The 52846-nt window shown below is 37.9% G+C and carries 44 protein-coding genes, 2 pseudogenes and 1 riboswitch; of the genes and pseudogenes, 15 read left to right on the forward strand and 31 right to left on the reverse strand.

Features of this window, described 5'->3' with window-relative positions; all coding sequences use genetic code 11:
• Nucleotides 1–237: 237 nt before the first annotated feature.
• Nucleotides 238–1527, forward strand: a complete 1290-nt coding sequence (locus tag C9J34_RS08125) for an SPFH domain-containing protein (RefSeq protein ID WP_107839362.1) — start codon at nucleotides 238–240, stop codon at nucleotides 1525–1527.
• A gap of 12 nt (nucleotides 1528–1539) precedes the next feature.
• Nucleotides 1540–2631: a TFIIB-type zinc ribbon-containing protein gene (locus C9J34_RS08130; protein WP_107839363.1), complete on the forward strand. Its 1092-nt coding sequence runs from the start codon at nucleotides 1540–1542 to the stop codon at nucleotides 2629–2631.
• Between the two features lie 44 nt (nucleotides 2632–2675).
• Here C9J34_RS08130 and C9J34_RS08135 read toward each other — a convergent pair whose 3' ends face one another.
• Genes C9J34_RS08135 through C9J34_RS08145 form a run of 3 tightly spaced genes read right to left on the reverse strand, consistent with a single transcriptional unit; the run spans nucleotide 2676 to nucleotide 5873 of the window.
• On the reverse strand, nucleotides 2676–4673 hold the full coding sequence (locus tag C9J34_RS08135) for an ABC1 kinase family protein (protein ID WP_107839364.1): 1998 nt from the start codon (nucleotides 4671–4673) through the stop codon (nucleotides 2676–2678).
• Between the two features lie 13 nt (nucleotides 4674–4686).
• On the reverse strand, nucleotides 4687–5121 hold the full coding sequence (locus tag C9J34_RS08140) for an OsmC family protein (RefSeq protein ID WP_193768942.1): 435 nt from the start codon (nucleotides 5119–5121) through the stop codon (nucleotides 4687–4689).
• A gap of 8 nt (nucleotides 5122–5129) precedes the next feature.
• Complete coding sequence (locus C9J34_RS08145) at nucleotides 5130–5873, reverse strand: metallophosphoesterase family protein (protein WP_193768940.1); 744 nt, start codon at nucleotides 5871–5873, stop codon at nucleotides 5130–5132.
• Nucleotides 5874–5966: 93 nt separating this feature from the next.
• Here C9J34_RS08145 and C9J34_RS08150 point away from each other — a divergent pair, with 93 nt between their 5' ends.
• Genes C9J34_RS08150 through C9J34_RS08160 form a run of 3 tightly spaced genes read left to right on the forward strand, consistent with a single transcriptional unit; the run spans nucleotide 5967 to nucleotide 9595 of the window.
• Nucleotides 5967–7418 carry a spore germination protein gene (locus C9J34_RS08150; protein WP_238600604.1) on the forward strand — a complete coding sequence of 484 codons (1452 nt, stop codon included), beginning with the start codon at nucleotides 5967–5969 and terminating at the stop codon, nucleotides 7416–7418.
• A 6-nt stretch (nucleotides 7419–7424) separates the two neighbouring features.
• Nucleotides 7425–8504, forward strand: coding sequence for a GerAB/ArcD/ProY family transporter (locus C9J34_RS08155; RefSeq protein ID WP_107839367.1), 1080 nt, complete (start codon nucleotides 7425–7427; stop codon nucleotides 8502–8504).
• A complete protein-coding gene (locus tag C9J34_RS08160) occupies nucleotides 8501–9595 on the forward strand; it encodes a Ger(x)C family spore germination protein (RefSeq protein WP_107839368.1) in 1095 nt (364 codons plus the stop codon). The genes C9J34_RS08155 and C9J34_RS08160 overlap by 4 nt, the downstream gene beginning before the upstream one ends.
• 52 nt (nucleotides 9596–9647) lie before the next feature.
• Here C9J34_RS08160 and C9J34_RS08165 read toward each other — a convergent pair whose 3' ends face one another.
• Nucleotides 9648–10349, reverse strand: a complete 702-nt coding sequence (locus tag C9J34_RS08165; RefSeq protein WP_107839369.1) for a 3D domain-containing protein — start codon at nucleotides 10347–10349, stop codon at nucleotides 9648–9650.
• A gap of 152 nt (nucleotides 10350–10501) precedes the next feature.
• On the opposite strand from C9J34_RS08165, the gene C9J34_RS08170 reads away from it, so the two are divergent.
• Nucleotides 10502–11551, forward strand: coding sequence for a glycosyltransferase family 2 protein (locus C9J34_RS08170; protein ID WP_107839370.1), 1050 nt, complete (start codon nucleotides 10502–10504; stop codon nucleotides 11549–11551).
• A 262-nt stretch (nucleotides 11552–11813) separates the two neighbouring features.
• Here the strand turns inward: C9J34_RS08170 and C9J34_RS08175 are convergent, their stop codons facing one another.
• Nucleotides 11814–12149, reverse strand: coding sequence for an S-Ena type endospore appendage (locus C9J34_RS08175; RefSeq protein ID WP_107839371.1), 336 nt, complete (start codon nucleotides 12147–12149; stop codon nucleotides 11814–11816).
• A 72-nt stretch (nucleotides 12150–12221) separates the two neighbouring features.
• On the reverse strand, nucleotides 12222–12560 hold the full coding sequence (locus C9J34_RS08180; RefSeq protein WP_153062621.1) for a hypothetical protein: 339 nt from the start codon (nucleotides 12558–12560) through the stop codon (nucleotides 12222–12224).
• 391 nt (nucleotides 12561–12951) lie between these two features.
• Here C9J34_RS08180 and C9J34_RS08185 point away from each other — a divergent pair, with 391 nt between their 5' ends.
• Nucleotides 12952–13647 (forward strand): hypothetical protein, encoded by a 696-nt coding sequence (locus C9J34_RS08185; protein WP_107839373.1) that lies wholly within the window; start codon nucleotides 12952–12954, stop codon nucleotides 13645–13647.
• A 46-nt stretch (nucleotides 13648–13693) separates the two neighbouring features.
• Here C9J34_RS08185 and C9J34_RS08190 read toward each other — a convergent pair whose 3' ends face one another.
• From C9J34_RS08190 to C9J34_RS08205, 4 genes are all read right to left on the reverse strand, one after another.
• Nucleotides 13694–16522 carry an ATP-binding protein gene (locus C9J34_RS08190; protein WP_107839374.1) on the reverse strand — a complete coding sequence of 943 codons (2829 nt, stop codon included), beginning with the start codon at nucleotides 16520–16522 and terminating at the stop codon, nucleotides 13694–13696.
• Nucleotides 16512–16877 carry a response regulator transcription factor gene (locus tag C9J34_RS08195; RefSeq protein ID WP_107839375.1) on the reverse strand — a complete coding sequence of 122 codons (366 nt, stop codon included), beginning with the start codon at nucleotides 16875–16877 and terminating at the stop codon, nucleotides 16512–16514. The genes C9J34_RS08190 and C9J34_RS08195 overlap by 11 nt, the downstream gene beginning before the upstream one ends.
• A gap of 11 nt (nucleotides 16878–16888) precedes the next feature.
• On the reverse strand, nucleotides 16889–18517 hold the full coding sequence (locus C9J34_RS08200) for a diguanylate cyclase (protein WP_107839376.1): 1629 nt from the start codon (nucleotides 18515–18517) through the stop codon (nucleotides 16889–16891).
• 553 nt (nucleotides 18518–19070) lie between these two features.
• Nucleotides 19071–19706, reverse strand: a complete 636-nt coding sequence (locus C9J34_RS08205) for a hypothetical protein (protein ID WP_107839377.1) — start codon at nucleotides 19704–19706, stop codon at nucleotides 19071–19073.
• Between the two features lie 107 nt (nucleotides 19707–19813).
• Here C9J34_RS08205 and C9J34_RS08210 point away from each other — a divergent pair, with 107 nt between their 5' ends.
• Nucleotides 19814–20347, forward strand: coding sequence for a GNAT family N-acetyltransferase (locus C9J34_RS08210; RefSeq protein ID WP_107839378.1), 534 nt, complete (start codon nucleotides 19814–19816; stop codon nucleotides 20345–20347).
• 17 nt (nucleotides 20348–20364) lie between these two features.
• Nucleotides 20365–21666, forward strand: coding sequence for a hypothetical protein (locus tag C9J34_RS08215; protein ID WP_107839379.1), 1302 nt, complete (start codon nucleotides 20365–20367; stop codon nucleotides 21664–21666).
• 198 nt (nucleotides 21667–21864) lie between these two features.
• On the opposite strand, the gene argH is transcribed toward C9J34_RS08215, so the two are convergent.
• From argH to C9J34_RS08245, 6 genes are all read right to left on the reverse strand, one after another.
• Nucleotides 21865–23181, reverse strand: a complete 1317-nt coding sequence (gene argH, locus C9J34_RS08220; RefSeq protein ID WP_107839380.1) for an argininosuccinate lyase — start codon at nucleotides 23179–23181, stop codon at nucleotides 21865–21867.
• 4 nt (nucleotides 23182–23185) lie between these two features.
• On the reverse strand, nucleotides 23186–24715 hold the full coding sequence (locus tag C9J34_RS08225) for a Na+/H+ antiporter NhaC family protein (protein ID WP_107839381.1): 1530 nt from the start codon (nucleotides 24713–24715) through the stop codon (nucleotides 23186–23188).
• Between the two features lie 261 nt (nucleotides 24716–24976).
• The gene (locus C9J34_RS08230; protein ID WP_107839382.1) at nucleotides 24977–26125 is read right to left on the reverse strand and encodes a thiolase family protein; all 1149 of its coding nucleotides are present in this window, start codon (nucleotides 26123–26125) and stop codon (nucleotides 24977–24979) included.
• Between the two features lie 23 nt (nucleotides 26126–26148).
• Nucleotides 26149–26877, reverse strand: coding sequence for a hypothetical protein (locus tag C9J34_RS08235; protein WP_107839383.1), 729 nt, complete (start codon nucleotides 26875–26877; stop codon nucleotides 26149–26151).
• A complete protein-coding gene (locus tag C9J34_RS08240; RefSeq protein WP_238600605.1) occupies nucleotides 26870–28198 on the reverse strand; it encodes an AAA family ATPase in 1329 nt (442 codons plus the stop codon). Before C9J34_RS08240 ends, C9J34_RS08235 begins: the two co-directional genes overlap by 8 nt.
• Before the next feature lie 155 nt (nucleotides 28199–28353).
• The gene (locus C9J34_RS08245; RefSeq protein WP_107839384.1) at nucleotides 28354–29151 is read right to left on the reverse strand and encodes an NRDE family protein; all 798 of its coding nucleotides are present in this window, start codon (nucleotides 29149–29151) and stop codon (nucleotides 28354–28356) included.
• 236 nt (nucleotides 29152–29387) lie between these two features.
• Here C9J34_RS08245 and C9J34_RS08250 point away from each other — a divergent pair, with 236 nt between their 5' ends.
• Complete coding sequence (locus C9J34_RS08250; RefSeq protein ID WP_107839385.1) at nucleotides 29388–29666, forward strand: amphi-Trp domain-containing protein; 279 nt, start codon at nucleotides 29388–29390, stop codon at nucleotides 29664–29666.
• 79 nt (nucleotides 29667–29745) lie between these two features.
• Here the strand turns inward: C9J34_RS08250 and C9J34_RS08255 are convergent, their stop codons facing one another.
• From C9J34_RS08255 to kynU, 11 genes and pseudogenes are all read right to left on the reverse strand, one after another.
• Nucleotides 29746–31938 (reverse strand): hypothetical protein, encoded by a 2193-nt coding sequence (locus tag C9J34_RS08255; protein ID WP_107839386.1) that lies wholly within the window; start codon nucleotides 31936–31938, stop codon nucleotides 29746–29748.
• A 175-nt stretch (nucleotides 31939–32113) separates the two neighbouring features.
• Entirely contained in the window at nucleotides 32114–32725 is a 612-nt protein-coding gene (locus C9J34_RS08260; protein WP_238600606.1) for a Type 1 glutamine amidotransferase-like domain-containing protein, read from the reverse strand.
• A 135-nt stretch (nucleotides 32726–32860) separates the two neighbouring features.
• On the reverse strand, nucleotides 32861–33532 hold the full coding sequence (locus C9J34_RS08265; protein ID WP_107839388.1) for an ABC transporter ATP-binding protein: 672 nt from the start codon (nucleotides 33530–33532) through the stop codon (nucleotides 32861–32863).
• Nucleotides 33525–34631 carry an ABC transporter permease gene (locus C9J34_RS08270; RefSeq protein WP_107839389.1) on the reverse strand — a complete coding sequence of 369 codons (1107 nt, stop codon included), beginning with the start codon at nucleotides 34629–34631 and terminating at the stop codon, nucleotides 33525–33527. Before C9J34_RS08270 ends, C9J34_RS08265 begins: the two co-directional genes overlap by 8 nt.
• Nucleotides 34628–35851: an ABC transporter permease gene (locus tag C9J34_RS08275; RefSeq protein WP_107839390.1), complete on the reverse strand. Its 1224-nt coding sequence runs from the start codon at nucleotides 35849–35851 to the stop codon at nucleotides 34628–34630. The genes C9J34_RS08270 and C9J34_RS08275 overlap by 4 nt, the downstream gene beginning before the upstream one ends.
• Nucleotides 35852–35947: 96 nt before the next feature.
• Nucleotides 35948–37852 (reverse strand): redoxin domain-containing protein, encoded by a 1905-nt coding sequence (locus C9J34_RS08280; RefSeq protein ID WP_107839391.1) that lies wholly within the window; start codon nucleotides 37850–37852, stop codon nucleotides 35948–35950.
• A 323-nt stretch (nucleotides 37853–38175) separates the two neighbouring features.
• The gene (locus C9J34_RS08285; protein ID WP_107839392.1) at nucleotides 38176–39216 is read right to left on the reverse strand and encodes a 5-methylcytosine restriction system specificity protein McrC; all 1041 of its coding nucleotides are present in this window, start codon (nucleotides 39214–39216) and stop codon (nucleotides 38176–38178) included.
• 5 nt (nucleotides 39217–39221) lie between these two features.
• Nucleotides 39222–40541, reverse strand: a pseudogene (locus C9J34_RS22745) (AAA family ATPase).
• A gap of 148 nt (nucleotides 40542–40689) precedes the next feature.
• Complete coding sequence (kynA, locus tag C9J34_RS08300) at nucleotides 40690–41532, reverse strand: tryptophan 2,3-dioxygenase (RefSeq protein WP_107839395.1); 843 nt, start codon at nucleotides 41530–41532, stop codon at nucleotides 40690–40692.
• A complete protein-coding gene (kynB, locus tag C9J34_RS08305; RefSeq protein ID WP_107839396.1) occupies nucleotides 41532–42155 on the reverse strand; it encodes an arylformamidase in 624 nt (207 codons plus the stop codon). Before kynB ends, kynA begins: the two co-directional genes overlap by 1 nt.
• Nucleotides 42155–43426, reverse strand: coding sequence for a kynureninase (gene kynU / locus C9J34_RS08310; RefSeq protein WP_107839397.1), 1272 nt, complete (start codon nucleotides 43424–43426; stop codon nucleotides 42155–42157). Before kynU ends, kynB begins: the two co-directional genes overlap by 1 nt.
• A gap of 173 nt (nucleotides 43427–43599) precedes the next feature.
• A riboswitch (cobalamin riboswitch) is annotated at nucleotides 43600–43783 on the forward strand.
• Between the two features lie 164 nt (nucleotides 43784–43947).
• Between kynU and C9J34_RS08315 the strand changes: the two genes are divergently transcribed.
• Together C9J34_RS08315 and C9J34_RS08320 are read left to right on the forward strand one after the other, a co-directional pair.
• Nucleotides 43948–44232: a precorrin-6A/cobalt-precorrin-6A reductase gene (locus C9J34_RS08315; RefSeq protein ID WP_107839398.1), complete on the forward strand. Its 285-nt coding sequence runs from the start codon at nucleotides 43948–43950 to the stop codon at nucleotides 44230–44232.
• Nucleotides 44233–44655: 423 nt separating this feature from the next.
• Nucleotides 44656–44907 carry a (4Fe-4S)-binding protein gene (locus C9J34_RS08320; RefSeq protein ID WP_107839399.1) on the forward strand — a complete coding sequence of 84 codons (252 nt, stop codon included), beginning with the start codon at nucleotides 44656–44658 and terminating at the stop codon, nucleotides 44905–44907.
• Nucleotides 44908–45310: 403 nt separating this feature from the next.
• Here C9J34_RS08320 and C9J34_RS08325 read toward each other — a convergent pair whose 3' ends face one another.
• Both C9J34_RS08325 and pdxS read right to left on the reverse strand, forming a co-directional pair.
• Entirely contained in the window at nucleotides 45311–45808 is a 498-nt protein-coding gene (locus C9J34_RS08325) for an LURP-one-related/scramblase family protein (RefSeq protein WP_107839400.1), read from the reverse strand.
• 191 nt (nucleotides 45809–45999) lie between these two features.
• Nucleotides 46000–46848: pseudogene (gene pdxS, locus C9J34_RS08330) on the reverse strand (pyridoxal 5'-phosphate synthase lyase subunit PdxS); the annotation flags it as partial.
• A 437-nt stretch (nucleotides 46849–47285) separates the two neighbouring features.
• Here pdxS and C9J34_RS08335 point away from each other — a divergent pair.
• The 3 genes from C9J34_RS08335 to C9J34_RS08345 are packed head-to-tail and all read left to right on the forward strand — an operon-like array spanning nucleotide 47286 to nucleotide 50652.
• A complete protein-coding gene (locus C9J34_RS08335) occupies nucleotides 47286–48440 on the forward strand; it encodes an amidohydrolase (RefSeq protein WP_107839402.1) in 1155 nt (384 codons plus the stop codon).
• 39 nt (nucleotides 48441–48479) lie between these two features.
• Nucleotides 48480–49586 carry an o-succinylbenzoate synthase gene (menC, locus tag C9J34_RS08340; RefSeq protein WP_107839403.1) on the forward strand — a complete coding sequence of 369 codons (1107 nt, stop codon included), beginning with the start codon at nucleotides 48480–48482 and terminating at the stop codon, nucleotides 49584–49586.
• Nucleotides 49587–49605: 19 nt separating this feature from the next.
• Nucleotides 49606–50652, forward strand: coding sequence for a YkvI family membrane protein (locus tag C9J34_RS08345; protein ID WP_107839404.1), 1047 nt, complete (start codon nucleotides 49606–49608; stop codon nucleotides 50650–50652).
• Between the two features lie 27 nt (nucleotides 50653–50679).
• Here the strand turns inward: C9J34_RS08345 and C9J34_RS08350 are convergent, their stop codons facing one another.
• Both C9J34_RS08350 and C9J34_RS21890 read right to left on the reverse strand, forming a co-directional pair.
• On the reverse strand, nucleotides 50680–52539 hold the full coding sequence (locus C9J34_RS08350) for a patatin-like phospholipase family protein (RefSeq protein ID WP_107839405.1): 1860 nt from the start codon (nucleotides 52537–52539) through the stop codon (nucleotides 50680–50682).
• Between the two features lie 101 nt (nucleotides 52540–52640).
• The coding region (locus C9J34_RS21890) for a hypothetical protein (RefSeq protein ID WP_193768941.1) at nucleotides 52641–52846 on the reverse strand (206 nt) is incomplete at its 5' end.

A 52846-nucleotide genomic window follows, 5' to 3' on the forward strand; every position in this document is an offset into this window, starting at 1 on the left:
AGAGAGAAAAAGAGAATTAATATTTTAAAATAATTTAAACCATACTGTTTTTTTATCATATTTTTCTAAAAATTAAAAAGATGATTGTCTCTGCCTGCAACCTCTGATGGTCTACTAAAGCAAAGTGATGCTTTTCTTATAACAATAAAATTTTTTATTTTAAAAGGGCAACAAATGAATCTTTTTTTCGAAAAAGAAAGTATACTATTCATAATAGAAATAGAGAGGAGTTTTTTTATGGGCTTATTAAAAGCAGGTATTGGAGCAGCAACAGGCGTTTTAGCGGATCAATGGAGAGAATATTTTTACTGTGAGTCAATCCCAGCCGATGTCCTTATTACAAAAGGGATAAATAAACGAGGAAAACGTGGCTTTAACTTTAAAGGTAGCGATAATATTATTAGCAATGGCTCAATTATTGCAATCAATGAAGGACAAGCAATGATTATTGTGGATCAAGGGCAAATCGTTGAGTTTTGTGCCGAGGCTGGTGAATTCGTTTATGATACATCAACAGAGCCCAGCATTTTTTATGGCGACTTAAAGGAAAATATTATTGAATCATTTAAGCAATTCGGTAAGCGTGTTGCATTTGGTGGAGCAGCCCCTAAAGACCAACGCATTTATTTTTTCAATACGAAAGAAATTCCTGGCAATAAATACGGGACACCGACACCTGTTCCATTTCGTGTCATCGATGCAAATATCGGGCTCGATATCGATATTTCCATTCGCTGTAATGGGGAATATTCCTTTAAAATTATGGACCCAATCCTTTTCTATACGAACGTATCAGGCAATGTGCAATCTGAATTCCGCCGTGAAACAATCGATAGCCAATTACGCTCTGAATTATTAACAGCATTGCAACCTGCCTTTGCAAAAATTTCAGATATGGGCATTCGTTATAGCTCTTTACCTGGTCGTACAATGGAACTATCGCAAGCATTGAACGATGTTTTATCTGAAAAATGGAGTAGACTACGCGGCATTCAAATTATTTCATTCGGTGTGAATACGGTAAAAGCATCTGAAGAAGATGAAAAAATGATTAAAGATTTACAAAGAAATGCCGTATTGCGTAATCCGAATATGGCGGCTGCTACAATGATTGGAGCACAAAGCGATGCAATGAAAATGGCAGCTCAAAACGAAGGCGGAGCTTTTGTTGGTTTTGCTGGTATGAATATGGCGGCACAAGCTGGTGGGGCAAGCGCTCAAGATTTATTTAAAATGGGGCAGCAGCAAGCAGCACAACAGCAACAAACACAGCCAACTCAAGGCTGGACTTGTAGCTGCGGTGCTACAAATAGCGGAAAATTCTGTGTGGAATGTGGTAAACCTCAACCTCAAGCTGGTTGGACTTGCTCATGTGGCACACAAAACGAAGGCAAGTTCTGTAAAGAATGCGGTTCACCAAGACCTGCAAACATTAAATGTGACAAGTGTGGTTGGCAATCAGATGGCTCTGTGCCAAAGTTCTGTCCAGAATGTGGCGACATCATTGATGACAATGACCGCGCATAAGGAGTGGCTTAGATGAATACAAAGGAGCAAGTAATTGAAGAAGTGACAGAGTTTGATGCAAAATGCCCTTCCTGTAGTGCCTCTATTCAATTTAATCCAGCGAATGGGATGCTAACATGTGCTTACTGTGGCTATACAGAAGAAATTCCGTTGCCTGAGGAAGATGTTCAAAAAGTTGCACAAGAGCTCAACTTTCAAGAGGCTATGCAACGAAACAGCTTCCAATGGGGACAGGAAAAGAAAACTGTTATTTGTGATGCCTGTGCAGCTGAATCCATTTATGATGCGCTAGAAGTCGCCAATGTTTGCCCTTATTGTGGCTCCAATCATGTTATGGAAAGCGTGACTGATACTTCATTAGCACCAAATGGGGTGGCACCATTTGCAATCACACGCCAACAGGCAGACGAGCGATTTAATAAATGGATGAAGGGCAAATGGTTTGCACCGAATGAAGCAAAGCGCTCTGCAAAAGCCGATGCATTTCAAGGTATTTATTTGCCGTATTGGACGTTTGATACGAAAACAGCCTCACAATATACAGCGAGCTACGGCAAACATCGTAAAGTAAAAGATAAGGATGGCAATGAGCGTACTGAAACAGATTGGTTCAAAACAAAAGGCTTTTATCAAAAGTTTATCGATGACCATTTAATTCGCGCGACAACTCGTTATGATGCGGGGATTTTACGCTCCGTTGAACCATTTCAAACGGGACAGCTACAAAGCTTTAATCAAGATTATTTAACGGGCTATGTGGCTGAACGTTATAGTATCGGTATTGAAGATGGATGGAAAATAGCCGAAAATGAAATTCGTCAAAAGCTTCACGATGGAATTGTAGCTCAAATTAAAAAGCAGCATCGCGCAGATGTTGTAAAAAATGTACATTTTTCAACGGCGCATAGCGATACGACGTATAAATATGTCATGCTTCCATTATGGCTTTCCTCTTTCCGTTACCAAAATAAAACATATCAATTTATGGTCAATGGGCAAACAGGTAAAGTCGGTGGCAGTAGTCCTGTTTCTGCTGTGAAAGTCATAAGCGCTATCATCACCGTGCTTGCTTTCATCGCTATATTCTACTTCCTTACACAATAAATAAGCTATGAAGCTGTCTACTTTGGACAGCTCCTTAGCTCTTTTTACATTCGCTTCATATCACGAATCGCTTGAATGGATAGACGTACAAGTAATATCGCACATAAAAATAAACCAACATAGGCGACCGTATTTAAATAAATCGCATAGGCTGTATGCATAAATTGAGAAATCGCAAGGAGTGCGACTGAAATAATACCAAATGTAATACCGACAAACAGCAGCACAAAGCGTGAAAATAATTGCATCACAAACATCGCATTATGCTTATCTGAAAAGACATCGTGATGCAAAATCACTTTACCGCTCTCCATTTTTTTAAACATGCGATTCATGCGACGCGGTATTTTGCGAATCGCTGGTAAAATTAAGGCTAGCTCTTCCTCTAAGCGATTTTTGGTCGCTAACGGCTCCTTAAATGGACGCTTCATGCTCGCTTCAATATAATGACTTGAAAACGCCCTTGCCTCTTCGAAAATAGCGAACTTTGGATCAATCGTACTTAACGTTCCGTCCAATGTAACGAGCGCGCGCAATGCGGTGCTGACAGATGGATAAAAATGCAGTCCAAACTCACGAACAATCGAGAAAATAGAATAAATCAACTCATCTGTATGCACATTTTCTGCATACGTAATTTTCAACAGCACCTGCCCAATCGCTTGCTCCATCTCTTCTTCATCGACTTCCGCTGCATTCTCCACTAATTCTGCAATCCCCTCATAGACTACAGCTGCATCGCTTAAGGCAATGCCGATTAAAAATTGCTTTAATCCATCCTGTTGCTTTTCTGCAAGACGACCAACTGCACCGAAATCAAGCATTGTCATCATACCGCTACGACTCGCAATATAAATATTGCCGGGGTGTGGGTCTGCATGGAAAATACCCGACACTAAAGCCTGCTCTAAAAAGCTATGAAATAAATTTTTCGCTAATAAGTGACGATCAATTCGAAATTGCTCATACAGAGCGTCCGCTTGCGCTACCGACTTTCCTTCAACATATTCCATCACTAAAATATTGGCATTGCTATATTGTGTATGAATTTTAGGAATATGTACTTTATATTCGCTTCCTCGTAGCACATTGGCTACTTGCTGTGTATTGCGCGCTTCAATATGAAAATCAATTTCTTCCATCAATGAAGAAGCAAAGCCAATCGCTAAATCACGGAAGCCTAAATTTTCTGCCCAAACCGATTTGCTGGATACCCACTGTGCAAACTCAACTAAAATGCTTAAATCATCACGCATAATTTCCTTGACATCTGGGCGCAATAATTTCACCGCTACTTGCTCATTCGTTGAACGCAGTACCGCCTTATGTACCTGCCCAATCGAAGCTGCTGCGAGTGGTTCCTTGCTAAAATAGGAAAATACTTCTTCCACAGGCTGCGCCAAATTTGCTAGCAGTACCGCATTAACTTGCTCTTCGGTTAAAGGCTTGACATTTTGTTGTAATTTTTCAAGCTCATCAATAAAAACTGGTGAAAATAATTCTTTACGTGTTGATAATACTTGACCAAACTTAATGAAAATACCGCCACATTGCTCTAGCGTGTCGCGAAGAGCTATCGCTAGCTCGCGGTCATTATCTCGATTACGTGCATATTTTACGGTGCGTGTAATGCCATTTGTTACAGCAATTTGCACAACTTGGCGCAGCCGTTTTTGTCTACGCCATTGTTGAATCATACGCATAATAAAAGATTTTCTTTCTTTAATACGTGCGCCATTTTGATCAATAGCAATCGGATCAAATAGCTCAAATAATAAATAAAAGAGCATCGAAAGCAACAGCATGCTACCAACCCATAGCAATGTCGTTACATTCATTACATTTTCGACCACATCACCTGTTAAATAATCCGTCCCTCGTACATACGTGTACCAAAAAACAAATGTTGTTAAAGCAACGCTTAATACAACGGATAAGATTCGTCGAAATAAATTGACTTGTGAGCCAATTAAACGTCCACTTAGAAAAAAGATAATGATAGAAAATACTAAAACTTGTATGACGAAATGTAAGCCACTCATCCTCTTCTCTCCCTTACACTATCGTTAACTGTACCAAAACTTCTACGTTACCTTTTAACGCTTTACTAATCATACAAGTAGATTCTGCCTTAAATGCGAGTCGCTCCGCTATTTTTTCATTTTTCTCCGTATAATCAATCAACTTGATTGTTAATTTATGAATGATTTGTTTATATGTAAAAACACCGTTCGTTACATCGACAATGCCATCTGATTGCATAGCGAGCGTTGCCTTGATGCCTGTTCTTTCCAGCATGGCAGCGAGCGAAATAATATAGCATGTTGCAGCCGCGCCAAGTAGCATTTCATCTGGATTTGTTCCAATACCTGGTCCATCCATTTCAGGTGGAATCGATATTTGCGTAGATAAACGCTGTGCCTGCAAACTCCCTACTGCATTTCTTCCTCCGTCCCATTTTGTTTGTAAAACAAATGTATGTTGCATTATCTCTCCCCCTACTTTGCTAATTTTTTCGTTACTGTTTTAATTTGCTCCTCCACAACCGAATAAACCGTTATCTCATCAGACCCCTTGGTCAACACAAGACCATTGAATTGACCACCTTGCATAACAACACCACCATCAAGCCCTATTTTTTTACCACAAGGTGAAATCCATAATTCTCCTGTACCGCTCTCATTTAAATAAGGTGTTGGCGTATGACCAAATACAACCGTTTCTTTTGCTTTGTGCGGTGTATGATGGAATTTTTCACGAATCCAAATTAAATCACGCGGTTCTGTTTGTGTTGCATCCTCTTGTTCTGGATCGACGCCTCCATGTACGAAAAAGTATTGATTCCATTGATAAAATAACGGTAAAGCCTTAATCCATTGTAATAAATCAGCGTAATGCTTTATAATGCCTTGCGCAATTTCTTCATTCGTATTTGCACGCCATTCTGGTCGCTGTAAGCTCGTTAGTGTCGCCATCCCACCGATGTTATTTCCTAGGTAATGTGCCCAATCAGGATCAGTTAACCAACGTAAAAATAACTGCTCATGATTTCCTGTTAATGCAATAGCACCTTGCTCTGTTAATAACTTCACTTTTTGTAGTACAGCTAGACTCTCCTGTCCTCGGTCAATATAATCTCCTAAAAATATAAGCTGCTCTTCTTCAGGTCGCCAGCAAGTTAGTAATTTCTCTAATTTTCCATAATGACCATGTATATCTGCTACTACAAATACTTTTTCCATTTCACATCTTCTCCATAACATTTAATATTTCCGTATATAACACCTATAAATAGTCTAAACTATGATAATCAAGAAGGAAAGGCGAAGGTATTTTTGAAAAAAACAATTCGAACTTCATCTGGTAAATGGCACAAAAAAATCAATATGAAATATAGTAGTAGCGCACAATATACATTACAGCTTTTACATCTGCTATCCGACAATTCAGACGATATTGTTTTTCAAAAAAAATTAACAAGCGAAGGTATTGTCACAATTATATATTCTAAGACCCTTATTGACATAATGACTTTACAGGCAATTGCGCTTGTACCATTAGCTCATTCTCTTCATCAAATTCAGCAAACTGCTGTACAAATAGAATATAACCAAATTACTGAGCTTGAAAACAAAATCAATGCAGGCTATACAATCTTATATTTTCATGAGACAGGGCAATATTTAGCATTAGACACATATAGCGCACCTGATCGTGCCGTTTCAGAGACAGAAATTGAATCAACGGTTGTTGGTCCACAAGATTCGTTTACTGAATCGCTAAAAACAAATATTTCATTAATACGAAGACGCATTCAAGAACATTCTCTGAAAAATGAGAACATCTGCATTGGCACTGAAAATCAATATGAAATCTCGATTATGTATATGGATAATATCGTCAACAAAAGATTACTAAAAAAGTTAAAAAAACGACTTCAGCATATCGAATCACCAAAATTATTAGACATTGCGATGTTGAAGCAATTTATTGAGGACAATCCCCTTTCCCCTTTTCCTCAATATTATATGAGTGCACGACCAGATACCATTACACACTACTTATTAGACGGCAGGATTGCTTTGTTAATGGATAATAGTCAAACAGCCATCATATGCCCAACATCTTTTTTTGAAATGTTTACTACTACCGAAGATTATTACAATCGCTGGACAACCGCTACATTGTTACGTTCTCTACGATTTTTTGGCTTTTTTTTAACTATTATGATTACACCAATGTATATATCAACATTGACTTTCCACCCTGAATTATTGCCATATGAGCTATTGCTAAATCTACAAGAATCCAGAAGTAGAGTACCTTTTCCACCATTATTTGAAGTGCTATTTATTGAATTAATTATCGAAATATTACGTGAGGCAGGTTCGCGGATGCCTGCGAAAGTTGGACAAACAATCGGTATCGTTGGTGGTATTGTAATTGGAACCGCAGCGGTAGAAGCAGGACTAATAAGCAATATTTTAATCGTACTTGTAGCCACCTCTGCATTATTGTCCTTTTTACCACCGTTTTTTTTAATGAGTAATACAAGCCGCTTAATACGTTATTTTTTTATCATTGCAGCAGGTATGTTTGGCTTATTTGGACAGATGCTCGCGTTCGCCTGGCTTATCATCCATTTACTAAGTCTTCGCTCGTTAGATGAGCCTTATATGGCACCTATCCTACCACGTAAATGGACAGATTTATTGAACAGTGTCATACGTTTTCCACTAGCTTTTTTGAAGGAGCGTATGGGTATTTCTAAAAGTCCAAAAGGATGAATGAATATGAAACCGACACAAAAAAAAGTATTAACGAAAGTACATGTGCTGTTTTTAGTGCAAAATTGTTTAATTGGCACAGGTATTTTACAGCTCCCTCAAAGTTTAAGCTCAATGGGCTATAGTCAAGCATTCATGCCGATTTTTTTCGCCATTATTGCGACGCTTACCCTTTGGCCGATGGTATGGCTGAATTCTAAATTTCCAAATGAGGACTTTTTTCAAATTAATAAAATTTTATTAGGCAAGGTACTCGGTACATTTTGTAACATAACATTTATTGTAAAATTTACAATCCTTTGTGCTTCTACGATTAGCAGCTATATGCTGTTAATCCAGAGCACTGCATTACCAGAGCAAACGCTCACCTTTCCAGTTATTTGCTTCCTTATTTTACTCATCTATTTAGTAAAGGGTGGTATTTTTACAATTGCGCGCTTTTGTGTGATTGCATTTTTTATTGGATTGCCCATGCTTTTCTTCACTCAATGGGCAATTGAAAAAGGAGAATTCAGTCATATATTCCCATTATTTAACTTCACATTACCAGAGCTATATGACGCAACTAGAAAAGGCTACCTATCCTTTTTAGGATATGAGTTGATTTTGTTTTATTACCCTTACATTATTCATCAAAAAAGTGCTTATAAATATGCCACAATCGGTATTTGGATTTCTGCTATTCTCATGCTCATTACAACAACTGTTAGCGTTATGTATTTTTCAGAATGGCAGTTGCAAAATGTAGAGTTTTCTGTGCTTAATATTTTCAAAGCAGGAGAATATTCTTTTATTGAACGGATTGATATTATTTGTATGACTTTATGGATTCTATTTGTTTATTCTACTGTGGCGCTGTATTTGTGGACAGCCAATGAAGGCTTTAAGAAAATGATTTGGTCAAAATCCTCCATTCATTTGTATTTATTAGCATTCGGTATTTTTTTGCTACTTATTTTACCTATTTCTCAGCATACAAAAGTAAAGTTTTATTCTTTTATCGACCATGCCGTTTATTTAATGATTATTTGGCCCATTTTTTTACTAATCATTTATTTCTTTCGCAAAAAGCAGGTGCAACAATGAAACGTACATTTTTTATTATTTTTCTTCTATTATTAATTGCAGGTTGTGCAGAGCAGGAGCAAAAAGTGCCGATTGAATATACAGATATGATTGGGATTATGGCATTTGATTATATTGATGAAGAGAAAAAGAAAATGACTGTAGCGATTCCTCAATATTCACAGGAAGCGGAGGAAAGCACAAAAATATTCTCTGTGGAAACAGATTTAGTGTCACAGGGTATCGTAAAAATCGAGCGACTTTCTGACCGAAAAATCGTTTTAAATCAACTACGCGTTATTTTAGTGAGTGAAGAGTTTGCTCGTGAAGGACAACTGAGAAATGTCATTGAGCATATTTATCGCAATGCGGAAGTAGGCAATAAAGCGTTAATTGCGATTGTTAAAGGACGTGCTGATGATTTAATTTATGGCAAATATCCTGATAAACCGGGCATTAATTTTTATTTAAACGATTTATTATTACCTACTGTTAATACAGCGTTTAATCCAAATACCAATATCCATGATTTTATATATAGTGTTACAAACCCTGTATTAGATCCGATTATTCCATATTTGGAGAAGAAAGATGGCAAAATCGAAATTACAGGCATTGCTTTATTTAAAGGAGATTCTATGGTGCAGACCATTCCACCAGAAGATGCTATCTATATTCAAGCAATGCAAAATGAGCAAGATCTCAGCCCTCTCTATATTGAATTACCTGAGGATGCCAAAGTATTAATTAATCTTGTTAAAAGCAAATGTATCATCAAAGGAAATAAAGACAAGGAGCAGCCAAAGCTATCCATCCATTTAAATATTCGAGGCACCTTGAGTGAATATAAATCAACAAAAGCTGATAAAATCAACACATGGAAAGAAATTAGCGAATTGGAAAAAGCCATTAACAAGCAATTAGAGAAAGATATTAAATCGTTTATTGAAAAATTAAATGAGCAAGAGCTAGACCCTATCGGCTTAAGCGAAAATTTCCGCAAACATACAAAAGGCAAATGGACGCGGGAAATGACCGATGAAGTCATTAGCAAATTAGAAGTCGAAGTCGAAGTAAAGACGATTATTGTGAGTGCAGGAACTTTGAAATAATCCCAAGGTTTATAGAAAGAGGAGAGGAACAAATTTGTTCCCCTCCTCTCTTTTAATTTAAAACTTTAATTTTGACTGTTTTGACGCCCCATTGCATTGCGTTTTCATACTCTGGAATGAATACATCAATTTTATGTCCTTTAATTGCGCCTCCTGTATCACCTGCAATTGCTTCTCCGTAACCCTCTACCCATACTTTCGTACCGAGTGGGATTACCCTTGGGTCAACCGCAATAACTTTTTGATTTGGATTTGCACGTAAATCAATCCCATAAGCAGTTGTGCCTGAACATCCTTTACAATAAGCCGTATAAGCAGTCGCTGTTACAACCATTTCATCTCCTTGTTGCTGTTCATATACTTCAATATTTTGCGTTGGAATATTTTGTGGTGCCACAGCTACAACCTTTTCTTCTTCACTTACAACAGGCTCGTCCCCTTCATCATAAATCGTCAGCTCATCACCTGGGAAGATTAACGTATTTGATATATCGTTCCAAGCCATTAATGAATGGAGCGACACATCATATGTTAGTGCAATACGATATAAATTATCCCCCTCTACAACGGTATAAACAGTTGGCTCATTTTCTTGCAATTCCTCAATACTTAATGCGTCCCATGCATGAATACTGTAATCCTCAATGTCCTCGCTGTTTATTGGCACTGGAACTGCCGCCATTGGATATATTGCTGTTATATGAAATAAAAGCGACAACACGAAACCAATCATTGCTAGTTTGTATTTCAACATAATGCTCCTCCTTTATGGATGCTATGAATTTTCAGTTAGTGTTGCCGCATATAAATAAAAATAAACATTTTTCTCAAAGAAATGACAAAACAGTGGCTTTTCTTACAAAATGAGGATAGGAGAGATGTGTCTGCATTACGATTAGCTTATGTATGATTGTAAAGAATGAGGAAGCGGTGCTCGCTAGATGTCTTGATTCCATTAAAGAGGTTGTAGATGAAATAAATATTGTTGATACGGGGTCTACAGATCAGACAAAAAGCATTGCTGCTAAATATACTTCGAGAGTTTTCGACTTTCAATGGGTTCAGCATTTTGCCGCTGCACGCAATTTTTCCTTTCAGTGTGCAACGAAGGATTATATTTTATGGTTAGATGCTGATGACGTTGTCACAGTTGAAAATCAAGAAAAATTACAGCATTTGAAATCCACGCTTTCTCCAGCTACTGATGCTGTCTCAATGGATTATCTTCTAAGCTTTGATGAACAAGGAAATAGCATTTATTCGCTTCGCCGTAATCGACTTGTGAAAAGGCAACGACAATTTCAATGGATTGGGGCAGTTCATGAATATTTAGCAGTGGATGGGACCATCGTGCATAGCGATATCGCCATCAACCATCAGCCATTAAGTCATGATGCCTCCCGCAATATTGCTATTTATGAGCAATTGCTAGAAGCTGGCGAAATATTTTCACCGCGCGACCTTTATTATTATGCCAATGAGCTGAAAGACCACAGTGAATATGCTAAAGCCATCGACTATTATGAGAAGTTTTTAGCAACAGAACAAGGCTGGGTAGAAGATTGCATTCAAGCATGCTTCAAAATCGCAGATTGTTATAGTGCTTTACAAAATGACAAGCTTGTCATTCAATCCGTTGTTAAAAGCCTAACATTTGATACACCTCGCCCTGAAGCTTGCTGTCGCCTAGGTTTTTATTTTATGGAACAGTACAAAAATGAGCAGGCAATTTATTGGTATACGCAGGCTTTATCCGTTCAAGAGCCGGATCACACTGCATTTCGCAACTTAACCTTTACAACTTGGCTTCCTCATTTACAGCTATGTGTCTTGTATGATCGCTTACAGCAATTTGAACTGGCTTACAAGCATCATAAGCAAGCAAAAAGCTTTGCACCACAGCACCCTCAAATACTGCATAATGAGCATTATTTTCAGCAACTATTTTCTAAATGAACAATCTGAGTTACTTCAAAATAAAGAAAATTTCTATTTTACCCTTTATTACGAATATTTAAGGGAGTATTTTGGAATTGCTTAGTTCAAAAGTAATGATTCGCCCGTAAGATAAGTCATTTCGCACGTAAGTCGCCTGTTTTCGCACGTTAAACATTGAATTTCGCACACAAGACAAGTAAACTCACTCAACAAAACTTAAAAACAGGGGCATACCCAAAAAGGTAATACCTTTTCGGATAGCCCCTCACATCGCTTTACACTAAAAATTATAATTTAGTGAATAAGAAATCTTCACATTCGCTACTTCTGCAGCCTCGCCTGCTAATTGAATATCTGAAATATTATTTGCAGTGACCGAAACAGAGTTGCCTGGAGCAATTGCTGCAATTGCTGGTGTCGCTGGATTACTTGTAACTGTTAATGTAACATCTGCAGTTGAAGAGCTTGCGTTTTCTACTAAGATTGTGCCATTAATCGAAAATGGTGTTGAGTTTTCCCAAACGATTACAGGTGTTTCATCCGTTAATGTGACATCTTGACATACAGAATCGTGTACACTTGTTTTACTACCACAACAGCTTCCTAATTTCGCCATGTTTTCCCCTCCTTTTCTTAAAAGTCATTGCTAGTGTATGTTTCATTTCTGCTAATGCATTGGTCAACCGCACTAGGCAAAATCAATCGCCGTCAACTTCTTCCACGTAATCATTAATTCCACTGTGCTATGCCCCTGTGCGTAGATTTCTATTGCTTTCATATTGTGCAGTGTTAACGCCTTACATGCTCTATCAACCACTATAGTTGAAACGATACCTTTTTGTTCATAAAGCTTCATTTCAAGAAGTTGTTCTGTCTGCACATTTAATGTCACAGTATTCTCTACATCCAACATATTATTTAACCATGTAAAGCCAGGCTTTCCATTTGGATTGCTCGAAACCGTTGTGCATATTTTCTCATGTATCGCTGTATGACATACATAGCGGTCACAAATAGGAAGACACACTGTTACAAAACAAAAGCAAGTTAGATCCACGATAATTTTTTGTTTTGTGTGAATCAACTTTTTTTGACAGTAACAGGGGAAAAGGATTTCAAATATGGCACATTGACCATCTTTTGTCACAGCTATTAGTGAAAAAAATGCGAAAGAAATGGGCATTGTTGTGAAAAACCTACAACCGTTAAAGGTTGACCATTTTCATCCAACAGTATGATTGGCTTTCCTTTTTCTATTTTGGTCATGTCCATTGATTGTCCCTCCTCCCTAATGTACGCATAAGATTGTTATTTATTTTATGAGGAACTTTTCAGCAAATATAGTTTCTTTGTCCACCACCTTTTCAAATCATGCGAATAAGTTAACTTAAATGCTGTGAGAGAAGGGAGGTAATTGCATGGACATACAAAATTGTAAAAAATGCGCTTCAAAAAACTGCAATTGTAATCGAGCTTTGGGCTGTAAAGGAAATACGGGGCCTACTGGAGCAACAGGTCCTACGGGGGATACTGGGCCCACTGGTGCCACTGGAGCAACAGGTCCTACGGGGGATACTGGTGCCACTGGAGCAACGGGGCCTACAGGGGATACTGGACCTACTGGCGCGACAGGTCCTGCTTTTACAGAAGGATTTTCTGCCTTTAAAACTTCCTTAGTCACAAATACCTCGACTGTTATTCCAAGCTGGACTGTGACAGCTCCCTACTATACAACAGGAGGCTTTAATCCAACCACAGGCGTTTTTACCGTCCCTGTAACAGGACGCTACTCGTTTGCTGCGACGTTAAATTATTCTACAACAGCCGTTATTAGCTTATCGTTAGGTAGTGGTATTAATCCTGCATTTTATATGCGTCGCAATAGCTCAGCCAATGTGATTGGTGGATTATTCCCATTGTTAAATGTATCAATCACTTTATTAACATTGCGAGCCATTTTAGGGAATGGCACCGTCACACTAGCTGGCGACTTATTATTGAATGCTGGAGATACAATTGATTTATATTATGAGGCAAATGGTTTAACAATCGGGTTAAATTTAGGTGGAGTAAACGCTGCTGGGATGGTGTGGTCTTGTCATCGTATTGCTTAAAAAAGTGGCTGTCTGTCGCTATTCACGTTTCAGACAGCTTTTATAGTTAATTCTTGTATGGGAAAAGAATATCGCCTTTACTTTCTTGCGACGTTAAAAATGGCACAAGGGTTTTTGAAATTTCTTCTGGCGGATAAGGCTTTGTTAAGTATTTAGCTACTTCATATTTATCTACTAATTCTTGCACTTCATCGAGCGCGGAAGAAATGACAACTGGAATTTTGCTTGTTTGCTCTGTTTCCTTTAGCTGTTGAATCAATTCCCATCCGCTCATCTCACTGCTCAGCATTAAATCGACAACAATGCCGATGAACGGCGTATTTAATGCTTCCTTAAATGCTCTTTGTGGATCATTATGATAAATGACGGTAAAACCTTTACTTTTGAGTTCCTCTGATAGTAGCAAGGCTAAGCTTGAATCATCCTCAACTATTAGGACATTGGCTCCTGTATATGATTGCTTATCTAGCATGCTGGCCTCTTTATTTTCTACAGGAAGTGTAAAGTAAACCGTTGTCCCACTTCCTTCTTCTGACTCAATCCAAATATCACCATTATGCATGGAGATAATTTCTCGACAAATGGCTAAACCGAGCCCAGTCCCTCCGATTTTGCGTCGGGCACTATTATCAAGGCGCTTAAATTTTTGGAATAACTCAGATATATCAGCCTTGGCGATACCAATTCCCTCATCCTGCACAGCGACTTGTAACATCCGCCCTTTGTTCTCTAACTTAATCGCCACATCGCCTCCATTTGGCGAAAACTTAATCGCATTGCTTATGATATTGACAAATGCTTGAACCAATCGCTCTTCGTCTGCTTTCACAATAACATTGCGTGCTTTATCAATTAAATGGACATGGTGATTCTTTTCATGCTGAAAACGATTAATGACATCCATTACGATTTCATTCACGTGCAAAGGCTTCATCATATATTGCTGTCTACCTGACTCCATGCGTTGCAAGTCAAGGAAGTCATTAATTAAGTTGGTTAAGCGTTGTGCCTCTTTATGAATCGTTTCAACATATTTTTGCTGACGCTCAGGCTTGAGCGTTTTTGTTAAAAGTAACTCTGTAAAGCCAAGTATACTTGAAAGTGGCGTTCGTAATTCATGACTTACTGTGCTCACAAGTTCGGACTTCATTTTATCAATTTCATATTCTCTTGTAATATCACGATGAACAAAAATCGTTCCCACTTTTTCTGCGCCTTCAAATAAGCATGTCGCATATACTTCGATAAACGTATCTTGCTCTAGCGAGATGGCATAATGTAATGTTCGCGTATCTTTAAAGCTTTCCGCCATCGCTTTTTCAAAAAATGCACGTAACACTTGTGGCTCCTTGCAAATTACTTCGAAATTTTGCAGCCACACTTCCTTCGCAATTGGCTGCTCCGCCTGCATCATATGCATCGTTTCGGCAAAGGCAGGATTAATCAATACTGTCTTGCCTGAGCTTGAAACAAGCTGCAAACCTTCATTAATCGATTCAATAATATTTTTATTTAATTGTCTTGAGCGTTCTACTTCCTCATACATTAAAATGCGATCGAAGGCAATCGACACACGCTTCAGCAAGCCGTATAACTCATTTTGCTCTTCTTCTAAAAAAGCATGTCCTTCCCTCGTTGCCATTAAAATGGCCACGAGCTTCCCTTGTGCATTTAAAATGGATGAATACATGTCGTATGCGTAATACGGCATCTGGGCAATCCCACGCTCTGTCTCTTCCACTTCTCGTTTAATAATAAATGTTTTTTCTTGTTTAAGCCGTGCCAGCTTATTATCATCTAAATGGTGTAACATCGTATCCGCATAATTTTCTGCTAAACCTTTTGTGTCTTGCACATTGCCCTCAAGCCAAGTTAAAATACTCGCATCAAATCGATACACCTCTTTTAAATAATTATGCAAGTTTTCAATGAGCTGCTGCTTATTTAATGTAAACGTTAATGCATGATTCAGTTGATTATATTTTTCAAGATGATTTAATGAACGCTTGAGCTGTAATTGATTGTCCTGCAATTCATCTTGTTGCATTAACAATTCTTCATTTTGTGTCGTTAGCTCCTCCTCTTTATCTTGAATCGATCTTGTCATCTTGATGAAGGAGTTCGCTAAAACGCCTAATTCATCATCCATTTTCTCCAAATCTTTTGTGTCAAAAGGTTGTCCATTTGCAAAGGCGTTTGTTGTAGTTGTCAACCGTTCAATTGGATTAATCAATTTTGTCGTCACGCGATAAGTAATAAAGCCAATCAATAGAATAACACTCACACTTAGTAAAAAGGAAAAGAGGGCTACATTTTCCCCTTGTTGGACGGTTTTCTTAAATAAATTATTTAATTCCTCATTCGTTTGCAATTTATAAGCTTTTGTATAACCAATAAAGCGATTGATAAGATTATTCGGTCCACTATTGGATAAATTACGCAATGATTCGTAATCGTCTGCCTGCACATAAGATACTGCCTCTGGCAATATATTCGTTCGATAATTTATAGAGAAATCAACCAAATCCTCATACAAGGTACGCTCCTCTACTGAAAGAGCCATCGCATCAAATTGCTGTAATTGTTTATCTAAGATCTGTAAATCATCATACAACAACTGTAGCTCATGCTCATTTTTAAATGCATAATAGCCTCTGGAGCGAAAAAAAATGTCATGGAAAGTATCAGCTAGCCCGTCGATTACAACAACCTTTTCCATCATCAGTTCCTGCTGTTCCTGTAAAGTTTTGTTGCGTTCACTTGTCAAATAATAAAACGTCAAAATAAAGAGCAAAAAGATGCTCGTTAAAAATAGGAATGTATGAAGAAATTGACTGCGAATGCTCTTTTTAAACAAAATAGGCTCATTCAGCATATAAAGCCTCCTCTACTAACTCCGCTAGCTTCATTGGACTAAATGGCTTTGACATAAAGTAATCTACTCCTTTATCCAATACACGCTGCTTATCTGATTCTTGTGATTTAGCTGTTAGCATAATGATTGTCAGCTGCTCCTTTGTCTGCTGCGGCAAGCGCTCAATAACTTCAATTCCTGTCAAATTTGGCATCATATAATCTAGCAACATCACATCATAGCTTTCTCGCGCTAACTTTTGTAAAGCATCCTGTCCATCCTCTGCCTCGTCGATTTCATAGCCCATATCCTCTAAAGTATCTCGAATTAACATACGTAAAATTTCTTCGTCATCTACTACTAAAATTTTTACCATCTCAACACCTCCTAAAAAATACGTTCTGCTAAGCGTAATATGCGCGATGATACATCGACAATTTGAAACGGCTTACGAATATAATCATCCGCCCCATTTTGAAATGCTTCTAACACATATTTCTCACCCGTTTGACCTGTCAACATAGAAACGATGACTTCCTTCGATGAATAGCGTGCGCGAATTTCTTTCAGCACATCAATTCCGCTCATATTTGGTAGCATCCAATCTAATAAAATAATATATTTATAGTTTGCATCGTACCAGCTTGATTGCAAAAATGTTAACCCATCGCCAAATGAGGTCACCTCTGCAATCATTTCATCATTTATTGCTAATTCCTCAAAGTGCGTTTTAAGCATGTCACGAATAATATATACATCATCAACAACAATGACTTTTAACTGTTTCAACTTTTTCACATCAACAATGGATGAATCAAATTGTACGGTTCGATTTCTCCCTGTTGTTTTTGCTGCGTATAGTGCTTGATCCGCTGCTTCTAATAGCTTTTTCGAATGCTTGTACTGCTGATTTACAGCCATCACCCCCGAAGAGAATGTAACATAAAACGTTGTTCCATTTACGGTAAATACTTTTTGTGCCATTGTTTGACGTATTTTTTCAACAAGTTGATAAGCTTCACCTATGTCTGTATTCGGCATTAATAAAACGAATTCTTCACCACCATAGCGACATGCAATATCTTGCTCTCGCTTTAATTCCTTTACCAAGGTCGCAAAGCCCTTTAATACTTCATCTCCAATTAAATGCCCGTATGTATCATTGACCTTTTTAAAAAAGTCTAAATCAATAATCGCAACAGTAAATACTTCCCCTATTTTTTCATATTGATTAATAAGCATCTTCAATTGCCCTTCAAAATGCTTACGATTATAAACTTGTGTCAATTCATCAATGACGATGGCATATTCTAGCTCTTTTCGATAAGCAAGACGATTTGCCACATAGGCAAATAAAATATCCTCGTCAACAGGCTTGGCGACAAAGTCCATCGCGCCTAACACATATGCCCGAATGCGATTTTCCTTGCTCGGCTGACTGCTCATAATCGCAATAAATGTACGGTCCTTTTTAATCTTTTTTATGTTATTTAAAATTGAAAACCCATCGTTATCTGGCAATGCAATATCTAAGAAAACAATCGCAGGCTGCACTTCGTAAATGAGCTCTATCCCACGCTTCCCGTTATGTGCCACGATAACTGAAAATCCTTTTTCCTCTAGTACATTTTTCAAATAAGCAATAAACGCCATATCATTATCAATTATTAAAATGAATTCTTTTTTCGTATCGTTTCTAACTAATGCTTGTGCAACTTCCTTTATATCTTTTTGAAGTTGATTTGCTTCATAAAAGGAAAGCGCCTCAATTAATGGACTCAAATATACTGTCCATTGCTCTTTTATCCACTCCAACTCACTCGTTTCATTTAAATTAGCTAACTTTTCATTTGCGATAACGCTTAAGCCGTTTAAACCTACTGAACCAGCAGTCCCCTTGAGCATATGTAAAAAAGCATATAATTCATTTTCTTTTATAGCATCCCATTCCATCCATTTCAGAAAATTTTCCTGCATTCGTTCATACACCATTTTCTGGTATTTCTCTGCTCCCATTTTAAACACCCCAATCAACATTATCTTGAATAAAGTATATCGCACAGCCATAAAAAAGACAGATAATAAATAATATTCCTTATATTTTTGCAACAAACTAGGAACAAGTACTTATAGTAAAAGCATACTATGTTTGTGTGCTTGTTGATTACTTTTTTTATGTTCTTTGCACATTTTCATCTATTATTTATTGGATGAATTTTTCTTCCCTCTTGACTGTCTTCTCTACAATGCCAAAAAGCCGCCCAAAATGGACGGCTTTTATATTGATTTTGCACTGTTATAGCAGCCAAGAGGTTATCAGCCGGTCATGATTTGTTAAAACCTAAACCTTGCATCTTGGATTTGAAAAAGCTGTATGCTTTAAATGTTGAACTTTAGAAAATAAGAGCTTTGATGTTTGAACTTTGTGCTTTAAACATTTAGTTTTGAGCCTTCAAGTTGATTTCATCGATTATTAGTTAAATGCGTTGTTTCTATTTTTCAACTCGCACACAACGCAAAGCACGAGCAACAAATCGTTTGCTGTTTTCACTACACAATGCAAAGCTTTTTATAATACTATTTCAATGAAAGTTGTCGCATTCGATTCAGATAGTACCGCATCTACTTCCGATTCAAATTCCTCAATCTTTGCTGTTAATTGATCGATTTTCGTTTTTACATGCAATGGGTCAATTAACTCAAATTCATTTCTTTTCATAAATGTTTCTGTATGTAATTTGACTTCCTCTGGTGTTTGCTTATCTTTATTACCTAAAATATTCACTAAGTATGTTTCTAGCTTTTCAGGTAGTACACCATTTTCACTCGCTACCACCTCTGTCGCATGACGATATTGCTTTCTCATCGTTTCTACTAGCTTTTTCTCAAGGTTAATGGACTGCTTACGCTCAATTGCTTCTGCTACAGTCATTGTCACATCACCAATCGTCACAATCGTTTGTGCATTTGACATGACAACGAGTGACTTAATGCGATTGCGATATTGAATTAAGCTTTGCACCTTATCATAAGAGGCTTGCATTTGCTTCGTGTATTCACCGATTTCCATACCATTAATTTTGCTGTTACTTTTGCGATTTGCAACAATTACGTCAACCTGCTTTGTTGCCTCTTCAATACGCTTTGTTAATAGCTTAAGTTCTGTTAATGCACGATGAATGGACATTTTTTTCGTATTTGCCATTTATATCCCTCCCTGAACTAATACGAGAAATTGTATATTATTATAGATGTACAGTCAATTATAGTGCATAATTAATATAGCGAAATTTATTAAGGAGATTTAATAGTATGAACTTTTCAATTCGACAAGAGCGTCCTACAGATTATGAAATTACTGAGGATGTAATACGTCAAGCTTTTTTAGATGAGGATATGAGCGATCAGAAGGAGCATTTCCTTGTTCAGCGCATCCGTCAATCCTCCGCTTTTATTCCTGAACTGTCGTTAGTTGCAGTTGATTACGATAATCAAATTATCGGCCATATTTTACTATCGAAAATTACGATTGAAAATGATGGAAGGTCCGTTGACTCTTTAGCACTTGCACCCGTATCTGTTTTACCATTATTTCAACATAAAGGAATCGGTAGTCAGTTAATTAAAGATGTCTTACAAAAAGCCGCTGAAATCGGGCAGCAGTCTGTCATTGTTCTAGGACATGCAGCCTATTACCCAAAATTCGGCTTCCGCCAAGCAAAAGAGTGGAATATTGTTGCTCCATTTGAAGTGCCAAGTGAAATTTTTATGGCACTTGAATTAGTGCCGAATGCATTGCAAAATGTGCAAGGCACTATTCGCTATTCAGATGCGTTTGAGGGTTAAGAAAAAGGAGGCCTATGATGTTTACAGTTGGCGTAATTGGCTCTGCGACATCTGTGCATAAAGTCATCTCACTTGCACAAAATTTAAAACTGAAAGTGCGCTTTATTGCATTGCCTTATAAAAACTTTCAAGAAACAGCGCAAATCATTCAAGCACATGACCATGAAGTTGATTTTTGGTTTCCAACAGGACAGTTGCCGTACGCAATTGCAAAGGAATATTTGCAAACAGATGACTATTTAATACCCATTCAAAACAATGAGGCAAGCTTATATAAAGCCTTTTTGGAAGCTGCTCATCATTCTAAACTGTTTTTACAACAGCTAAGCATTGATGAATTATCCAAACAAGCTGTAGATGATGCGTTGATGCAATTAAACCTTGCCTCATCTCATATCTATTTAAAAATTTATGATACAGCGACAACAGCAGCAGAGCTAGTCGCCTTTCATAAACAGTTATGGGATGAAGGCAAAACATGCGGTGCCATTACAAGCTTTGAAGCGGTTTATACAGAATTACAGCAGCTTGCCATTCCTGTTTATTGGTATTCCATCAGCCATTCAGAAATTCTACATGCTTGTAAAGTGTTAGAGGAAAAAATAAAAACCTCGTTCTTTAAAGATACACAAATCGGCATTTGCATTATCACAATTGAAGAAATCGAGGCAGATATTTCACAGATTCGTCCATATACACAGCAATATTTAACGCTGCAAATAAAGGAAATATTAATTAATTTAAGCGAGCATATCGACGGCTTTTTAACGGAGCAAGGCGAACATCGCTATATCATTTTTAGCACACGTGGTGCCATCGAGAAAAACTTCTCGCTTGTTCGTCAAAAAATACAAGAGCTTAAGCTACTAGCCAATAAACATATTATTACAGGTATCGGCTATGGTGAAACTGCTTTAGCGGCTGAAATGAATGCTGCGACTGCGAACCAACATTCTCGCCAGCATGAACAACATGAGCTATTTATTATTCAAGAAGATGGAACGATGATTGAGCATTTCGGACATAGTCGAGAGCTAATGTACACGAATAAATTGTTAGACACACCATCACTTGAAGCTTTGAAGGAAGCAAATATTAGCATGCGCACCTACAATCGCATTCAAGCATTGCTTTTAAAGCTAGGCACAGAGCATTTCACGACGCTCGATTTAACAAATCATTTAAATATGGAAAATCGCAACGCGAGACGCATCGTTACCAACTTAAGCAAAGCAGGCTTAATCGAATATGTTGGTGAATCTACCCATCATGTCAAAGGAAGACCACGTAAAGTGTATCGCTTTGTACCACATAAATAGGAGCTGTATGAAAAGATGGTGTCTTTTCATATAGCTCTTTCTAGTTCAAAAGATATAATTCGCCCGCAAGATAGATGAATTCGCCCGTGAGACATCCATATTCGCCCGTTAAACTGTGGAATTCGCCCGTAAGACGCTTAAATTCGCTCGTTAAAAAGCGTGTGGCCGAAAGTATTACCCTCGAACACACGCCTATTTCTATCGTAAATGAACCTTTGTCCCTTTATTTAAAATGCTATCATAATCAATATATTCATAAATATCAGATTGAATGGCGCCACTAAACTGTTGTAGTTCTTGCAATGTTAAATCCTCAATACCTTTATTGTGGTCCTCACAATAAATCACAACCTTGCCGACGATGCTATGCGCATCTCTAAATGGCGTCCCTGCTTTTACTAAATAATCCGCTAACTCTGTCGCATTTAAAAATCCTTGCTTAACAGAGGCGCGCATTTTTTCTTCGTTGACCTTTAATGTGCGAATCATTTCCGTCATGATTTTTAAAGAAGCAAGTGTTGTATCAATCGCATAGAAGAACGATTCCTTTTCTTCTTGCATATCTTTATTGTACGTTAATGGTATGCCCTTCATCATCGTAAAGATAGAGAATAATGCGCCGTACACTTTCCCAGTTTTCCCGCGAATCAGCTCCGCCGCATCAGGGTTTTTCTTTTGTGGCATAATGCTGCTGCCCGTTGCGTAAGCATCATCAATTTCGATAAACTTAAACTCTTGGCTACACCATAAAATCAATTCTTCACTCATGCGGCTTAAATGCATCATAATAATCGAAAAATCAGAAGTTAATTCCAGTACATAATCACGCTCACTAACACCGTCCATAAAATTATCGACAGGCTTTGTAAAACCCAGCTCTTGTGTTGTAATCATGCGATCAATGCTATGCGTTGTGCCTGCAAGTGCACCACAGCCAAGTGGATTTTCATTTAATAGTTCAAGCGCATTTTGCACACGCTTTTGGTCGCGATTAAACATTTGATAATACGCCATTAAATGATGCTTAAATGTCACAACCTGCGCTCTTTGCAAATGCGTATAACCTGGCATTATATACGGATTTTCTTCCGCCTTGTCCTTTAGCACTTGCTTAAACGCTTCCAACACTTCCACCATTTCACGTGCTTTTTTACGTGCATACATTCTCGTATCAACTGCTGTTTGGTCATTGCGGCTACGTGCGGTATGCAGCTTTTTCCCGACATCCCCAATACGCTTAATTAAATTCATTTCGACAAAGCTATGAATATCCTCATAGTCACCTTCAATTGGCAATTCACTACTTTCAATATCCGCTAAAATTCCTTTTAGCCCGTCTGAAATAAGCTCACCTTCTACGCTAGAAAGTATCTCGCACTGCACAAGCATTTTCACATGTGCTAAACTACCTGTAATATCCTCAAAATAAAGTCGTTGATCAATTTCTAATGAGCTATTAAACTCCTCCATCAAACTATTTTCTTCATTGCGAAAACGTCCGCCCCAAAGCTTCATCTGTTTATACCCCCTCTAATTCTTCTTTCTTCTCTCGATTTCTTGAAATTCGTCCTAAAATCAATGTGCCGATAATCATTAAAATAATCGCCAATACTGCTGTGTACACACTTTCATACATCCCAGCAACTAAAAAGGCAACTAATGTAACACATGCATTAAATAGCGCAATCGGAATTTGTGTTTTATTGTGATCCACATGGTCACAGCCTGCACCTGTTGATGATAAAATTGTCGTATCGGAAATCGGTGAACAGTGGTCCCCAAAAATACCACCTGAAATAACGGCACCAATTGCGATATAAACAGAAATATCCATATGATAGGCCAATGGAATCGCCAAAGGCATCATAATCGCGAATGTTCCCCAAGATGTACCACATGCAAAGGACATAATTGCTCCAAGAATAAAAATAATTGCTGGAATTAGCATGACAGGAATCGTGCCATCCATAACGCTTACTAAATAATTAGCCGTTCCTAGTTGCTCTAATACCGTGCCTAACGACCATGCTAATACTAGGATAATCACAATATCCATCATGCGACGCATACCTGATACATAAATATCAAATGCTTCCATGAATTTCTTCACTTTATAAATAACCATTAATGCAACAAGTACAGCTGCTGCTACTAAATAAGAAATACTTAATGCTACCCTAAATTCTCCACCGCTTACTGCTTTAAATGGGAACCCTTGAGGAACAAGCTGTGCAAATAACATAAATAGTAAAACTAAAATCGGTACAAATACAAGACTTGCCTTACTTGTCGTTTCTAAATATGTATTTGTCTCTGCTTTACGTAATGGCTTTGAATTCGCCCAATAAATTTCCCCTGTTTTTTCAATGCGTCGATCTGCTTTACGCATCGGACCAAACTCAGATTTTGTTAATAACATAATAGGTACAATTAATACTGCTAGCATCGGATAAATATAAAATGGTAGCGCGTTCATAAAAGCATCCCAATCAGATTCTGCTACACCTAAACGCTCATACTCCTTACTAATCAAGCCCATAATATAAACGCCCCAGCCAATAAACGGAATCATCACAGCAACAGGTGAAGCGGTCGAGTCAATAATCCATGCCAACTTCTCACGCGATGCTCTTAGTTTATCGAAAATCGGCTCAAAAATTGGCCCGATAATTAATGGTGAACCTAAGTCAGAGAAAAAGATAACAAGCCCACCAAACCAAGTAGATAGCTGTGCGCTAATTTTCGTTTTAATGAAAGTAGAAATTTTCAGTGCAAATGCTCCTGCACCACCTGATTTCTCCATTAAGGCAACAAAACCACCGATAAATACAAGCAATGCTAAAACCGCCGCATTATAGCTATCTGTTGATTGAACAAAAATATAATCACCAACAATCAACTTGACAGCCTTCAAAATATTGCCGTTTAACAAAATTAATATCCCTGTGAAAGCTCCTAGAAATAAAGAAATAATAACATTTCTTGTAATAAACGCTAAGGCAATCGCAACAACTGGTGGAATGATCGAAATCAATCCGAATGTTTCCATACATATCCCCCCTTTGAATGATGTATAAAATTATTAAAGGGTAAATACCCTTTATTTATCCTTTATTATAATCTGAAAATTTCTACTTTACAATCAATTTTTAATAAAAAAAGCTATCTAATCAGTAAACTAACATATCACTGATTAGATAGCTTTTCGTATTCTTTTAAAACACTAATCTATTAAATTTGTATGGTCAAAAACACTCACATTTAAAGGCTTTTAATCCAGCTTGATTAATCGCTTATCATATTAACTCATTTATAGTCGCTCAATAATTGTGGCATTCGCCATGCCCATTCCTTCACAAATTGCGAGTAAACCGTAACGCTGCTGTTCACGTTGCATGCGATATAGCATTGTCGTTAAAAGCTTTGTACCTGTCGCACCCAGTGGATGTCCTAATGCAATCGCTCCACCATCTACGTTTAGTTTTTCCATATCCGCTCCTGTATCCCTTGCCCAAGCAAGAGGCACTGGCGCAAACGCTTCATTGACCTCATATGTATCAATATCTGCTAAAGATAGCCCAGCTTTCAACAACGCTTTCTCTGTCGCTGCAATAGGACCTGTTAACATCAATGTCGGGTCAGAGCCTACAACTGCGCGCGCAACAATTCGTGCTAATGGCTTAACAGCAAGCGCTTCTGCTCGTTCACGTGACATCAATAAAACTGCGGAAGCGCCATCACTCATTTGACTTGCATTGCCTGCTGTAATCACACCGTCCTCTTGGAATACAGTTTTTAAGCTACTTAAGCTTTCCATTGTTGTATCCTGTCTTGGTCCCTCATCCGTATCAAAAATAAAAGTTTCACCTGCTTCATTTTGTACTTCGATTGCAACGATTTCATCTTTAAAATGCCCCTGTGCAATCGCTTTTAATGCTCGCTGATGACTTTTAACGGCATATTCATTTAATTGCTTTGCACTCTGCCCCCACTTATCAGCAATGCGCTCTGCTGATAAGCCTTGATGAATGATTTCATGCTGCTTTGTTAGCTGCTCACTAGGTGTAACCCCCATATAATTCGATCCCATCACCATACGGGTCATGCTTTCTACACCGCCTGCAATGACAATATCCATATCACCTGATAAAATGGCCTGTGTAGCAAAATGGACCGCTTGTTGGCTTGAGCCACATTGTCGATCAATTGTTACACCTGGTACGTGAATTGGAAAACCCGCAATTAATAAAGCCGTGCGTGCAATATTTCCTGCTTGCTCCGCACTTTGTGTCACACAGCCTAAAATGACATCCTCCACATCGGCTTTCTCAATACCTGCACGCTTCACAACCTCGTCTAACACGACAGCAGCTAAATCATCTGCTCTCATTTTACTCAGTGCCCCTTTACGTCTCCCAACAGCCGTTCTTGTTGCTGCTACAATGACTACTTCACGCATCATAAACATCCCCTTTGTTTAAATTATATATGCTTTGAATCATTCTCTAAAAACTGAAACATGAGCGAAGCATTTGTATACTGCTTAAGAGAATTCATATTTTCCGCAATAAACTCCCAGCTTTTTTCATGTGCCATGCTGTATTCATCCTGCTGTTCAACTGGCATATATTGTGCTAAAAATTGCTCAATTGGCATTTCTAACGTTTCTAAAAAATTCTCTATCTTTTCGAACTTATCCTCTTTACATGGATTCATCTCATTAAATACAACATGCTCTAAATGACGAGAGAAATAATAGGCTTGATAAGCATATTGTGCAATCTGAGTTGCCTTACTCATCGTATGCACATTGCGCGACCTAATTTCATTGCGCTCTTCAATTCTGCTCTTCTGCTCCTCCGAATTGACCGTTATACATTCTGCATTATACTGTGTCAAAATAGATTGCTCCGCATCGACTGTAATATGCTCTGGTGCTATAAAACAGCCATCTGTATCAAGTATGTGCAGCACCGCTAATACATTGGAAGGCTTAAATTTGCGCTTCATTAATATTTCTTTTACTTTCTCTCCAATAACCTCTTTGATGGCTTGCTCTTTTCTCTCCCTTTGATAAAAAATATCGCCGTGCTGTGGCTCAAAACGAATTTCTTTCTCTTTAAATAACTGCCTTAAACGCTCAATTAGTAGCAATTCATCAGTGTCGCCCTCGACCAATAAAATAACAACCTTTTTTTGTGCTTTAGCCAATTATTTTACCTGCTTTCCTAAATGACTTTTTGATATCATACATATTCGTTTCGTTATACAATGCCTCATCTTGTCCACCTAATTGGATAGCCCTTAAGTAAATATCACGCGCATTGCTTAATTTTTTCACACCTTTTAGTTGCAAATAACGTTCTTCCTCATTCAATGTTGTAAACCATAGATTTTCGAAAGGAAGCACTTCTAAAATCCTTAAATTATGCGATGTGAAAAATAATTGACCCTTGCCATTGTCATGAATAATCTCTAGCATTTCTCCTAATAAATATTCAAAAATACCCGCATCTAATTCATCAATAACGACACAAGCGTTTGGATTATTATAAGCAGCAATCAATGTGCTTAAAATCGAAATAATTTTCAATACGCCTTGTGATTCGCTACGCAATGGCAATTCTATCTCGTTTTTTACCGATAAAAATTCGAAGCGTACACCATCTTCACCACTCGGCATTTTCTCGCGATTCATTTCTCGAACCTTTATAAAAAGCCCTGGAATAATTGTTGTAAGGACGATATTCGTTTGTGCAACAACCTTTTCAATTGTTGCGAACATTTCCATCGGCAATAGCATCGTATCTCTTAATTCATAAGGTATATTGCCTCTTACCCCGTCCATATGAATGCTTAATGGCATAACTAGATTTGCAACGAGTAAGCCATAATGAATCGTGTCAATGACATGGAAATCTTTATTAAAATCCTCTTTCAAATTCTTTATTAATTCGTTTTCCTCTTCATTACAAAACGATGTCAGTACATTTGCTAACTCTTTGCGGAAAATAAAGGATGTCGCATTTTCCTCTGCTAAATAATTGGCTACCATCAAATGGACCCTATGATTTTCGTGAAAGGATTGCATTTTTTTATTGCGAATCGAGATGTTATCCCCCCGCTTTGTCACAAGCTCTTTATAACGTTTGCCACTTTTATTTTCCTTATAAGATAACACTTCGCGAAAAACCTTTAATGTTTCAGCTCCCTCTTGCAGTTCCACAAAATACTGTACAAAATATTGCCCAAATTTATTCGTTATAAGAAATTCCATGTGCAATTCAATGCTTTTTTCTTTAAAATAAATAAGCTTTTGCCCGTTATCAGGTAATGTTTTTGCTTGTAGCAGTGCTTTTAACAGGCTAAATGCTTCCACTACAGCCGTTTTCCCTGAACCATTTTGCCCGTAAAATCCGACCACATTCGCTTTGCCTTGATTAAGAAAAGTTGAGTTTGTTTGAAATGTGCCGTGCTTTACATTTTTCAAGCATTGAATTGTGACATGACGAACCCTTATAATTGTGTCCAAATTTATACCTCCAACTATTTCATTTTCCAATGATCAATTCCGCTGAAACTCATTCTAGTCCAGATTTTGTTCGAGCGAGCTCTTCGAAGTTAAACTAAAATCACCAATGGTTAGCTGACCTGTATCATGCAGGTCGCTCCAATACACTTGAACATTCATCTCTCTATCTGTGGGGTAAGTAAGTTTTCTGTACGTTCGGTATGCTGAACCAAGATAAAGCGCACATCACGAGCACGCTGCCCATTTGTAAAACTACGCTCTGCAATGTCCCAGCCTTTATCCGTGCTTTTCACAACAGTGGAAGCCCTTGTCCCATAGCCATCAAAATGAATAAAAATTGAGGAAAGCTTTTGCTCCACTTCAAAAGGCACACCTGTTGCTGGCAAATCTTGATTGTCTGCCCTTATTGTATCCTTTAAAATCGCAAATAATGCTTCTTCCTCTGTTGTTGCTTGAATTGTTTCGTGAAAAGCAGCCTTTAAGCGCTTTACCTTTGGCCAAGGTGTATTTAACGTGGCATTGGATATACAATGAATGCCTGGTGGTATAATCGTTAGCTCATTCATCACTGTATTGTAGTGCACTAGATTCTCTTCATCATATAAAACAACATTAAATGCACCATACAAATGCCGCTCCTCCTGTAATTGCTTTGTAAACTGCAAGGCATTAAGCGAGCTATTTATAAAGTCTACAGGTACTGCCCCTCTCGACTTCTCCCCAACAAGTGGCAAACGTGGGTCTCGGTAATTTGTTACTGCTGCAAAACGCCCATTATCACTTACTGCAAGCCATGTCCCCATTTTCTCTAAATCTCGGCCACCCCAAATATGTGGCGCATCTTCCCATTGCTCCATCTCCTTTGCTGGTCGCTTATAAAATTCATCCCGATTTGCTGCTACAATCAAATCATGCTGTGGATGCATTTTATAACCTAGCACGATAATACACATACTAATCCCCTCCACTTCTTGTAAAAAGTATAGAGTACATTATTATCACACGCAATTGGCAACGCTTACAAAAAAACAGTTGGTACATCCATTTTAAGATTTTTAGTTTACAACAACTGTAGACGCAATATTTACCGCGCTTAACCTTCATCGGACTACCACTATACGCATGTGTATAGTACCCTCAAAATCAATATGTTATAATAGAAACAACAATAAAATAAGGAGGGATTTTGATGTTAAAACCAAATAAGCCTGTTACAGAGGTGTTGATTAAGCATAAGGAACATCAAAACGTAGTAGAATTTGCAACAATGCTCGAAGCCATTGCGAAGAAGCTAAAGGAAAGTGGCGAATTTACATTTGTTCAAGGTACTGAACAAACAATTGTACACCCGTCAGAACAACTCAAAATCGAATACTCCTATACAAAAAAAGGCGACAAACATTCATTTGAAATTGAATTTGATTGGTATACAGGTGAACAAACGCGGAAAAAAATGATGATTGAATAAATAAAATAGGCTGTGGAAAAGCAGGTACAACCCCCACTTTTCCACAGCCTTAATTAATTCATCTTTGAGCGATGTACATCTATAAATTTAGCGTATGTCCATTATACTTTTGGTTATAATCATCTAACATTTCTTGGAATTTTGTAACAAATTCAAAAATAGAGATAAACTCCGTATTACTACTAGCCTCAGTAGTATTAATTCTAACACTTTTATCTGTGGCAGTTGCTTCGAGATAGTACCCTAAAATTTGCGGATTCGTAAAGCGTACTGTTACGCTATTTGCAGACGATTGCACACTTGAATTACTTTGCGACGAAGAGGAAGAAGAGGATCTGCTTCCACCGAAAACGAAAAATCCTCCACCTCTTGATGAATGCTCCTCAACACTTTGCGCAAATGAATCTGACATAGCTGATGCAGTTGTAAATTTTATTGTGACATCTCGTGCGATGATAAAGGCTGTAGGAAAACATGGAAAAACACATTGATTCATTTCATCAAACCGTTCTTTAGAAAAACCTTGATAATCCTTTGCTGGTGCAATGGATTTGCTTGATGTATTATACATATCCTCCGTTAATAAAAAGACTCCGGGATTAAACCATTCCCTGCCTATTTGCACCTTAGCGACAGACATTCCAATTTGGATAGACATATCTGAGCTACTAGAAAATGCTTTATTTATCGCCTCTTTATGGCTAGAGCTACTAGAATAGCCTCCAAAGAAAAAGGATACGCCATAGTTAGATGTTGAGGCAGAGGCATAGCTGGAAGAAGCTTGATTTGCTTCCTTTAAGCTAGATGTGAGGATAATTTGTGTAAAATTCTCTGGCACATGATTTGGCGCAACATCATTTTCACTGCTTTCTTTTGTAGGCTGTAAAAGTGTTGCAAGCCCTATTTTTTCTTTTAATGCGGCAATATCCTGATTTGTATTTTCAAGCTGTTGTTGTAATGGCATCAGCATCGATTTGAATTGTAGTTTATTATTTTCTTCAAAATAACGCATTGCGGCATTCGTTGCCTTTTGTGCTTTTTCTATTAAATCCTGCTGAGCTGCAAAACAATTTTTTAAGCTATCGCCAAGTTTGCCAAGCAACGCCTCGACTTTATCAGCCTCAACTCCAAAGATACGCACAACAGTGGATGGTAACACTTTTTTTACATCATCTAATCCTTGAGATGCCATCACGTCTACCAAGGTTTTTAACATATCTACTGTCGTATTAACATACGTTTCCTGCAATGTAGCAAGCGCTGTTTTAAATGCTGCATCACTTGCCTCATAAGCGGCTTTCAATGCTTTTACTTCATCTTCCTCTGGAATAATCGCTAAAAACGAATTGATATTGCTCGTAATATTACTGCGCTGGGCTACTAATATAGCAAGCTGCTGCGCCAATACGGCTGGACTTTCAAGTAAATCAACAGGCGTAAAGGAAGTATTCAACAAAGAGAACCAATTTTCAGGATAAAGTTGGACAGGATAAACATGTCCTCCATCTGGGTTCATTTTTCCAACATTCGCAATCGTAGAACGGGCTTCAGCAATCTCGCGCCCTACGCCACTATCTAAAATACCATTGATAATCTCCATATCCCCTGGCGAAAAAACGCCCAGTACTTTACCAAGCTTCTCCTCCACGCCAAGCACTTCTGCTTCTGCTGTTATTTCATACCAATCTAAAAATTCATTATTGCGTCGTTTGTAAGCTTCTGCTGTATTTTCTGGATATTTTTTAGCAAGCTCATTTTTCTTTGCTACTTGCTTTTCTGCCCATACTTGCTTAGTATTGACATACTCGCTATAAAGCCTATAAAAAACTTGCTCCAGTGTCAGTACGTCCTGCTTTCCATCGCCAAAATTATAAGGATAAGGTGTCATCAATACTTCTCTCAGCTTATTTTTAGCTTCAAAAAGCATACTATTTAATTTAGGTGTCAGCATATCAAGCGCCGTTTTAAATTGTGTTGATAAATGGCGCCCATTATCAGAAGCCGTCATTTGACAAGCATCGAATAGCTTGTTGACAAGCTTCGATTCATTTGCTCTTACATAAGCTGGCTTAGGCTCATTGTTCTCAATATCATACGTATATTGCGAGGCATCAATTAATGTACCTGGGAGGCTCATACAGAAAAATTGCTGTGCATTATTCCCTCCGATAACTGAAGTAATTTGTTCATAAAGTTTATCTGCAAAGCTTTGATTAGGCGCATCTTCTTGTAAATCCTTTACTGTCATCAACTTGTCCTGTTCATATCCCACTATAATTCCCCCTATACATAATCGTGATAGCAAAATCGTTCACCAAACCACTATATGAAGAGAGTTTTTTAGATATAACGTACTATGTCAAAAATAGAGAAATGTTTAAAAGCTTTTATTTTTGTGGAGATGTTTAGAAATACATAAAAAAGACCTCAAATTAGAGGTCAATAAATTACTTTTCTATTAAGATATATTCATCATCTTTTAGTCTCGTAATATTACATTTTTCAAGTGATTCAAATTCTTTCAGTCTAGCTTCGATTGTCTTGCTACTACTATCTTGGAACAAATCTTCCCTATCATAGTGAGGGAAAACAAGCTTGTCTGTTAATCCTAATGCTGAAAAATCCTTCGTTTTTAGTGCATCCATTTGTGGTGTGAAGAAATGAACGACTTTAATATTTGGACCAAGTAGAACAGCACCAGCACTTACGCCTACAATAACAACATTTTTTGTTATTAACTGTTGTAGGATAGTATCTGCTCCGTTCCGTTTAGTATAAAATAATAAGTTAAATGGATTACCACCATTAATGTATATGACATCTTTATGTTTAAGACTTTCTGGATTATCAAACTCTACGTCAATAAAATCAATTTTATGAAACCCCATCTCTTTAAAGTCTTCTTTCGCCTTCTGAGCAAACCGATTATTCTCCTTTTGTGGTGATGCAGTCGTGATAATAGCAACATCCAGTTCGTTCGTAGCACTGTTAAGGAGCTTTAAAAATTGCTTTTTAATAGCATCCGTGTAAAAACCGTTAGAGGTGAGTAACAATTTCAATCTAATCAACTCCATTTTATTCTCTATTTTGTATTAGATACATCCTTATAATAGAGTAAATAAAGAATTTCCATCTAAAACAACAATCGCTATAGAAAAAGTGGTACATCAAGCGACCTTTCATAACAAACAACCTTACAAGCAATCCACTTGAATACCTTGTGTTCGCAATAACTCCTCGTAGTAGCGGTCCTTGCCAATTAATAGCACTCGATCAGTAAATTGCTCTATTTCATTCATATCATGAGATGTATAGATGATTGTCGTTCCATGTGTTTCAGCGAGTTGCCTTAAAAAGCGGCCAATTTCTTGCTTTGAACGCATATCAATACCGACAGTTGGCTCGTCCAATAATAGCAACTTTGGCTGATGAATTAGGCTAATCGCTAAATTTAATTTGCGCTTCATTCCACCCGATAAACTAGAAGCAGGCTCCTTCCATTGTGGCAACTGCATATCACGACAAATTTGCTGACATGCTGCGATGCCAATGCGCTTCCAACTTAAGCGTTCGAAATAGCGCATATTATCTTCGACTGAAAAATGCTCCCAAATTGCTAAATCCTGTGGGACAAAGCCTATTTGCTGTTTAATGGCTTTCACATGTTGCCGATACGCTAACCCTTGCCAATAAATTTCGCCCGCATCAGGCTTCATTAATGTGGCAAGCAGCTGGAGTAATGTGGATTTTCCCGCACCATTTTCTCCGACAAGACCAACAATTTCACCTTCACCAATAGACAATGAGACATTTTCCAAAACAGTTTTTTTGTCGTATTGCTTGTAAATGGACTGTACTTCAAGCATTTTTCAACCTCCCTCCAACAAGCATGAGCATACTGCAAAGTAGCAGTGCAGCAATCGGTAGCTCCACCTTTAATAGCGCATACATTGGGTGCAGCTGTGCGAATAATTGATGGACATAACCACTATCTCGAATCGGCACAATGCCACCATTCGTTAACGTAAACAGGAGCGTTACTAAAATAGATAAAATATAATACGTAGATGGATTTTTACAAAGTGCCACCACCATAAATGCATAGCTATTTAATACAAAGCGACATAGGCATAGTACAGCGATTGACCAGAGCGACATGCTTTGTGATAATAAGAAGAATGCGAACAAATCAACCAATAAAAGCACAACATAATAAAGAACAAATTGCACAAATGCATAGCTCATATACGTTTGTGCACCTAATACCCAACGCTGTCTAATCGAATGATTTCGCTCTTTCACAAACCAATCAAATAAAAAGAAAGTAGCAAGCACCGTTAAACTTGACCAAATCGCCCACTTTGATACATATGGTATTTTATCCCCAGTTTCCTCTTTGGCATTAAAAAGGGAGAATGGAATTTGAATTAAATCGGTTTCTATTTGCCGCTTGCGTACCTTTTCCTCAATGATTTGCTCATCAAATAAATGCTGCATATCGTAATTTATTAGCAATGCTTCAATATCTCGTGCTGTTTTTGCCCGCAATGCCTGCTCCATTACTACCGAACTCATCAGCTCTTTTGAAGTCTCATATGCATAGGAGCGATTCGATGCATAGGCCTCAATTAGCTTCTTTCGTCCTTCTTTGATATTTTCCTCATATTTTTTGCGAATGACAAAAACACTATCTAACTCATGCTGCTCTAACAGTCGAATTGCCTCTGTTTTTTGTAGGAGGCGCACATTTAAGTATTCCACCGTCTGTAGCTGCTCTACTATTTCCATTGCATATGCTGAGTCATCCTCAACAGCAACAGCGATTGGCACTTTGCTTTCACCAATAAAGGTGAGTGCAAGCTGATAAAGAAAGACCGTGCCTATGAAAGGAAAAACAAGCCAAAAGACAGTTGATTTCCATTCATATTTCAAATGCAATGCCCGCATATACATCGCTCTTTTCATCGCAGCCTCCTTTCCCTATACAACGCCAACAGTCCAAATAGAATGATACTAATAGCTATAGAAGCAAGCATGCTCGTATAATTCGCATAGTTGCGATTTTCAAGGGCAATATCAATTACCCATGTAAAGGCTTCATAAGGAAATGTATAAAGCAATAGTTGTTGGAGTCCAGCCGGGAAATAAATCGTTGGTAACACGGCACCACTCACACCAATAACAAGCGCTGTTAAAATGATATACAATAGCATACGCATTTTTGCCGTTGTACTGACAAGTTCTATAACACCTTGTAAACAAACAACACAAACACTATATAGAAGGACAAATAACAAAAGGCGCATATAATCAAGCGGATAAAGTGCCAGCTCTAGCCACTGATTCATCACACTATACAGTATAGTTAAACATAGCAACATCCCACTAATGGTGATAATTGCTCTTGCTATAAACAGCTGGGCAATTGTCACACCAAAGAGCCTTAGTCGATTTTGAATGCTCCTTGACTCCTCCTTCATAAGAAGCATATAAAAGCCTGTTAACCATATCGTCGTACAAATAAACAATGTCGACATTGCATAATAATAGCTTGGCATACTTGTTGCTGTATTTTTCACCGTATTTTCTAACAGGAAATTGTTTTTCCCTACCGTATAAATCGCATAGTCAATAAATATTTCTTCCTGTAGCTGATTGTAGCGTTCCGTGCTCATCGAGGTCTCTTTGGCGTATTCATAGACCGTTAAAATATTGGCCTGTGCAGATTCAATATACGAAGCCATACTGTTCAGCAAATTTTCAATCATGGCATTTTCGATTGGCTTATTCGCATCTCCTACAAGCGGTAGTTCAATTGGATTTCCTGCATATAGCTCCTTTGTTAGGCCTTGCGGGAACGTAACGTAGCTTGTAATTTGCTGCTGCGCTATTGCTTGCTCCGCCTCTCTAGCAGACATACGTTCGATATGAATATGACCATTGCCGTTTAATGCCATCACAAGCAGCTGCGTTAATATTTTTGATTCTTCAGTACGGTCATTATCTACAATTGCTAATGTGGATTTTTGTCGCTCATCAGGCATCATAAATTGCAAAATTAATAACAAAAATAAACCAATCATACAAATTGGCGTGATAAAAAGAAGAAGAAGTGAGAACCACTTCTTCTTTAAATAGCGAGCATTTTGCATTGTAAAAAAGAGTATATTTTTGAACGCTTTCATACATATCCCTCTCTAGCCCAATGAATCTTTACAAAACTTGATTAAATGGTACATCCTTATTGCCCTTTAGTAATGTTGTTGATACAAAAGGGGATGTTATGGTGTAATGTATTCCATATACCAAGCAATATCTTCCTCAGTCATTTCCCCATCGATCACGTCAACTACTTCTCCCGTTGGCGCAATTACCACAGTCGCAGGCAATACAAACCCTACATCATAAGCAGTCATTACATTTGTCGTTTCATCAATTGCGACAGGGAAATCAACACCTAAATTAGAAATGAAACTTTGTACGTCAGCATCAGATTGTGCAACGTTAATCGCTAACACTTCAACCCCTTGCTCTCGGAACACTTGATATTGACGATTGATGGCTAGCATTTCCTCTTCACTTGGCTCAACCCAAGTTCCCCAGAAATATAAAAATACGCCTTTTCCTTCATAGTTTGCTAAACGATGCGTGTTGCCATTTAAGTCAACAAGTTCAAAATCAGGTGCTGGCAACCCTATTATTTCACTAAAGCTATAGTTTTCGAAATCTTCATCATAATAGTAGTCATCATCGTAATAATAATCATCACCTAAGTATTCATCAAAGCCTGTTTCAGCCATAAAGTTTTCTGCCCAAGCTAGCGCATCTTCCATAACCTGTATCATATATTCTGATAACTCATCATCTGTTAAGTTACTAATATCTTTGATTTTTTCTGGTAGTTCAAGCGCTTTGATTTTTTTGCTATCCTGTTCGATTGTTAAGGCTATTTTCCCAACCTCTGGAATATTAACATAGACAACATGCTCTCCAACAGCGCTATCTGCCTTATATTGTGTAGAGCCATCCCAATTTAACGTAACCTGCTCACCTTCAGCGTCAATAATCAACTTGCGCTCAAAGTTCTTCGTATCTTTTTCTTTATTTTCCTCTGATTCATAGACAACTTTTACATTGTCAAACGCAAAATTCACACTGTCAGAAGCTTTATTACCTTTTTGGAATTTACCTTCAATTAACATGTGTTCGGCAGTACCTTGCAACTCATAATCAAATGTTAATTCTTTACCAAATGATTGCTTACCTGTAATAACAAAATCCTCTGCCTCTTTGAATTTCAATTCACGCTGGGTAATCTTTCCCTTCTCTACCCAAATTGTTGACACAACCCCAAATTCGATTTCACCTAAAGCATTAACAATTTCTTGTTTTACATCTTTAATTGATTCATCATCACAAATTCCTTGTGTTGCCATCGCATGCTTTAAAATGGACTCTAGCTCTGGGTCTGTTTCCATCTTCTTTGCTAGTGCTGTCGCTACTTTTTTCACATCTTGCTTTGACAAATCCATAACGATTTTGTTTTTCTCTTTAGTAAAGGCTTCATCAGGTAACTCTTCATAAATAGTTTTGCCTAAGTTTTTCGTTAAATACTTTTGCTGTGCCTTTGTTATCAGCTCTGTTTCCAATAAAATATCTTGACTACAGCCTAATTCCCCATCTGTAAACTCATTTAATTTCTCTCCCGAAACGCTAATCGCTTCAGATAAAAATGGTGCATTTAATACAAATTGCTTTGGTGTTATAAACACTTCAAAGTTATCAACTTTCACATCTGCAATTTCTCCACCGAAACCTAATGCATATTGTTTATTTTTCACATCTGTCGTAGTAGACAAATTAAGTGCAGCTGAGTTGATCATATCAAAAGCCGGGTCTTCCATGCCTTCACTTTCAACATCTGTAGTAATTTTGAAATCACTTTGAATAACTGCTGTTTTGGCTAATTCAGACCATTTTAGCTCTTCTTTATACTTTTCTCCAAAGAAATCTACCACTTCACTAACAGTTTCAGATTCTGCAGCGAAATATGCCGCTTTCGGAGATTTCATAAATAGGGCTGCCGCTCCAATGCCACTTGCTAAAACAAGCGCAGCTACACCTCCACCGATAAACCACTTCTTTTTAGAAGTCGTATTAGGCTTCTGTTGTTCTTGATTTTCCATCTTTCTTCACCTTTCCAACTATAATCTATTCCATCTTCGAATAGGAAGGGCTACAAAACACTATGTATTTCTTAAACATTTCAAAATGTCTAATAATGTCGATTGTATGTTGATTGTTTCAAATGTAACAAATCCCTCGTTTAACAGAATAATATTAGTATACAAAAGGTTTACTTAGAATAATAAGACAAATTTGTTTTTTTACAAAAAACAGGATTTTAGTTTTTATTAAAAATGCATTTACTATTACTAATTAACTAGTTTCATTTGCTTTGTTATAAAATACAGTAGATGAAACAAGAATATAGTCGCTTTCATTATCATTATTCGACAGCAAGATCATTAATAATCGCTAATAGCTTTTCCTTAATATGCTGCCAGCTTTGTGCTAAATCCACTGTTACCACTTTAATTAAATAGTTATTCATTTCAAATGCTTGATGAATCTCCTTATCAATTTGAGGATATAATAGTATGCCAATCATTTTGTCATACTGTCGTGAATTGCTTAAGTAGCTATAGATTTGATATAAATTTTCAGATTTAATTTTTTCCTCGTCATAATAATTACGAGCAAGTGGCTGACTATGAAATTTCGTATCAATAATCATTTTCGTCGTTGAATCTGATAAACAAATATCCGTCTGCATTTTGGGTATTACCTCTTGCTTACCAGCTAAAACCTCCCCAATCTGCCAGCTTAATGTTTCACGATATACTTTATACTGTCGTTGCTCTAGCCTGTAAAAATTGCGCACAAAGCTCTCAAACACATAGTGCATCTTACCTTCTCGCATAAAATCCACAAAGGTTAATTTGCCACTTTCTTCATCGATTAAATAATGCTCAAATATAATGCGACAAATTTCTAGCATAAGATGATAGTTTTGACTTTGCTTATGTAGCTGAATTTGCTGAAAATGTTTACGTTCCAACTGTATAAGCGTGACATGCTGAAAATAGGGGTACATTCTTTTTAATGTTAGCTTTAGCGATTTTTTTAATGTAGGATGCTTTATTAATGTATGAATTGTCGCCTTCAAAATTTGATTATGTACAATATTTTCTGAAAACACATCATATTGACATACTAACTTCGCATTGGTCAGAGCGGCTGTCGCAATGCTTTCCTTAAACAAAACTTTCCCCCGTATTGCTGAGGAGCTTTCTTGTTGTACAATATATTCCTTATAAAAGCCTCTTTTAATAAAACCTCTCAAGCGCCTTACAAGTGCTGCTGCAAATAGCTCAACTAATTCCGTTTCATCGATATTTGTTACTTGCGTTTCCTCTACCTCTGGCAAAATACCTGCACAATAGATCAGCATATAATAAATGTTATGAATAGGAATGTTATTTGCCATCGTATTTACTCCTTAAAAATCAGCTTTTCTGTTTCTCGCTGTGCCTGTTCCGTATCATCATACCAATATTCTTCTAGCATTGGACCAATTTCATAACGAATGATTTGATTGTACCAAGCAGCTGGCTGCTTCGATTGAATAGCTGTTGAAAAATAGCTATGCCCAATCAAAAACCCTTTCCCTAAATGAGGGTCATGCTCAATCACTCGATTTAATTGTGTCATAGCATTAACTATAAACTGTGCAAATGATTGTTCAATACCGTTTTGCTCTAGAAAATGAATGAATTTCTCATCAAATATCGGCTCCATATGGATAAAAGCAAAACGCCTTCTTAAAGCATAATCTACTACAGCTAATGAACGATCCGCTGTATTCATTAAACCAATAATATAAAGGTTTTTAGGAATATAAAAAGTCTCTTCTTTTTCTGAATAAGTCAGTGGAATCGCATATTCTGGTCCACGCTTATCAGCCTCTATCAACATCAACAGTTCACCAAATATTTTACTAATATTTCCTCTATTCATTTCATCAATAATAAAATACTAATCATGATTAGCATCCAATTGTGCCTTCTTACAGAAATCATAAAATACACCATTTTTTAATTGAAAGCCCCCACCTGCTTCTGGTCGATAGCCTTGGATGAAATCCTCATAGGAATACGTTTGGTGGAACTGAATCATTTGTACACGCTCTGAGTCTTTATAAATCATTTGCAAATAAGCAAGCCTTTTCGCAATAAAGGTTTTACCTACTACTGGAGTTCCTTGTAAAATAAGGTTTTTCTTGTATTGAAGTGCCCCTAGCATTTGTTCCATTGTTTCCTCTGAAATAAATAGTTCATTCAATAAGCTTTCCTTTGTAATGACTGCTTCCGTCGTCAATTTTGGATAATGTATATTCATATCAGCAAGATAGTGTTCATAGCCTACTTTGTCCAAAAAATATAAATCCCCATTTATTTTCGTTAAATATTGTTCAATCGAGTGATTCACAAGTCTACAGTCTTTTTCCATCCACACATTGGCATCTATCTCCTCTTCAGTTAATGCCTCTTGAATGGCTGGATGCTGCAACTTATATTGTTCAAAGTCTCCATTCTTCCAAAAATATGTAATTCTAGTCATACAAACAGGAACATCCTGATTATAGTACAATGCATACACTTCTTCGCCACTATTCAAATGCTCTATAATATCCGCATATTCATCATAATGCGTCTCCTCATTCCACAAAATCTCAAAATCATCAAAATTATATTGAATTTGAAGCACCTCTAAAGGGTTCCTCAATAAATTCCATTTATATACAATACTCATTTTTTATCCCTCCACAACGCACAGCTTTTTCACTATTATAGCTTGCTAAAAGATCTATTTGGCAATTTTTAAATTCTATCGGTAAATTTTCACTCCCCTATCAAAAAAGAGTGCATCTGAAAGCTTCTCAGATACACTCTTAATAAAATTACAACTCCGTACGCAACTGCCAAAGCTCTGGGAAGAAGTATTGATCTAGTACTTTCTTCAAGTAACTAACACCACCAGAACCACCTGTTCCCATTTTAAAGCCAATAATACGCTCCACTGTTTTCATATGGCGGAAGCGCCATTGCTGGAATAGATCTTCAATATCGACAAGCTCCTCAGCTAGCTCATACAAATCGAAATATTTTTCTGGCTCACGATAAACAGCTTTCCAAGCTTCTTTGACACTGTCATTTGCTTCATATTTTGCTGTGATATCACGATTTAATATTTCTTCATCAATGGCAAAGCCGCGCTTCGCTAATGTACGAATTGCCTCATCATACAAACTTGGTGCATTGTAGGCTTCCTGTAACATGGTCAATATTTTTTCATCATGTGCATAGATTTTTAAAATATGCGGTGTTTTATAGCCAAAATAAAACTCTAGTAAACGGTTTTGATAGGATTGGAAACCCGATGAATTGCCTAGCTGATCTCGGAACTGCAAGTAATCCGCAGGGGTTAATGTAGCAAGTACATCCCAAACATTTTTCAACTGATTCTGCACTTGTGAAACACGTGCTAGCTTTTTAAATGACTCTGGTAATCGCCCATTATGAATATCCACTGTTGCAGATTTTATTTCATGCAAAATTTGCTTCATCCACAGCTCGCTCACATGATGCACCGTAATAAATAACATTTCATCATGCTCATCTGTTAAAGGCTTTTGGCAATCCAGTACCTCATTTAAATGTAAATAGTCTGTATATGTCATGCGATCTTTAAAATCCGTAACAATTTTTTTCTCATCTTCAAATGGCTTGTAATTATTCGACATTATTGCTCCTCCTCTTTGATGACTGCTCTTACAGGGCTACCATCTGCACCTTCTATTAATAAAGGTAAAAGTATCATCTCGTAACGCCCTGCTTTGACATGCTCAAGCAATAGGTTCTCTACTATATAAATATCGCTTTCTGCCAATGCATGATGGATTGGCAGCTCCTTTGATGAGACTTTATCAACTGATGGTACATCTACCCCGATTAACTGAATGCCACATTCCTTTAAATAAGCCACTGTCTCTGGCGTCAATGTTGGCACTTCCTCGGGGAAAATATGCGGATTTGCCATTGCCTTTGTTTTAAAAAATACAGCGTTCACTCCAGCAATTTTTCCTTCTACATGTGCTACTTCAATAAAGTCGCTATCTAGGCACTCTACAATGACCACTTTGCCAATACAACGTTCTAAATCAAGCTGCTCAAATGTGTGCCCATCGCTATCAAAATGAAAGGGGGCATCCATATGTGTCCCCGAATGAAGGCTCATTTGTAGCATCCCGACATTGACTGAGCCTGTTTGCTCCTTTGTCGCAACGGTTTCATAGGTAAATTTCGTATCGCCTGCCCATGTGGCAATATTTTTATTTAATGGCTGTGTAATATCAATCCATCCCATTACGCGACAATCTCTCTTTCATTACTAAACTTTTCGTATGCTTTCGTTTCCATAATGTCCTTTAAAATCTCAAAGCATTTATACACTTCTTCAAATGTGTTGTACATGGCTACCGCAGCTAGGCGAATGCCCTGTGGTGCACGGAAATCTGGAACGACATTTCGCTCCTTCAACGCTTTACAAATACGCGCTGCATCTGGATGCTCTAAATAAATATGACCACCACGCTCGTGATGCGCTGTTGGACTACATACTTTAAAATCATATTCCCCTAGCATATCTTCCACACATTTCAGCATGTAATCTGATAAAGCTAACGAACGTTTCCTCACATTTGCAATGCCCATTTCATTAAACAACTCCAGCGCTCCTAAAAGTGGTGCCATGCTCAGCACATTCGGTGTCCCAATTTGGAAAGCTCCTGCTTCAGATGCAGGCTCAAATGTGTGGCTCATCGTAAATTGCTTTTCTTTATTTGAACCAAACCAGCCAGCCAATCCAGGGGCTGTGCCAAAATGCTTTTCATGCACAAAAAGGGCACCTGTGCTACCTGGTCCACCATTTAAATGTTTATACGTACACCAAAATGCAAAGTCTACATCCCAGTCATGCAACTGATGTACAACAGAGCCAACTGAATGGCATAAATCAAAGCCAATCATAATATCTCGATCGTGTGCAGCCTGCGTTAATTTTTCCATATTTAAAATTTGCCCACTGCGATAAAGCACGCCAGGCAAAACGATTAATGCTACCTCATCTGTCATAGCTGCAATAATATCGTCCTCATCAAGTATTTGCCCATCGCGTGAAGCAACGCGAATTAAATGTGATTCATCATAGCCCTTCAATGCTAATTGTGATTTTAATGCATAAATATCAGAAGGAAAATTCAGCTCATCCGCTAAAATTTTCGTTCTCTTCCCTTCTGGTTTATATAATGTTGCGACTAGTTGATGTAAATTGCTCGTTGTGGAGCCTGTAACGATTACTTCTTCCTTATTAGCTCCAACAATTGGTGCCATTTGTGCACCAAGTTTTTCTGCAAGGAAAAACCAAGCATGCTCCCCCTGCGTCCAGCCATCAATGCCATAGTCCTTCCATGAACCTAATAAGCTATGCAATGTTTCTTCTGCACGCTTTGACATTAACCCTAATGAATTACCATCAAAATAAATGCGCCCCTCCTGTATATAAAATGCTTCTCTTTTTGAGGGAATTTCATATGTTTCATCTAAACTTTTAGCATATGTCAACGAATTTGTTGTCATGTTTGCGCCACCCCTTTCAATACTCTTCTTATTGATACTATCATATTCATTAATTTTTTCTCTAGTGCATCTACCGTATTTCTAATGAAAGTAACTTGAAAAATCCACTGATTGAAGTTTCACTTTATTTGCTTTTATTTATATATAAAATATGTTATCGTAAAAACATAATCGAATATGATGGTTAAATGAGTGCTTAGCAATGCTAAGGTAAAAGGGAAATTAGTGAAAAGCTAATGCAGCCCCCGCTACTGTAAGTGCAGATGAAATCACGACAATCACTGTTCAATTGAATGGGAAGATGTGAAAGTAAAAAGAAGCACGAGCCAGGAAACCTGCTTATTTAATTGGTCACTTTGCTTTTCGGAGGGAGAAGTATAGGCGAGACATCGAATGTAAGAAATGTGTATATACAACAATATACACGCTTTTTCAACATGAAATCTCACAGCCTGTATCTCTTACTTTTAGAGATACAGCTTTTTTATTTTAGTACGTGAAACAACAAGGAGGGTGCATATATGATTTTATTTATAGAAGGAATAAATGAAACACGCGAATTAGCCCTTACTTTGCAGCAGCAAGGGCATAATGTGATGACAAAAAGTACTTGCTTAGCAGGCGTCCTTTTAACGAATCATTTATCCGTCAATGAAATGGTGAATATGATTACACAGCATGACGTTACTTGTGTTGTCGATGCAAGTCATCCCTTCGCTGAGGAAGCATCAAAAACAGCAATGGAAGCTGCCTTTAATTGTGGTGTATCCTATGTACGTTACGAACATCCTCAGCTTGTTATGTAATAATCGATTATGTGAATAACTCCCTTCGCCACCATCTCATTCAGCGGGATTGGGGAACGCCCGCTGAATGCATGCTAGAAAAAAGAATGGCATTTTGCTTGTCAATTGCCAGCGCTCCATATAAAGGCGAAAGTACTTCATTAAATACAATATTTATCCCCAACACCAACATTAATAATTTGAGGATTATAGTCCACTAACTCATCTCCTACACAGCTATTGACAAATAGTAAAAACTTTAGATTTACTCTCTTCAATGACGCTCCAACTCAATCAAGTGATTTTTTTCATTGTCACCTTTTATTATTTTATGTAACATAAACTGAAACTTCACTAAGTGGAGGACTAATGCACAGAATATACGGCTTTAATTATCAGTCCGTTAATGCACTTCCATATTACATCATAAGGGGGATGGAGAAGATGACAGAGCAACAATTATTAAACGCTCGTTATCGCAAGTATAGTGGAGAAAAAATCGATGTTTTTTACTCGAGAGATTTGTGTCAACATGTTGGTAACTGTGTAAAGGGGAGTAAGGATGTGTTCAATCCAAAAAGAAAACCTTGGGTGATTGCAGACGCTAAATCAGCTAATGAAGTCGCTCGTATTATTGACACATGTCCCAAAAAAGCATTGCAATATATATTAAAGGAGGAGATACCAGAGAGCTAGTACTACTTTGCACACAAATAACGATATCCAAAAAGGTTTAATCAATTATGAAAAAAATTTCCCCAATTCAGTAGATTAATTTCTACAAAGAACAAACTCCCAAAAATCTGAACTAGTGCTAGCTGAGGCATATTTGATTTTATATGTCGACAATCGGATTTTTGCTAGTTGTTCCACAACATCAATTGCCGTCAAGAAAGTGGTGCACTAGCCATATTTTCTGTGATGAATAATTGCAGACAACGATGTTTATTGTACTGAAAACATAGCCACTTTCTTGACAACCTTGCTGTAAACAATAAATAATCTTTTTCATCTAGCTGAGTCAATACCTCTAAAAAGTCTAGTTCATTATTATGCAGTTAACAATTTCAATTTTTCTATTTATTTGCTCTGTCCATGTTTATGTTGCTGCCGATGTAGCCGCTGCGCTGTTATCTGCCTTTACACAATCAATTGCTACAACAAGTGCGATGATGAGTTTCTCCAGTTTTTCATCTAAAACTTCTACTTTATAACTGTCTCCCCAAGTAAACCACTCTTTACTTACACTTCCAACTACTTCGCCATGTCTCAATATAGAAAAATTCATATCAAACCAATTGCCGCGCACCTCAATTCCTTCCACTTCAATCGAATAATGCGCCTTAAAAAAACTAAATTTCTTTTTAATTTTCACCATTTCTCTTCCATCTACTTCGACAAAGAATGTTGGCAAAAAGCTGAAAACCTTTTTCGTAATCATAGCTACTTCAGCTCGAGATGAATCGAAAATTGTAAATGTTTTCGGGATTTGCAGAAAGCTCCCTTCCACAAAATACACATCATCTCCCTGTGCATTTTTCACCGTAAACTTTCCACTTAAACTAAATATTTTTTGTTTAATATACAGTCGGTTCATATATGCTCCCCCCTATTCCGTATTTACTAACATATACGTTCCTTGTCTTCTTATAGATTCATTTATTTTTCATAGAAAACCACTCACAAAAGAAAAAGCTTTAGCTATCACATCAAAGAGAAAAATTTATCTTAAAATATAAAAGAGGCTGTCCGAAAAGATAATACCTTTTCAGACAGCCTCCTCTTTTCTTATAAGCTACGTGCAGCCAATCTTTCATTCGCTGGTAATGTGGATAATTCAATGCCTTTCATCGGTGTGCCTAAACCCTTTGATAAGCGAGCAATCAATTCATAGTCTTGATAATTTGCTGTTGTTTGCACGATTGCTTTTGCAAATTGCTCTGGGTTTTCCGATTTAAAAATGCCTGACCCCACAAATACACCGTCTGCTCCTAATTCCATCATTAAGGCTGCATCTGCTGGTGTTGCTACACCACCTGCTGCATAATTGATGACTGGTAAACGCTTGGCCTCTTTAATCGCTAGCAATACTTCATATGGTGCACCAAGCTCACGTGCTTCTGTCATTAATTCTGCTGGATCCATATGAATGACCTTTTGAATTTGTGCATTGATTTCACGTAAATGACGCACTGCCTCAACGATATTTCCTGTACCAGCCTCCCCTTTTGTACGCATCATTTTCGCACCTTCACCGATACGTCTCGCTGCCTCACCAAGATTACGTGCACCACACACAAACGGCACTTTGAATTCGCTTTTTAATAAATGGAATTCCTCATCTGCTAGTGATAGCACTTCACTCTCATCAATAAAATCAATGTTCAATGCCTCTAACACACGTGCCTCCGAAATATGACCGATACGAGCCTTTGCCATAACGGGAATTGAAACTGCTCCTTGTACTTCCTCGACAATGCGTGGATCTGCCATACGTGCTACACCGCCTGCCGCTCGAATATCTGACGGTACACGCTCTAAAGCCATAACAGCAACTGCTCCTGCTGCTTCCGCAATTTTTGCTTGCTCCGCATTAATAACATCCATAATTACGCCACCATATTTCATCATCTTTAACTTCCTCCTTTTTCTAAATTTAGCATATCAAATTTTGACCACTTTAAAATAATCAGTTTTCTATTTTTTGATAATGTCAGGATATTCGAATTAACTTTCTTAAAATTCTTTCTATATCTTATAATAGACAGGATATCTTGTAATATCCGATACTATAATCAACAATGAATCAATTATGCTTCGGTTAACTTTAGTCCAGATTTTTCGAGCTTGCTCTTAGTAGAAGTTAACCTAAAACTATCACGACACGCGCTAACGGTTAACTGACCTGCATCGTGCAGGCAATCTGCAGTATCCACCGAAGGCTTTGGGGCAACAAGATGTTAGTCACTCAGTCGTTGTCACAGGAAGTGACACTCTTAGACTGAATTTCTCTTATTCAGCAAATGTCTGTACACTTGCTGAATGGAGTTTCAAAATAGCTTTTTAGCGGACAAATGGAGTTGAACAAATTGACAGTACAAACAATTACAGAGCAAATGGAAAAAATATTTGCTCATTTACATGCAAACCCTGAAATTAGCTGGCAGGAGGTTGAAACAACTACCTACATTGCACAACTTCTAAAAAAAGAAGGCTTAGTACCACATACTTTTGACGATATGACAGGGCTCTATGTTGATATTGGCAAAGGTGTTCCAAAAGTAGGCTTCCGCACAGATATGGATGCACTTTGGCAGGAAGTGAACGGTCAATTTAAAGCAAATCATTCTTGTGGACATGATGGGCATATGACGATGGCTATTGGCGTAGCATTATTATTAAACGAGCAAAAGGATCATTTACCAAGCGCCGTTCGAATTATTTTTCAACCAGCTGAAGAAAAAGGTCAAGGAGCTAAGGCCATCGTTGCACAAGGAATCACTGCACCCTTGGAATATTTATTTGGTACACATGTAAGACCATTAGTTGAAATTCCTGACGGTGTTCATGCACCTGCACTTTATCATGGCGCAGCCAAAATGTTCACAGGCACAATTACAGGGATTGAGGCACATGGTGCTCGCCCTGAGCAAGGAATCAACGCCATCGAGGTAGCGGCAGCCCTCGTTGATGCAATGAAGCGGCATTGGATTAGCCCGACGCAATCTGCCTCGATTAAAATGACACAGCTTCAAGCTGGCGGTTCATCGGCAAATATTATTCCTGGTAGTGCCACATTTAGCATCGATGCGCGCGCGCAAACAAATGAAACGATGGAAGCGTTGACAGAGGGCTTCCAGAAAGCAGTTGCTGCCGTAAGCACATTGTATGGAGCAAAAATCGAAACGACTTGCGCAGCCCATATCGTTGCAGCACAAGTGCATGATGATGCGAAGGCAATCATGAGACAGGCAATTATCGAAACCGTTGGGGAGCAACATTGTGCTGAAGATGTTGTTACACCAGGTGGAGAGGATTTCCATTTTTATGCTTACACTCAGCCACATTTGAAAACGACAATGCTTGGCTTAGGCTGTGGTGTTACACCAGGGCTACATCATCCGTTGATGGCTTTTAACAAGGAACGTTTATATGTTGGCGCTAACATTATTGTCAAGGCTGTATTATTAGCATTGCAAGAAGTAACAAGTCATCATGATGTTAATTAAAAAAAAAAATCAATACCTTTGACACTGGGGGAAGCATAGATGAAAATAACTGAAATAATAATACGCCATTTACAAATGGAGATGAAATTCTCTTTTACAACAAGCTTCGGCACAGTTAAAATGAAAAACTTTTTACTTTTAGAAGCGAAGGATGAGTCAGGTACAATCGGCTGGGGAGAATCTGTTGCCTTCGATTCTCCTTGGTATACTGAGGAAACAATGAAAACAAACTGGCATATGCTAGAGGATTTTCTCATACCGCTTATTTTAAATAAAGAAATCCACCATCCCGATGAAGTGAGCGAAATTTTTGCACCGATTCGTAAAAACAATATGGCAAAATCAACAATCGAAGGTGCTATTTGGGATATTTATGCACAGCAAACAAGACAATCATTAGCACAGGCTCTCGGTGGTACAAAAGATAAAATTGAAGTCGGTATTAGCATCGGTATTCAAAATTCAATTGATGAGCTAATCGAAGTCGTAGATAACTATTTAAAAGAAGGCTACAAACGCATTAAAGTAAAAATAAAACCCGGCTTAGATATTGAAATAATTCGTTCGTTGCGCAGTGCATTTCCTCACATAGCAATTATGGCGGATGCTAACTCAGCCTATAGTTTAGATGATATCGATTTATTACAACAGTTGGATGAATTTCAGTTAATAATGATTGAGCAGCCTTTAGCTTCAGACGATATTATCGATCATGCGAAATTACAGCAGCAAATTATAACACCTATTTGCTTAGATGAGAGCATCAATTCGCTTGAAGATGCACGCAAAGCTGTTGAATTAGGCTCTACCAAAGTTATCAACATCAAAATCGGACGTGTCGGTGGCTTAACAGAAGCGAAGAAAATTCATGATTACTGTGCGACGGTAGGCATTCCTGTATGGTGCGGTGGCATGCTCGAAGCAGGAATTGGCCGCGCGCACAATATCGCACTCACATCGCTTCCGAACTTCATCCTCCCTGGCGATACAGCGGGCTCTAGTCACTATTGGGAAAAGGATGTTATTGAACCAGAAGTTATGGCTGAAAACGGTTATATTCAAGTACCTCAAACGGTAGGAATCGGCTATGAGGTCAATCGCCAAATTGTTGAAGCGTACACTGTTGAGAAAAAAATTTATCGCTAAATGAACAAAGGATGGGAAGTTGAAAAAAAGCTTACAAATTGGTGGTGTATTCGTCGGGCTCATTGTTGGGGCAGGCTTTACATCAGGACAAGAGATTATGCAATTTTTTACGAGCTTTGGCTTCATAGGTATTGCAGGAGCCTTCTTTGCTACATTCGCCTTTTCATTTTTAGGCATGATTTTAGCACAGCTAGGCTCACAGCTTCAAACGACCTCACATAAAGATGTTATTTACTACATGGGTGGTCGTTCTATTGGGCTTATACTTGACCTGTTCATTACCCTCTGTCTATTTAGTGTAGCGGTTGTGATGTTTGCTGGCTCTGGCGCAATGTTCCATCAAATGTTTGGCATCTCGCCGGCCATTGGAAGCATCGTGATGGTTTGTTTAACAATTGGTACCTTGCTCTTGAATGTTCAAAATATTATGCAGATTATTGCCATGCTTACCCCTTATTTAATGACTGTTATTTTTATTATTTTAATGTATTCATTATGGACGATGGACCTTTCACTTTTGGAAGCAAATCAGCTCGCACAAATGCAGCAACCTGCAAACTCAAATTGGTTCATTAGCGCATTATTATATGTTTCCTATAATATCGTTATCGGTGCTGCCATGTTGATTGTTATGGGCGGAACGGTAAAAGACCGTAAAGTCGCTGGATTAGGTGGCATTTTTGGGGGGCTTATGCTCGGTACACTTATCCTATTAATTAATATTGCATTGTTTGTCAAAATAGATGTTGTAGCAGGTGTGGATATGCCTACACTTGCTTTAGCAATGCAAATCCACCCCTTTGTAGGCACATTAGTTGCGATTGCCTTACTTGGCATGATGTATAGCACCGCTGTTGGCATGTTTTATACATTTACAGTGCGCTTTATCACGCCAACTCACCCACTATTTAAGCCTGCCCTTATTTTTGTTGGCACAGTAGGCTTCGTCGCTAGCTTTATTGGCTTTAGCAATCTAGTCGGAAAAGTCTATGCTTCAATGGGCTATTTAGGCTTTGGGCTTATTGTAATCGTTGTATTCACATGGTGGAAGAAAAGAAGGTTGTAGGGAAAAACAATCCCCTTACAACCTTCTCTAACTTTTCATCTCAATTATTTGATAAAGCTGATCTAGCGCTTGACGCGTTGCTGATTTTCCAGAAGATATACAAAAAGCTAATTCTTTGCCGAAGCGTATTTGATTAAAGCCTAAATCAGGACGAATGATGACATCAGCTAATTGTAGTTCCTCCTTTACAAGCTTTGCACTCATCATATCAATCGTATTCATTAAAGAATCTACAACATGCCTTGTCATGCCCTTTGCAAAGGATTCTGCGCAAACATTGACACCAATGACAATGTCTGCCCCCATACTTTTCACAAGTGCAGCAGGAACAGGATGAACGACTGCACCGTCTACTAATGTTCTTCCCTCATATTGAACAGGTCGCATCACGGCTGGAACAGCAGAACTCGCTCTAAGTGCATGTGCTAAAGAGCCTTTTTTCATAATATGCGCCTCCCCTGTTAAAGCATCAGAGGCTACAGCCGCAAATGGCGTTGGTAAATTTTCAATTAAACGCTTCCCTAAATGACGCTCAATAAAGTCGATAACCGGTGTATTTTCAACGAAGGAACGAAATGGCACAGTTGGGCGTACTAATTGTCCCCATGTTACGCGCGATAGCACCTTCTTCATTTCAGCAACTGACATCCCTGCTGCATAGGCTCCTCCAACTACTGCACCGATACTTGTTCCCGCTACCATATCAATTGGAATACCTTCTTCTTCTAATATTTGCAGCACACCTATATGCGCTTGCCCTCTTGCTACACCGCTTCCTAATGCTAAGTCTATTTTAGGTCTTTCTCCTGGTTTACGATTCGTCACAAAGTGCAAATGTTTACTGTAGATTGTTCTTCCTTCACTCAATATGAATGCTTTTTCCACAAGCTCTTTTAATTCTTCTACATTGTTTTGCAAAAATGGATACAGCTTTAACAGACGGATTGCTTCCTCAGAAATCGGATTTTCTTGATTTACCCTACCTACTTTTCTAGCAAAATATGTAGCTAGTAGAGGGATATCCTCTGTTCGATTCCGCAAAGGTGGGATTGAAACTTCAACTCCAACGCGTTGCGTAAGCTTTTTTGTTGTCGTAAATACAATTCTTACTTGCTGTTCAAACTGCATCAGTTCTTTTAGTAGATCGCTATCCAATAATTCTGCATGCTCAACGACAATTGTTCCTCCTTGTGCCAATTGAAGTTTTTCTTGCCATTTCTCCAATATCAATTGGTTTGCATCTATTAAAACAAATGGATAATGCCCATTTGTCGACAAGTCATGCAGATGTTTAGCAACACTTATTTTTTCTGTTCCTGCTTCACCAATACATACTATTGGTGTGACACTCTGTGCAGCATAATGAATTCTTTTACGCAATTCTACCATCGGTTCTGTTTCACCAATTAATGCATCATATTTTTCTTGTACTTCATGTTCATGATGCCTCAGCAACAATAAACTTTTTTGATGCTCCTCTACAACGCGTTCATTAGAATTTTGAATACGTGTCACCATGGACTCAATAATTTGTAGTCGAAATGCAGCATTTTGATTCATTAAGAGCATCATACCATCTCGATTTAAGCTAACCGTTTGCACTTCATCAACCGCTTCTACATGTGCACTTACAGGATCACTTGTTAAACAAGACATTTCACCAAAAAACTGTCCTTCCCTTAAAATAGCAAGCTCTATTTTTCGCTCCTGTGCAATAAAGACACGTATTTTCCCCGAAACAATGATATGGATAGCTTGTGAGATTTGCCCTTTTTCTAAAATCAACTGTCCCATTGAGAAAGTATTTTTGTGCAAACTTAAGTTTGATTGCTTTAACTTTTCAATTATTTCTTCATTTATTAATGGATATACTTCTTTTTCTGACAAACAAATCTACCTCCTTTGCACTATCATGCGTGCCCATGCGATCCAAACGAATGTCTAAAAAATGAAGAGACTACTTCTTTTAGTAGCTCTATTTAAGGGAACTAAGTTTCTTTATATGGTGGGTCCTCTATTGGTGGCTCTTCCTCGTACGGAGGGTCCTCTTCTTCCACTGGTGGCGTTTCCTCATACGGTGGCTCTTCTTCCACTGGTGGCGTTTCCTCGTACGGTGGCTCTTCTTCTTCCACTGGTGGCGTTTCCTCGTACGGTGGCTCTTCTTCCACTGGTGGAATTTCCTCGTACGGTGGCT

The organism is Metasolibacillus meyeri (assembly GCF_003049505.1).
GTDB classification, from domain to species: domain Bacteria; phylum Bacillota; class Bacilli; order Bacillales_A; family Planococcaceae; genus Metasolibacillus; species Metasolibacillus meyeri.

Bases quoted from the DNA above. Each gene is read 5' to 3' on its own strand.
- C9J34_RS08225 (WP_107839381.1), bottom strand. From the start codon at position 24,715: ATGGAAACATTCGGATTGATTTCGATCATTCCACCAGTTGTTGCGATT.
- C9J34_RS08130 (WP_107839363.1), top strand. From the start codon at position 1,540: ATGAATACAAAGGAGCAAGTAATTGAAGAAGTGACAGAGTTTGATGCA.
- C9J34_RS08190 (WP_107839374.1), bottom strand. From the start codon at position 16,522: ATGCTGAATGAGCCTATTTTGTTTAAAAAGAGCATTCGCAGTCAATTT.
- C9J34_RS08200 (WP_107839376.1), bottom strand. From the start codon at position 18,517: ATGGGAGCAGAGAAATACCAGAAAATGGTGTATGAACGAATGCAGGAA.
- C9J34_RS08250 (WP_107839385.1), top strand. From the start codon at position 29,388: ATGTTAAAACCAAATAAGCCTGTTACAGAGGTGTTGATTAAGCATAAG.
- C9J34_RS08175 (WP_107839371.1), bottom strand. From the start codon at position 12,149: ATGGCGAAATTAGGAAGCTGTTGTGGTAGTAAAACAAGTGTACACGAT.
- C9J34_RS08215 (WP_107839379.1), top strand. From the start codon at position 20,365: ATGTTTACAGTTGGCGTAATTGGCTCTGCGACATCTGTGCATAAAGTC.
- C9J34_RS08210 (WP_107839378.1), top strand. From the start codon at position 19,814: ATGAACTTTTCAATTCGACAAGAGCGTCCTACAGATTATGAAATTACT.
- argH (WP_107839380.1), bottom strand. From the start codon at position 23,181: ATGAAGCTTTGGGGCGGACGTTTTCGCAATGAAGAAAATAGTTTGATG.
- menC (WP_107839403.1), top strand. From the start codon at position 48,480: ATGAAAATAACTGAAATAATAATACGCCATTTACAAATGGAGATGAAA.
- kynA (WP_107839395.1), bottom strand. From the start codon at position 41,532: ATGTCGAATAATTACAAGCCATTTGAAGATGAGAAAAAAATTGTTACG.
- C9J34_RS08160 (WP_107839368.1), top strand. From the start codon at position 8,501: ATGAAACGTACATTTTTTATTATTTTTCTTCTATTATTAATTGCAGGT.
- C9J34_RS08195 (WP_107839375.1), bottom strand. From the start codon at position 16,877: ATGGTAAAAATTTTAGTAGTAGATGACGAAGAAATTTTACGTATGTTA.
- C9J34_RS08145 (WP_193768940.1), bottom strand. From the start codon at position 5,873: ATGGAAAAAGTATTTGTAGTAGCAGATATACATGGTCATTATGGAAAA.
- C9J34_RS08280 (WP_107839391.1), bottom strand. From the start codon at position 37,852: ATGGAAAATCAAGAACAACAGAAGCCTAATACGACTTCTAAAAAGAAG.
- C9J34_RS08230 (WP_107839382.1), bottom strand. From the start codon at position 26,125: ATGCGTGAAGTAGTCATTGTAGCAGCAACAAGAACGGCTGTTGGGAGA.
- C9J34_RS08155 (WP_107839367.1), top strand. From the start codon at position 7,425: ATGAAACCGACACAAAAAAAAGTATTAACGAAAGTACATGTGCTGTTT.
- C9J34_RS08125 (WP_107839362.1), top strand. From the start codon at position 238: ATGGGCTTATTAAAAGCAGGTATTGGAGCAGCAACAGGCGTTTTAGCG.
- C9J34_RS08170 (WP_107839370.1), top strand. From the start codon at position 10,502: ATGATTGTAAAGAATGAGGAAGCGGTGCTCGCTAGATGTCTTGATTCC.
- C9J34_RS08335 (WP_107839402.1), top strand. From the start codon at position 47,286: ATGGAGTTGAACAAATTGACAGTACAAACAATTACAGAGCAAATGGAA.
- C9J34_RS08135 (WP_107839364.1), bottom strand. From the start codon at position 4,673: ATGAGTGGCTTACATTTCGTCATACAAGTTTTAGTATTTTCTATCATT.
- C9J34_RS08245 (WP_107839384.1), bottom strand. From the start codon at position 29,151: ATGTGTATTATCGTGCTAGGTTATAAAATGCATCCACAGCATGATTTG.
- C9J34_RS08320 (WP_107839399.1), top strand. From the start codon at position 44,656: ATGACAGAGCAACAATTATTAAACGCTCGTTATCGCAAGTATAGTGGA.
- kynU (WP_107839397.1), bottom strand. From the start codon at position 43,426: ATGACAACAAATTCGTTGACATATGCTAAAAGTTTAGATGAAACATAT.
- C9J34_RS08265 (WP_107839388.1), bottom strand. From the start codon at position 33,532: ATGCTTGAAGTACAGTCCATTTACAAGCAATACGACAAAAAAACTGTT.
- C9J34_RS08275 (WP_107839390.1), bottom strand. From the start codon at position 35,851: ATGAAAGCGTTCAAAAATATACTCTTTTTTACAATGCAAAATGCTCGC.
- C9J34_RS08285 (WP_107839392.1), bottom strand. From the start codon at position 39,216: ATGGCAAATAACATTCCTATTCATAACATTTATTATATGCTGATCTAT.
- C9J34_RS08165 (WP_107839369.1), bottom strand. From the start codon at position 10,349: ATGTTGAAATACAAACTAGCAATGATTGGTTTCGTGTTGTCGCTTTTA.
- C9J34_RS08270 (WP_107839389.1), bottom strand. From the start codon at position 34,631: ATGAAAAGAGCGATGTATATGCGGGCATTGCATTTGAAATATGAATGG.
- kynB (WP_107839396.1), bottom strand. From the start codon at position 42,155: ATGGGATGGATTGATATTACACAGCCATTAAATAAAAATATTGCCACA.
- C9J34_RS08205 (WP_107839377.1), bottom strand. From the start codon at position 19,706: ATGGCAAATACGAAAAAAATGTCCATTCATCGTGCATTAACAGAACTT.
- C9J34_RS08325 (WP_107839400.1), bottom strand. From the start codon at position 45,808: ATGAACCGACTGTATATTAAACAAAAAATATTTAGTTTAAGTGGAAAG.
- C9J34_RS08315 (WP_107839398.1), top strand. From the start codon at position 43,948: ATGATTTTATTTATAGAAGGAATAAATGAAACACGCGAATTAGCCCTT.
- C9J34_RS08185 (WP_107839373.1), top strand. From the start codon at position 12,952: ATGGACATACAAAATTGTAAAAAATGCGCTTCAAAAAACTGCAATTGT.